Here is a 57671-nt window from a genome sequence, read left to right as displayed (position 1 = left end):
TCTTTTACTAAAATCTCTTGTTTCTTTAATTTTTTATCGAGTTCTTCCTGATTCATAGATTTTCTCTCCTTTTTATTTTATAGTGTGGTTTTTATCTATTTCAAAGCTTTCAATCCATCAAATAACTTTTTTCACCCTCACACGCTATCATGACCGTCTTGAAACTCTTCATAAGTGGTTTTGTACCCTTTATCTTTTAAAGCTCTATACAAGTGATTATTGGCCGTTAAAAGAGGTTTGTTTTCAAGTTGTCCTGCTACCATATAAAAGTGAAGTTGAGTTGCATTAGAATTTATAGATGAAATTTGATTTTCAATGCGAGGAATATCGTTTTCAAAAGTTAGTTCTTCTAGCTGATTAACATGATCTACAGCAATACATGGCGGTATTCCATTTTCGTAAATTAAATAATTGAGTGTTTTTGCGATTGAAGATTACTTAATGCATGGATTTTTATTAAAGACAATGAAATGTTCTTGAAGATGTGAAGTTTGAGAATAATTATGAGGTAGATCAAGATGTTTTGCCTTTGCTGCAATGTGGCAGTAAGGATATTTAATTTTGATAGAATGATATAAGAGTCTTGCTACACTTTTGTAATAAGACTCTTTAAATAAGTTATTTACTAGAATAATTGTCTATTGCTTGAATAGAAAGTTCAAACGATTTTATTCTTCTTTCTAAAAGCGTTCTTTGAGGACTCCCAAGCTTTGACTTAACGTAAATCTTTTCAATTGATGGAAGCAAACCAATCAGAACATTACGAGCTTCTGCTAAATCTTCCTGAGTATAATGATGAGTTTCTTGCTTCCAAACACTTTCTAACATAGCTAAGCCGATACTAGCTGCTTTGAGTCTTTTTTTCACTAAAGTAGTATTTGATCCTTTTTGAGTCATCTGTGATAAGGCATTTTCAAGTTTACTAATTGTTGACTGTAAAGATTTTATTGATTCTACTTTATCTATATTTGATACGTTTTTCATGTTAATGTTATCCCTTCTACGTTGCTAACTTGTTTTGTTTAATGTTCAATGAAATCCTTAAAAGCTTGATTTCACTCGAAATATTTTAACATAAATAACTAACTGTATTCGAGTTGGACAATAACTTAAAGCAAAACAGCTATTCCTCTCTCCTCCCCTGTATCATTCTATTATATGTACTTCTTTCTTCTCATTAGAATTCCTATATAAACTAATTGTTAATATTGAATGTTTTATGAACAAAAAACGTACAAGTAATGTAACCTGTACGTTTTCGCTTTTATTCAGTAAGGTAATAAAGTAATAGCTTCCTGGTCTTCTCATAACTTATGAAATCTCTATACAAAATGGGATAATTCACAATTTCTGTTTCTAGAAAACGATATTGCGGAAACCACTCAAAAAACGATTTTCTTAACCACTTTATTTGTTGAAACGTAATGTTCTGTTCGTTTCGTTTCCATTTAGTACAGAATTTAAAGTAGCTGCTGTATGCATCCAATGATGATTAAAATCAGCGTTTATACAATTATCTTCGGTAAATCTACTTTCTAAGTTTCGCTGCAATTTTGCTGTAGCGCGATAAGGAAACGGTTTGTACAGCGGACTAGGCATTTTCTGCAATTCATTAAAAATAACCCTTTTTCCTAACTTCAACTTTCTCCTCCTTTATTTCTCTATCCAATTTAATAAGTTTTCATAATGATATTGAGCATCTATATAGCCAAGGTTATATAAATTAACAAGTTTCTCTTTATTTCTTTCTATTCCGCTTATTGGAAGCTGTACGCTAGGCTGAATGACATAAAAGTTGTCTTTTTGTTCTATTTGATTCATATAAGATATCGTCTCATTATAAAAACGATAATGTTCTACTAAAGATTCTGCGATATTCGGATATTTTCTATATAAAATTTTAGCCAGTCTAAAAAATTTATTCCGCTGCTTTTCGTATCCTTCTGGTTTTGTCATGATAACTACATTCTTTTCATAACCATCAGTTTGAGCTTTTAGAACTGGAATAGGATCTATAATTCCTCCATCTAACAACTTACGATTATCGTATTCTACAGCAGGTGCTATAAACGGAACTGAGCTAGATGCACGGATGATTTTTAAAATATCATTTCCATGTTCTATTTTATTATAATAAACAGCTCGTCCTGATTCGCAATCAGTCGTCCCTATAACAAATTGTTCATTACAGTTTAAGAAAGTTTGAAAATCAAACGGGACAATTTTATTAGGTACTTCATCAAATAAAAAGTCCATCCCAAATAATTCACGTTTTCGAATTAAATTTCGATAAGATATATACCTGTAATCTGATACTAGTTCTGTATTTACTTTCTTATTTCTCCCTTTTTGACGTGACAAATAGGTTGCCCCCATACAGGCTCCAGCTGATACGCCGACTACATACGGAAAGAATAAGTTCTTTTCCATGAAATATTCGAGTACACCTGCAGTATATAAACCTTTCATTCCTCCGCCCTCTAATACTAAACCGATATTCTTCATGTTATATCCCTCTGCTTCTTTTTTCTTAATTTCATATTAGCACAAGATTTTAAGATGAGGTTATATAAACTAATTACAACAATAACCAGAAACTACCAAAGTAATGTCATAATATCTTTGTGAGTAACATGTTACAATATAAGTAATTCATTCCACATATATTAAAGGAGGAATTTAATATGGGTTTATTTAGCGGTATTTTAGGAAATGCATCAAATACGAGTTCTGAAAGTGTAGAACGTGATTTAGAGAAGATTATGCTAGACGATGAAAAAGTAGAGCATGCTTATAAATTAATTCGTGATCTAATCGTATTTACAAATCGTCGACTTATTTTAGTAGATAAACAAGGAGTAACCGGCAAAAAAACAGAATACCATTCTATTCCTTATAAAAGTATTACACAATATAGCATCGAAACGGCTGGGCATTTTGATTTAGATGCAGAACTTAAAATTTGGGTGTCTAGTATGGAGGATCCAATTACGAAAGAATTTAAAGGTGACGATAGTATTTTAAGCATTCAAAAAGCGTTAGTGACATATACGACAAAGTAGTGGTTTCTTGTATTTTTATTCATTTCAGAAATTACTAACCCGAGTATTTTGGAAGAAAATACATCATTTTTGTATATTTAATCTAAAATAACATAAAAAGGTAAAGCGTGTTTTATATGCTTTACCTTTCTTTTTTGTAATAAATAAGTGTAGTTTTATCATTTAATTTCTTTATAACTTCTGTTCTTTTATACTCCATCTTTTCATACAAAAAACAATTTTTCTCTTCTTCTAAAATAGTAGCAAGTTCCCAGCTCGTTGCTTCAGGAAACATTTCCTCAATTAATGTAATCACCTTTTGAGCAATTCCTTTTCCTTGATAACCCGGATGAATAAACATTGGACTGATCCAAAATTTAGAGGGTGTTTCTTTTTGTGAAATGCATATCGCTCCAACAAGATTCATATCCACTATTATTTTATAGAAGCCACCGTTTACTTGATTTATTCTACAAATAGTTTTTTCGATAGTTTCATTTGCTGGATTTGTTTCATAGTCTTTATATTATAGTCTTTATATTTATGTAATAAAGGGCTAAATGAGTCTATTTGCATTTGAAATATAACTTCTACATCAGTTTCTGTCGCCTTCTCTAATATAATATCCATGTTACCAATTTAGACGCTTTCTTAAAGAAGTAATATGAGCGGTATGATGACGACCATGCCATGCGTATAGTCCTATTGCAACAGCAAGTTTTGTTTCACCAGTTTCAGGATGGTTAAATGTCTTTTCTAAATCTTCAATTTCTAGAGAATATAAAAGGTTAACCCATCTTTTATGTAATGAATCTAGCATTACTAGTGAAACATCTACCGGTAATTTTGAATCGGGTAACTCTGCCCACTTCTCTTCTTTATACGGCTTAATAGTTGGATTCTTTTCTGTCAGTGCTAATTTAAAGCGTATGTAGCTATTCATATGGCTATCAACGACGTGATGAACTACTTGGCGTACAGTCCAACCTCCAACGCGATATGGTGTATCTAACTGCTTCTGATCTAAATCTTTAATTGCCTTTGTTAGTTCATGAGGTAAATCTTCAATTTCTTGAATCCATGTATCAATCATTTCTTCCGTTATAGGACGTTTGTATGTAAATTGGCCAATTGGATAACGCAAATCATTCATGAATAAGTCCTCCTTATTATAAGCGCGAAGTATTTCTCCAAATATAATGTACAAACTTCACATGTTCTCCATTTAATTCTACAGATGTTGTATCTGATTCGTTTTGATAAGAAGAAAATCCGCTTTTTTCTAGTACAATTTGTGATGCGAGATTATTAGTCGTTGTTTTAGCATAAATGTCAGTAATTTCATTATTTTTCGCTACATCTAAAATTAATTTTACGGCTGCTGTTGCAACTCCTTTTTTAGTAAATTTTTCTCCGACCCGATACCCTAGTGAACTAATTCGAGTTTCCGTATCTATATCTACTAAATTGATTCGCCCTACAATTTCTTTTTCTTCATTACGAATTAAATAAAAATAAGAATCTCCATCCGCTTGTTCTATTAATAAATCGTCTAGTAGTTTTTGGAAATATTCAAATTCAAAATATTTCGAGCCACGATTTGGTACCATTGTTTCAAAAAAAGATTTATTCGTAAGTTCAAACGTAAATAAATCCTTAACATCTTGTTTCTTTAGTTGCTCTATGTATATTTCCATCTCGTATTCTCCTTCTTGATTTACTAACTGTTATACATTCTTTTTTAATCAATTATATTCCTGCTATTTCTTTCGATTAAGCAATACAGATAGTAGCACTTTCGGATGAAAAAGATGAAATGGACTACGAATTAAATTCATCACTCGTACTAATCGAATATAAACATCAGAATTACTTGCGGATAGTCGATATATTTGTTTCGTATACCATAGCTGAAATTTTTGTTTTGTAGTTAATTCTCTCTTTAGCTGCGGGTGACGTGATATTTCTGTCGTTGTCATATCCCAAGGGGTTTCTATTATATTAGCTGTCTTTTTATAAAATTGTTGTGTAAATGTTTTATCAAGCTGTTTTCTGCCTTGCAGAAGTAATTGCAACTGGTGAGCCTCCATAGCAGCAACTGATACGCCTTGGCCGAAAACGGGATCAAAACGACATTGCGCATCTCCAACAACTAATAAGCCTTCTGGTACATTATTCACTAAATCAAATCGCCGGCGTACTTGATAAGGAATTTTGTATGTCTTTATATCAGTAATTCCCTCAGCCTTGTTTAGGAAGTCTGTAACATTAGAAATTGATAGGTTTTCAGCAAAATCATAAAACTCATCATCTGTTTGTGGTGCTTTCTCATTTGCGTATCCACTGAAAGTAACAAAATAACGATTATCTTCTATCGTTTGAATAAGAACGCCATAAGGGTTATCAGGGAAACTCGGAGACATTAGCATATTACAACAGTCTAACTCCTCATTTTCTTTAAGTTTGAACATTTTCGTTGCGTAAAATAAATCAATACGAACTTTCTCTTCTTTTACTTCAATTTCGTATTCTCGTAGCCATTCTATACTTTTTGAGCCAAATCCACTCGCATCAACTACAAGATCTGCATGAACTTCTTCTTGTGTGTCTGTCTCTAAATATTTAACTTTTACTCCACACACTTTGTTAAGCTTTGCATCTACCAATAACCCTTTAACCAATGTTTCATATTTAATAGTAATATTTGAAATTTGATGTATTCGTTTTTGAATATGCCATTCTAGCAAAGGACGACTTTGTTGAATCATATGTACTTCCCCTATGAACGGTTGTTTCCATAGACCGAATTGATGCCATTTCAAATCACGCGTAAAGTTGTTTATAATACTACCCGCTTCTATTAATTCGTTCGTAATATTAGGAAACAATTCTTCAATTGCGTTTTCTCCACCTTTTAATAACACGTGAGGATGATTACTTTGTGGAACTCTTTTTCTCGAAGACTTTCCATCCCATCTTTCACCAGCTTCTATAATGATTACTTCTTTAAAAGAAGTTGATAATGCTTTTGCTGCAAACTTTCCTGCCACACTTCCACCAATAACGATAGCCGTATTAAACATATTTTCCCCCTTAATAAAAAGAGATCCTGCCTTGTATGAATGAAACAGGATCTTAAACTAATTAACTTCTTTATCATTATACTTAAAATACATCAGTAAATTGCAACATTAAAATTAAAATACCTAATCCCCATACGTAATACGCGAATACTTTTAAGGATTGACGTTTTAAATATTGAATCATCCATGAAACGGCTATGTATCCAAAAAACGCTGCTGATAACGTTCCGACAATTAAAGATGTACTAGAAATAGATTCTGCTTTCCCTTGAAAAACGTCTACAAATTGCAAAATAATGGCTCCGACAATGGCTGGCGTTGATAATAAAAAAGAAAAGTAAGCAGCAGTTTCACGGTCTAACTGCCTCCATAATGCAGCGACGATTGTCATACCAGAACGAGAAATCGCTGGGAAAATAGCAGCCGCTTGAAATGAACCGATAATTAATGCGTCTTTATATGTGATGTCATCCATTTTTTTACGACCATTCTTTTGTTTATCTGCCATGTAGAGAAAGAATCCGGTCACTAAAAACTCCCAACCGATCGTGATTCCTGTTTTTGAAATATCTTCAAAGAAGTCTTTAAACAATAAACCAATAACAACTGCAGGTATCGTCCCAACAATAAGTAATAACATGAGCTTTGAAAATGGGTTTTTAATTAAATATATAAATTCTTTTTTGTAATAAATAAACACTGCAAGTAAAGTCCCAATATGCAACATCGTATCTAAAAATAAGCCTGCTTTATCTAATTGAAATAAATGCCTTCCTAAATAAAGATGTCCGGTACTACTGATTGGTAAAAATTCTGTTAAACCTTGAATTATACCTAATATGAAAGCTTCTAACCAATTCATGATGGTCTCCTTTCTCTTTTGCTTGTACCAATATATGAGGGTTAAATTTTCGATATGAAAAAAACTATATTTCTCTATGAATTTACTTTTAATTTATGGATATATATGTAAAGAGAATTAAGGAGGGGTATTATGTGGAAGCACACAAAATTTGGTAATGTATTACTTTGGGTAGGCCCTATCCTTGTATTTTTAGGACTATGTATGACAAATGTTATTTCAGATATTCCTTTCTTTGAGGGAAAACATAAAACGCTTGGTATTGTACTTATATTTATAGGGATATTCTGTTTTATTGTGGCTAATCATTTGAAAAAAGGAGAAAGATATGAAGAATAAATCTAAATAAAAAACAATCCTGGCATATTAGCTAGGATTGTTTTTTATTTAGATTTATTATTTGTAGAATACTTTATCAACGTTATATTTCGCTTTATATTCATTAATGATATATGTTTCGTAAATTTCTCTTTCTGTTGGATCTTCTACGATACATGCATCAATGCGGTATACTTCATCACGGTGATTTTTAATTGGTGAAACATTATCTTCAAAATGCTTCTTAATACGTTGTCTAATTTTACGAGCTTTACCTACGAAAAGAAGTTCGTCATTAATATTGTAAAACATAAAAATGCCGCCTTTATCTCTAGGGAACAAGTGAAAATCGATAAATCCATTAATTGGAGTAATGATTGGCTCGTCTCCTTTAATAACTTGTTTACGTTCAGTAATTGTAACATCAACTTCAGGGATACTAATTTTAATCAAGTTCATTCACGTCCTCTTTTATTATAAAGATAAATAATAGCATACATAAGTAAGAAAAGCTATGTTCAGAGGCATATTTCATTTTATAATTCAAATATTATAGGTGTATCATGTAAATTGTTCTTCCAAATCATATGATCACTGGATTCGCCCCAGTAATCTTTCAATACATAGCTAGGTTTTCCAAACTTTTTCGTCCATATACTTTGCGCATTTTTATATCCACTATCTAAACAATATTCTGTTATCCCTCTGCTAAGTAATGTAAGAAACATTGTATGTAGTAATAAACTCCCTATTCCCTTTCTTTGATACTCCGGAAGTATGAATACAGTTCCTATTTCATACAAATTTTTAAGTACACCACCTGTACAACTATTAATCAATGTACTTGCTGGACCAATTTCGATTGTTCCAATGATTTTATCGTTACTTGTATCAATTGCTAATAAAAAGTAACGACTTTCTCCGTTACTATCAAAATCACTTTTCAAATACTGCTTTTTTGAGTTAATTTCATTTTCTATGTCATCCAATAATTGTGACAATCCTTCATTTTTGTATGTATTCGTAATAACTATCCGGAAAAATAAATATAGTTCATCTACATCATTCAAATTTGGTCTTCTAACTGCAACGTTAGTCATGAATGCATTCTCCAATCTTCATTATGCCATTGTCAATACAACACTTTACATAATCTATTCATCATTATTCTGCAAAAACCTGCATAAATCCAGCAGTATAGAAAGCTCAGTATAAATATTGATAAAATAATTTTTATGTCCATAGTTGTATGAACAGTAGGACCAAGTACCGGAAAACGGAAAACATCGAGAACGATCATAATCCCTATAAGTAGACAAGTCGCTGAAAAGGAAACAATCCAAATTCTCCTCTTGAATTTTAAAAAGGCTAGTCCTAAGGCTAGACCTAATAAGCCTGTAGTAAAAGGAAAGACAATTAGTTCACTTGGCTCAATAATAAATAATAGAAAAATAGTAAGAATATAAGAAAGTATTCCCTCACGAATAGAATAGAGAATAGCAAAAAAAATCGGCAATGTCGAAAATGGACTAATGAGCAAACCTATACCAGGAATTAAGTTCCCCGCTGCTTGAAACATGGTGGCCAATGCACTCATCAAAGCTGTAAGTACTAACTTATTCGCAAGGGACAAGTTTCTTTTATGAACAAAGCTTATATCATGCTCTATCATCAGTTGATACCAATAACGTACAAAACGATTCATTAAAATACCCCCTAAAGATACCTCATTCATTACTTTCTATATTATTCGTACACATATGGTTTATGAGTTACTTTCTCCAAGTTAATAGATGCTAATACATTGAAGATTTTTAGGGGGACAAGTTAAGTCTTGCGTTTTGGAAACAGAATAAATTCCTTATGTTTTTAGACTGAGCATTTGTATCGTATCAAGGAATAATTTCAAAAATGGTACCTTTGTTAAAATCAGTTACTTTCATAGAACCGTAAACTCCTAAATATAACCTAGTTTGAGCCGAATTTGTTCCTAAACTCATATAATAAGCTGCTTGCGTACCAAAATCATAATTGGTTTCAATAGCATGAAAGTCAGCATGTTTACCGTCTGTACCGGCTCTAGTATAAGCTAAAACACCCTTAACTGGCGGTCGAGAATCTTCTTTCTTAGCAAGGTCGGTAAAAACAACGCTACCCGTTAAATTTGAAATTGCATTTCCCATATATGGCTGAACTCCTGTAAGTGAAGTTCCTCCAAACTTATCGGTTCTAAAATCTTTATGAAAATAACTAAGTAGAGGCAGAATACGCTTCACTGAAGTTTGTATTGTTTCATCATAATAAACTATTGTTCTCTCATCCAAAGTCTGATTTTCGGAACAATGTCGTATAAAAGAAGTAGGTAAATCCCCTTCCCATCCTCGCCACCCAAAATTGATAAAACCATCTTGATTGGGAGTTAACCTCATAAAATGCATTTGAACAAGTTCTGTAACTGGTATAGGTTTATATTGAACAAATGAAAAAATAGACTCTACAATATCCTGTCCGACATTTCCGGTGTATTTGATATATTGATTATAAAACCTTTGAAATGAAATGCCGGTTATATTACGTACTCCTTTTGCAATTACTGTAAGTGTTTCTTGTATAGATAAAGGAAGGTCATTAAAGCGTGTAACTACAGGAGGGTTATTTATAAATGTATTTTTATTTACATCGATTTCAATTATTTTTCCTGCTATTTCTAAATCATCTTGGCTTAAATTAAATGGATCATAACCTGATCCGCCATCTCCATTTGTAAAAACAAGTTTTCCAGTCTCAGGTGAAAAGTTTAAACTATTGACTCCGTTATGATTAAAAAATGGTCTTCTTACATTCAGTAATGTTCGTCGCTTTTGAGCTTGGCCGTTAGATTGTAAAGTCCATTCTTCCACTGTATCAATGTGATCATATTGCGTATTTCTATTAACCCACTTTAAATTTAACGTTTTAGGGTCACAAGGATTCGGTTTAAATTGTTCAGAAAGTGCACCTGGACCTTGAGTTCCGGCTACTGAATAATGAAGATAAAATAAACCGTTTTGATAAAATTGTGGATGAAATGCAAGTCCTAGTAATCCTCGTTCATCATAACCGCTACTAGAAACACCTTCTTCAGATGTACCTAATTTAATAATTAGGTGACGCATATCTAAAAATTTCTTTATAACTCCGTCCCCTATGTAAAAAATCTCTCCTAATTGAGTTGCGATAAATAGTCTTTCGGTCGATTCACCTGGAAGTATCGTTGTTTTCAATACGGTTGGTAAATTTACGTTATGAACAATGGGTCGTAAATTAACTTTAACTTTTGTCAATTAACTGTACACCCCTTTTTCTTCTTTTTTATAGAAGAATATGATTAGAGTAGTTCTGTTAGTATTAAATAAGTCGCATTCCTTTTTATTACAATTTTGTATATAATATAAGTATCAATATACTGGGGGGACTAATTATGACACTCTTATTACAAATCATCGTACCACTTATATGTGCAATATACTTATTTACCCTCTATCATAACGGAACGTATGGATCAGCTTCATTTATTTTAGCAGTCATGATAGGAATTTTCGGTTTAGAGAATATTTTTCAATATGCTAGTCTAACAGATCATACTATTTATCCATATTGGGGAAGTTTGAAGGCTGTTGTTATCGTTTTATCAGTCGTATTTCTATTTAAAAAAGGTGGTTTAACAGGGAAATATTGATTTTTAATGAGGTACATGTTTTCTTGTTAAATTGCTTTTATTTTATAAAAGAAGAAATATTTATGTAAAAACAAGAAGGGATGTGATACATATGTCTATAAATATTATTTCAATAGTCTCTATCATAATATGGATTGTGTTAATTACAGAACTTATAAAACCTTCAAAAGAACAGAATGGACGAAAAATAGTAACTTTAGTAACTGCTGGTTCCGCATCAACACTAATTTTGACGGTTTCATTTATTCAAAATATCCCGTTTTGGAATTGATAGTGATATAACAACCAAAAATATGTATAAATAAAAAGATTAGGATTCACTCCTAATCTTTTTATTTTGGGGTAGCACCACACATCCATCAACTTAAGAATAAACGCCACCAAAACAAAAAAAGCCCCAAAGTTTTCTTGAAAATAAGTTGGGGCTTTTGAACCAGAAAAGTACATTTTCAACTATGAAAACTACGATAAATTTTTCCTTTTTTCCTACTTGCTAAATTCAGCAAGTAAAATATTTTTAAAAGGATTAGGACTGCCAGTTCTACCCAAACTATTCCAATTGACGACCAACGTATGATTGCCTCCAAGTGTACCTCCAACTAGAGTTGTAAACCCTAGAATGCCACCTGAGTGTCCCCATATCGAGACACCGCTTGGCAGCTTAGTTTCATAGATTCCAAGACCATATCCATCGATTCCTTCTTTTCCTGTAGGAACTGTAGTAAGCATTTGTTTTAGTTGCTGTTCCTTCAGTAATTTGCCACCGAGCAAGTAAGAGAAGAATTTGTTTAAGTCGTCAGCAGTAGAAATCATATCTCCAGCAGAGCTACCTGCACTTGGGTTATAATAAGTAACGTCTTTTAGCTCACTTGCTCCATCTGGTTGGACATATCCACGGGCATGGTTAGTGCCTGGAATAACACTTGAGTTGCCTGGTAGGAATGTATTCGACAATTCAAGTGGTTCAATAATTCGATTTTCAACCTCTTCCGCATAGCTGTTTCCAGTTACTTTTTCAATAAGAATGCCCAGTAATACGTATCCTGTGTTTGAATAAGACCAGCCCTTTCCTGGAGCAAAGTCTGGAGGCAGAGAAACCCCCACTAACTCTTCAGCCGTATACGATTTTTTTGTATCCGTAAAATCAGCGTCTTTTGACCTTGAGTATTCAGCGATACCACTTGTATGGTTCAATATGTGCCGGATAGTAATCTTGTTACCATCATATCCATTTCCTTGAATGACACCAGGCAACCAGTCTTCGATGTAGTCGTTTAGCTTCAGGCGATTCTCTCCAGCTAATTGAAGTACAACTGTTGCGGTGAACGTCTTCGTCACACTCCCAATGCGAAAGCGAAAATCTGTTTTCATTGGTTTCTTGGTTCTCAGATCCGCTATTCCAGCGGCATACCCCCACGTTTTTCCACCCTCAGAAGTTTTAGCAAGTATCCCCGGGTATCCAAGTTGCAATGTATCCCGCATTGCTTGCTTGACGGAAGTATGATCTCGTTGCGTATTTGTTTGTAACGAACTAGATACATTTTGAGTGGGCTCTGCTTTTATAATTGAGGTTGGTGTTGTATATAACAGGGAACTTCCAACTATTAAAAGGGCCAAACTTGCACATGTAATTTGACTACGTATTTTCATAAGGCATTCCTCTCCTCTATTCATATTGTATAAGTGTTTGCTTGCTGTTCCTTACTTCCTAACAAGACTTAGGGAAAGGCCCTCACGCATATAGATTAAAGCCCCAGTACAAAGGTATCTATCAATACCAACAATTTGAGCCATTTAAATCTCCATCCCTTCTATAACAAAATTATTCAAAGGTATGAAAGCATATTATGTACCCTTAGTTATTGTTAGGATTAACACAACATGAGACATAACCCTAACCCATATTTTACTTTATTTATCCATAATATGTATTGAGAAAGAATGTAAATTCGAATCCTTTCCGTAACCCAACTATTGATTGTTTTTTCACCTATTATAATTAGTTATTTTGAATTCCATAATAAAAAAACTGTAAAAAAATAACGATTCCCTTAACGTACAGGAAGCGGTTGAAAAATATGTCTATACGCACAATTTTCTTGTTTTGATATGGTGAACCCATCGCCATTAAGCTAAGGTTTTGAAGTACCCACTAAATGAAATTTTTCTTTCTCTACAGTTAGTTACTTTGAGAAGTCATCTCATTTTTTTGTTTTTGGGGTGTTTCTTTTTCTTAACTTGATGGATGTGGGGTCTCGCCACATCCATCAAGTTATCTAAATAAAATACCCTCTAAAAATTAAGAATATTCAAAAATTAAAATAGACATTTATTCACTTCGTTCGTTATAATTCAAACAAAATAAAAAATCGTTTACATTTTACGATATCAAATTTACTGGAGGGGATAAAGATGAAAAAAGCACTTTACATCAATATAGGTGGAGAAGGACACTTAAATCCAACATTAGGATTAGTACATGATTTAGTACAACGTGGAGACAACATTGTCTATTATTCATCAAATGATTTTGAAGAAAAAATCAAAAAAGCAGGTGCACAATTCCGTCCCATCAATCAAGAGGCACAAAGAGAGCTTTCGGAAACTATGAATGTTATGACTTCCCATCCTCAAGAGTACTTATTACACTTCCTTCATGCTATGGAAAGAATTACTGATTCCATTTTTGAAGAAACCTCCAAAGAAACATACGATTACATCCTCTATGATGCACAGTCTTTACCTGGAAAATGGGTTGTATATTTCTATGGGAACCATAATTAATAATCAGCCTGAATTCTATCAAAAATGTTTCGTCGGTTTAAAAGATCTCAATGCGAAAGCTTAGTATAGGCAAACAATTAACAGTGGAGCAGCTAGGAGATATACCTGATAATTTTATTGTTGGTAATTATCTTCCACAATTAGATATACTGCGCCAAGCGGATGTATTTATTAGTCATTGTGGAATGAATAGCACAAGTGAATCACTTTATGGCGCAGGATTTATGTTAAATATCCAGCAATTATTGGCTGAGGATTTAAAACATGCCGTTAATGAAGTGTTGCAGCATTCGATTTACAAAGAGAATGCCAAAAAAATTAGTCAATCATTCTGTGAGGCAGGTGGTTATATCAAAGCTGTTGATGAGATTGTTACATTTACTCGTTAATTCTGCTATTGTATGCCACTCAAGGCCTATTAACTTAAGAATTTTATAACACCCTACAACAAGAATATAGAAGATAGAAGAAATGCTGGCAGTATCCCATACTCATCAAGATAAGAAATTAAATACCCCATTACTATCAATTCTTAAGTTGATAGTAATGGGGTAGCACCATATACCCAGCAAGCTAAGGTCTTGAAGTAGCCCCTAAACAAAAATTTAAATTTTTCTACAGTAATTTATGTGAATTCAACTCGTTTTTGGGAACATATGTGGTCCTTTTATAATTTGAATTTCTTTTTAAGCTTCTTATATTTTCTGTACGAACGTCTAACAATGTTTAACATAAAATACGGTATTTTAACGGGGAAAGGCAATTTATAAATGAAAGGAAAATAAAAGGTGAAATATGCCTTTTCTAGGTCTCTCCACTTACTATCTTCTTTTGTTTTTAAGAAATCAGATACATCGACCACATATCCCCTTCCTTTTTCCATCATCACATTTTTCCCGTGAACATCACAAGGAGTTAACCCTTGTTCCCTCGCATACTCCAAAGCCTCATTGATATCAAGTATTACCTGCTTAGGAATTTTAATCCCCTTATGAATAGCATCGTATAAAGTAATTTCTTTTAAACGTTTCAATACTATGAAATTTTCTCCTTTATATATAAGCTTTGAATAAGAAGGATGATTTCCAATTCTTCGGTATGCTTCTGACTCTTTTTCAATTCCTTCTCCTTCTCGCACGTAAACTTTCACTACCCAATCTTTGTATTCTCTGTGCATGAATACTGCGGCATAATTACCTGTCCCTAAACACTTCCAAAGTCTAGGAATATCTTTAACTACTACAGGCTCGAATTCATCCTCACTTCGTATGCTTACCTCTTTTAATAATTCGTCCTTTATTAATCCCACAAAACTATTTATACTCATCATTCCCACTCCGGTTTTGCTAAAAGGGGCCCACCCACATTTTAACGAAAATATACACTAAGCGAATTTTAGCATAAAACGAGTCATCTTTCTTCTTAAAATAAAAAGATGACTCGTTCTATTTGAACTGTTGAATACTTAATATTTATTCCGCTATTCATAGCCAAAAACTGTACAACATAAAAATATTTCTAACTATTTTCATTTTTTCACAGGCAACTGTATAGGGCTTTTCTTAGTGCAAGTTCTCTTAGTTCATTACCCATACCAAATCTATATTACTCTATTTTATAATCTAAAACACTGTTTAGAAGTGTAGCAAAGGTTTGTTAATGGTTCCATTCTTGTTCCAATACTATCTTTGTTAGCTAAAACTTTTATTGTTTTAATAGTCTTTTGTTTAATTCCCACAATGCTGTTTTGTTGCTATCCCATTTCAAAAACGTTACTGCTTCCTCAAAGCATAACCATTTATAATTGAAGTGTTCTTTAGATAATGATATGTTTTTTGTAGGGACTTTAACTCCAAAAGAAAATTCTTTTATTACATAAACCTCTTCTCCCCAAAGGAATCCTCCAACTACATCTTCTACTGATAGTGAAGACACAGAATCTAATTGTATATATGGACATTCTCTTGTAATACCAGCCTCTTCAAATGCTTCCCGTTTTGCTGATTCAATAGGAATCTCACCGTCTTCTCCGCCACCAGCTATTCCTTGCCAATAACCATAATCACTTCGGTTAAAAATGGCATATTGAATAGAATCGACAGTTTTTATATAAGGAAATATCAATACTTGATATGGCGCTCTCATTACTTAACCTCCTCTCGAAAATAAGTTTTAAAGCAATATGAATAAAGAGCCGACATCACAATTCTACATTATTAATGCAGGTTTATAATGTCGGCCCTCTATTTTTAAATAATTTTATTTTTCATAAACAGGCTTACTCTTAACAGAGGAAAAACTGTTTATTTCTTGTCGAATTTGTTTAGCATGGTTTTTCCTAAATGTTAGCAGTACCCTATATTATTCAATTGCGCCAGCAACATCATAATCATTTAAATCTAATTCAATCGTTTGTCCGAGCGCTAGTTTAGCAAGTTCCGCTCCTAGATATGGACCAGCTGTTAAACCCGAAGCTCCTAATCCATTCGCAACGAGAATTCCTTCAAAGTTAGGTAGCGGTCCGATAACAGGTAAGAATCCTGGTGTAAATGGTCTGAATCCAACTCTCGTTTCAAGCATTGTAGCATTTTCTAAGCCAGGCGCAACTGTTAATGCCTTATGGAATACTTCATGTAAACCACCTGCTGTTACACGATGATCGAAACCAGTATCATTCTCATGTGTTGCACCAATTACGACATGCCCATTGTCAAACGTTAAAATATATTGATCGTTCGGTGGCATAACAACTGGCATATTTTCTGTTGCTGTATTTTCAATTTGCAGATGAACAATTTGTCCTTTTTGGAATGTAACTAAGAAATTAATTCCTAATGGGTTCAAGATTTCATTCGCCCATGCGCCTGCAGTTACAATAACCTTTTCTGCTAAAATTGTTTCATCGTTTACTGTAACTCCAGTAATATGATTTCCTTCACGGACTAATATGGCATCGCCTTTTATAAAAGTTGCACCATGTTTTTTCGCAGCACTTATTAACGCATTGCGTAATAATCTTCCATTTACTCGTGCAGCACCACTAATATGAACAGAACTATATTCGTCTGATAATGCTGGGAATAATTTTTTTGTTTCTTCAGCTGATAAGCGAGTTATTTCACCAATCTCTGGGGCATCTTCACGTCGTTTATAAGCTCGCTCTTCCATTTGATCTAACTTTTTCTCGTCAGTATGTAAACTAATTGCACCTACACGATTATATCCTGTGTCAGTTTCACCGTCTTCTTCTAATTGCTGAATTAACGAAGAATAGTAACGTGCACCGCCTTTAACGATTTTATACCATGCTTTATTACGACGCTGTGATAGCCATGGACATACAATACCTGCTCCTGCATCAGTTGCTTGCCCTAATTGTTGGCGATCCACGATAGTAACATTCGCACCTGCCTTAGCAAGATGATAAGCAGTAGACGCTCCTAAAATTCCAGATCCAACTACAATATACGATTTCATTTCAAACACCTTTTCTCTTTTGCTAATTATATAAATATAAGAACATTCCTTAGTATAATGGAAGGAATGCTTTTTTCAATGTACTCATCACAATTAATTGTTGCAGCATTGTGACTTTCTTAATCATTATTTTTTCTTCTTACGGAATAATTCAATTGTTTTATAACCTTGTGAAAGGATTTCTATCATTTTCTCTAGACGTTTTTCACGTGTTTTTTCTTGTTTTACAGAAAAAAGATTACGTGCCCAATCTTTCTGATATCCAGGCGTTAAACTTTGATAAAACTTAAGTTCATTCGGGTGATTTGTTAATAATGCTTCAACATCTTTAATTCGATCTGCATAATCGGCAACACATTGACTCATAGCAGATGTTTTCATTGTTTTTTTCTTTTCACGTTTTAAACCTACAACAGTAAAGACTTCATCCATACTTACCATTCGTGCAAATTTAATATTGCTTTCTCCCACATAACCATCTTCTCCAACGTTTAATGCCGGAAACATCTCATCACGGTGAATAAACGTACTATAACGAGCATTACCTTTTTTCGGATATGCGAAGAACACGTAACCTTTTTCAATTAGTAATTCTTCATTACTAATAATAAAATTCGTTTGTTTCACCATTTCATCAAGCGTTTCTACAAATATAAAGATAGCATCGTGTTCTTTTGAGAATACAGTTTCTTTACCTGTAAAAATGTCATAATTACTTGGTTCGTTAATTACGACCATATTTGTATACTTATTAAGTTTCAATTTATCAATAACTGACATAATAATCTTCCTTTACATTCAAAATTCATTGTACATACTTTTTCGTACTGTTCTAGTGTATTATATGTATTAAGAAAATCAAACTTTAAATCATATTATTCTGCTGCAAAAGAACCAGTTTTTCATACATATGAAGAAACTGAGGAAACATTAACTATACCGCAGTTTCCGAAACATATTAGACGAAAACCATTTACACCAAAAAATAATAAAGATAGCCGCCTCTGATTAAGTACCGGCTATCTTTATTATTCATAACTTAATAGCAAATAAAGTATATAAAAGCTCTCTATATTGCTCTTCTGTAACCTCACGCTTAGTTTTTGCTCCATAAATAATTTCAGTTACACTATTATTCGTTAAAGAGACATGCCCAGAGTCCGTCAATTTCACTGCAATTGGTCCCTTATTAAAAATAGATTTCTCATCTTCTATTACTCTTCTTTGAACATCGTTTACTACTATCTCATCAATAATATGTTTATAAAAGGCATGACAAACTTTCCATTCTCCTTCAGCATCTATTCTTTCTAAAACATAATTTCCTTTACTCGTATCTTTTCGTCTCACCCGGTACGACCCATTCTTTGAAGAAACAGACTCATCAGTAAAAGGTACAGGAACAAGAGGTACTAATGAAGCTATACCTACATCAATTAAATACTGTGCATTAGCATAAGTTAAAATAATTGTTATATGGCCATCCTCAAGTGCCCATGCATTTATATCATTTTTATAAACCGTACCTAATGCCAGTTGTACATCATAGCCACAGTCTTTTAAGAAATAGTAAAAAAGGGTGTTTAATTCGTAGCAAAGTCCACCACGGGAACTAGTTAAAATTTTCTCTCGTAAGTTTTCCAGAGAGATTTGATTCGTATTTTGTGCTATAACGTCTAAATTCTCAAATGGTATAGTATGTGCAAATGAAAAGAGTATAGTAGGTAATTCTTCAAACGTTACTTCATTACGTTTTTTAAGATTTAATCTTGCGAAAAGCTGATCTTGTAAACTTGTCATATTTAGCACCCCTTAAAATTTTATAAGTTTAAATAATATATGCTGATTGTAAGTTTTAAGGGGTACTGTAACAACGTACATTTTATGTAACTGTACCGGTACAAAAAGTCTAACCGACAAGATCACTAAAGATAAGAAGCTACAAATACAAATTTAATAGTTTGTCTATAGGTAAATTATTACAATCGCTTAAATCAACAAAATACTGAAGTTGCCACATTTGGCTCTTTTTAGCTTGATTGCTAACAGGCTTATCCCATATAGGATAAATCCTCATAGCCATCTTGCCTTTTTGATTTTGTGTTCTCAAGATTTTTTCCTTAAGAAGAATCTCTTTAGGCAAAATGAATTGTCCTAGTTTATGATCATCTATACAAGTAATAACTAATAAATCAGGAGCAGCGTCATAAGAAAATGCTTGATTTTGCATATTGTCATCTTTCTCCCAAAAAGAAACAAATTGACCAATTTTATTAGGAGTAACTTTTGATTTTCTAAAACGAATGGTTTTGTTATTTAAGTGGAATAAACATCCTGCATATTCTGCGTTTTGCTTTTCTTCTTTTAGATTCGTAATCATTAAATTGTTAGGTTGGTAAACTATATTATTTAAATTTCGGATCGTATCATTAAAATTGTTCAAAAAAACTCCCCCTTTATTCATCTCTTAGTTTACCACAAACATCAGTTCTTCTATATCGTATATAATCATGAACTAAGTGAAATGGGGGAATTTAGCAGGATATAATTTTTACTTTAATGTACTTAGTTTTTCAATTGCTTGTTGCTCAGTTGCTAAGTAAAAAATGTCATTCCCTTTATTACATTCATAAATAAAGTCTTTTAAGCTTTTACTAGTGTAAATAGAGAAATCCCCAATGATAGCAATCTTTACCTTGTAGTTTATAAACTTTTGAAGGATATCACCCGCAAGACGTGTTTTTAAATCAAAGAAGCTTTCACTTATTAATGACTTGTGGATAATAATATGCTTCGCATCTACCTCGTATTGAACTGTTGCCATAGTATCTAATGCAGACTGAACATCCGATATTAATACCTTATCGTTTCTAATGACCGCAATATTGATTCCATCGATTACTACTTTCTTTATGTCCATAGTCCCACCCCTTTATAATGTGCACCGTATGAGTAAAATTGTTTTACAAAACTTCGTATTAATCATAGATTAAATTAGCCGCAGCTATTAAAATCGCCTCTATTCTTTATTACTAATACGGTTAATGAAATTAATGATAGTTTCTCTTTTTTATATTTTTGAATATATATATGAAATTGCTTTTACTTGTTATAAAAATATTGTACTTGTTATAAAAATATTGTGGAGTAACATAACTTAACAAACTATCCAAAGTGTTAATCTCGGCATATGGTTGTATTTTGGTAGTATTCTTGATTTTTTGAGGGTTAAACCACACACCTTTTATATTTATATTTTGAGGACCAGCAATATCCTTTTCTAAGTCATCCCCAACAAATAAAGTATTTTCCGGCTGTAAATTTAGCTTATTTAACGCTAGTTCGAATATACGTTTATCAGGTTTACTAAATCCCACTTCTTCAGAAATAATGATTGTTTCAAAATACCTATTTAAATTCGTGTTAAATATTTTAGCTTTTTGCCTCTGAGTTGAGCCATTTGTTATAATTCCAACTTTAAAGTGCTTCTTTATTTGATTTAAGAAATGAATAGTATTTTGGTCTATTGAAAAACATCTAGGGAAATTATTATTCCAAAAATCTTGGATATAATTGCGTGGCAATCTATACTTCGGCGTGAATTCATCAAACAATGATTCTAAAACTGTCGTTTTATTACTTATGCCATATTCTCTTTTATCGTATTCTTTGAATTTCTGTAACATGTTGCTTTTAGCCGCACCATCTACATTTTCATAACACTTTTCTAAAACAATTAAAAATAATGCCGCTACTGCCTTATCCCTATCAAGTAAGGTATCATCTAAATCAAACAGCATACCTTTATAACACTTCAAATCATTTCACAACCTTTCTAACATTATATAAATCTCTCCAAGTTTGTACCTTTAAACTTTTGGTTTAGCCAGAACATTGTTATGTAGTGATTAACGATTAAATAGAAACTAGATGAGAGAAATCCAAAGTTCTTGGCACACACTCTAGTATTACTGTAGCTTCTTCTATATTAAAATTCCTTTCCCTCTTTTGGTAAAGAAGTACAAGTATATTTTCACAAATTTTAAGAAATTACATACAATTCACATTATTATACATTAGTTTTTCGTAAATATTATTCATACATCAATTCATACGATAAGTTTTTTAATCAATTATTTCTCCATAAAAAAGTAATATAGCTAATAATACTTTTTGGTAGTAAACGTCCTATGAAGTTTACTACTGTATCTCCACATAAACTCCAGATAGTACGGCTATAATGACTACCAGAGGTGATATTATGAAAAACTATCATATTCTCGTGGTAGAGGACGATCAAGAAATTCAGGAATTAATTAAACAATTTTTAATGACACAGCATTATACAGTGGTAGTCGCTTCAGATGGACTAGAGGGTATGACACAATTTAATAAGCAATCCTTTGATTTAATTCTCCTAGATGTCATGATGCCCAATCTTAATGGGTTTGAAGTTTCTAAAATGATTCGAAGTCAGTCAAACGTACCAATTATTATGCTAACTGCGTTGGAAGAAGAGGAAGATCAAATGAAAGGATTCGATCTTGGGATCGATGATTATATAACAAAACCCTTTTCATTTCATGTTTTGATTAGACGAGTCGAAGCTGTACTTAGAAGAAGTTATGATAAAAATGTAAATAATCATTTGATATTTAAAGAAGTTCGTATCGATGTGGATGCATATAGAGTCTATGTAAATGATGTTGAAATTATATTAACGACAAAAGAGTTTGAAATTCTACAACTACTATTTCAAAATGAGAGAAAAGTACTTACAAGAGAAAATATCGTAGAGAAGGTTTGGGGGTACGATTATTTTGGAGAAACACGAATAATTGATACACATATTAAAAACCTACGCAAAAAATTAGCTATCCCTTATATTAAAACAATAAAGGGTATTGGTTATAAAATTGATGAATAGTATTGTGAAACTCATGAAGATGAAGCAAATTACTTATAAACTCTTTATGACTACATCTCTCATTTTGTTATCCTTTGCAGTATTGATTTATTTAACTTTATACTTCTTTCTCCCTACGTTTTATGAGCAATATAAAACAGATCAACTTCAAACAGGGATAAACGAAATCATTGATAAGTCTAAAAATCTTACGTTTCAAGATGCGATACCACTTTTTGATGAATACGCAAAAAAAAATAATGCGATGCTTTACCTTCAAAATAAAGAAGGAGTAATTATTTACTCTCCTTCATTTTCTTTTATTCAAAGTGGTACGCAAAAAACAGTAGTTACTAAAGCAACACGATTCGAGAATGCAAGTACCCTTAGCAATTCATATAACGTTACGAAACCAATTCAATTCCAAGATGGTAGTTTAACACTTATAGTCTTTGCTACATTTCAACCGATTGATGAAGCTTCACAGGTTTTAGTACGATTTCTCCCCTATATTAGTATCATTGTGCTCATTATTGGTATAGGAAGTGCTTATTTTTATTCCAGGTTTATTACAAAGCCACTTATTTATATTAATGAAGGTGCACAAAAGATGGCAAATTTAGATTTCTCCGAAAAAATTGAGGTTCGCTCTACAGATGAGTTAGGAGAATTGTCTAATAGTTTGAATGACATGTCTATTAACTTACAACAAGCTATGTTTGATTTAAAAAAAGCAAATGAACAATTAAAAAATGATATTGAAAAAGAAAGAGAAATAGAAACAAAACGCAGAGAGTTTTTTGCGATTGTAGCACATGAATTAAAGTCCCCTCTTACTGTAATGAAAGGATACTTAGAAGGGATGATATACAATATTGGCCCTTATCAAAATCGTGATCAATATTTAAAGAAAAATCATCAAATTATTGAAAGTATGGAACAATTAGTTCGTGAAATTTTAAGCGTATCGAAATTAGAACAACACACCTTCAAACTAAAAGTAGAGGAAGTTAATCCTTCAAAGTTAATAGGTACAATCACAAAAGATCTCGAATTTTTTGCTTCTCAAAAAAGTATCGAAATAATAAAAGAATTTGATTCTGACCTTTCTATTTATACAGATTGTGCTCTTTTAGAAAAAGCATGCAAAAATATTATCCACAATGCGGTTATGTATTCACCACATAATGAAAAAGTCTATATAAAGTTAAGAGAGAATTCTAAACAAGATCAAATCGAAATGAAAATTATAAATACAGGTATCAATATTAAAGATGAAGATATTCAACAAATTTTCAAACCATTTTATCGAATTGAAAAATCAAGGAATCGAAATACTGGAGGAAGTGGTTTGGGGCTATATATTGTTAAACAAATTCTTGAAACGTTAGATATAAAGTATTCAATAAAAAATATGGAACATAGTGTGCAATTTTGCATGAGTATTCCGCTATCTAAACATAAAAACAAATAAACTCTCCTTTAAATAGGACGAGTTTATTTGTTTTTGTAGTAAGTATAAACTTATTAACAGGCTTTTCGTTTAATGACGTATGCTACTTTTTAAATGGCGATTGTCATAAGTAGTGACAAACTGTATTCAACTTAAATGTTTACCTATAACAGCAAAAAAAGCGAAATTACGCTTAGCAGCAAATTAGATTCTCTTATTTGAGATACATTTCATCTATGAAACTGAAAAGGAGGATGAAAAATGTTTATTCACCTCCATTTTTCAGATTAATTTGGAATTCTTTTATGATAAGCTATATGTAAAGATTAAACATAAAGGATGATTCGTATGGAAATAAGACCAAAGGTAAGTGAATATAACTCCTATTATGCAACGTATACCAACTTGGTATCAGACGGAAATATCATACATATTCTAGAACAACAAATGAAGGAAACGAATCTTTTATTAAAGGGAATTTCTAATAGTAAGGGACTTTTCCGGTATGCTCCTACTAAATGGAGTATAAAAGAAGTAATCGGTCATATAGCAGATACAGAACGTATTATGGCGTATCGATTGCTATCTATCGCTCGAGGCGAGACAGCAGAACTTCCAGGCTATAATGATGATATGTATGTTCTTAGAGCTGCTTTTGATAAGCAATCTATGCAAGATCTTCTTGAGAATTTAATAGTTGTTCGCCAATCTACCCTGTATTTACTTAGAAGCTTAGATAAAGAAGCCTGGTCACAAAGAGGAAATGCGAATAATTCTGAAGTTACAGTTCGTGCATTAGCATACATCATTGCCGGTCATGAGCTTCATCATCTTCAAATTATAAAAGAACGTTATCTTGGTTCTGATGCATATCCAGCAAGTTAATATTTGAAGAACAAGAGTCCTATTTATGTAGGGCTCTTGTTCAGTATTTATAACGTATTAGCACTTAGAATCATGGCAATTAAATGCATTTATTTATAAAATTCACCACATAATATATATGCTATCCTCTTTTATTCTGTACATAATTTTCTTTAGGTTGATATACTATAAACACAATAGTTCTGGAAAGGTGATGATATTATGTATGAACAACAAAATAATAGAGATAGAGATCAAAAAATGATGTTTTCGATGCAAGGAGTTCCCACAAATAAAATTAACATGAATCAATTACCTAAATGGATTAAAATTTTTGGATATTGTGCGTTTGGTTGGATGATAGTATTTAGTTTAATTATGATTGTAGGTTTAATTCTGCAATAACTATACAGATACATAGATAGGTAAACGGGACGATATTTAGATTATACATCTAGGTAATGTTCCGTTTTTTATGTATGATTATCCCATGATATAGGTAACCAATTATACTAAAAAGAACTTGTAGAATATCCTACAAGTTCTTTTTCAAATATTATTAAAACGGGAACAACAAACTATTTTAACATTCAGTACAGGGAGACCATTTTGATTATGGCTTGATTTTATTATAAAACAAATATAAGCTTTTGAAAGGTCTAGATTTTGAAAATTATGTGAATTGAACAGCTACGATGTTTATATTAGATTTCATTTACAACCAACTTCTTCTTACTTAAATACACTGCACGATCTGATTTTTTAGCAACCTCCTGTGAGTGCGTCACAACAATAATACATTTATTCTCTTTATGTGCAAGTTCTTGAAACAGTTCTATAATATCCATTGCGGTTTGCTCATCAAGGTTTCCTGTTGGCTCATCCGCAATCAATAAATCAACATTACAAGATAGTGCTCGAGCAATTGCTACACGCTGTTGTTGCCCACCGCTTAGTTGCAGGACGTTTCGTTTCGCTTCAGCTTCTGAGAGTCCTACCCTCTCTAATAACTGTAATGCTCTTGCTGTTTTATTTTGCACTTTAACACCTGTAATTTCCATTGCTGTTAAGACATTTTGAAGAGCTGTCATATAGGTTATTAAGTTATAAGATTGGAAAATTACAGATACATTTTGATTACGGTATCGATCCAAACCAATTTTTCTAATATCTTTGCCATTATACAGTACATAACCATTTTTAGGGACATCTAGTCCACAACCTAAGCTTAGAGTCGTAGTTTTACCAGATCCAGATGGTCCTAAAATCGTGTAGAAATGTCCTTTTTGAAAAGAAAAGTTAACATTTTCTAGTATCGCTACATTTTTTCCATTACTTTCATAATAATAATCTAAATTTTTAAACTGTAAAATTGTCTCCATATCGAGCCTCCTCATTCATCTTTTAAAAGAATTTGTTTTGGGTTTAAACGTAGAATAGATAATGCCGGAAGAAGCGTTGCTATTATAGCAATAGCTAGTCCAATTCCACCCATTTTTCCTACATCTTCTCCTGTTACACTTACATCAATTTTATTAATCGGATCTTCTTTTTGATTTTGTAGAGTACCACCAGGTCCAGCCATCATTACAGTACCATGTTGCGAGGTATCTGTTTCTTCGCTTGAAGTAGCAATTTCATTCGAAAGTAAATTATCCCCGATATATTGAGAAACTTTAGCTCCTGTTGTTATGGATAATCCAAATGCTAAAATAGCGACACACACTACTTCTACTACGAATTGCGCCATCAGCTTCCACTTTTTCTCTCCAATGGACAATAGAATTCCCATTTCTTTACGACGCCCTTTAATTGATAGCATTATGATTAATCCTAAAATGATCGCACCTGCAATCGATACAATATAAATAATCATTTGAGAAGTCGAAGAGATATTTTCGATAGGACCAATCATTTGCTTGTACAATGAATCATGCGCATCTAATTTATAATAATTAAAATCAATATTAAATTTTCTTGCTTCTTTTTTAAATGCATCAATATATTGTGGATCATTCAAGAAATACACGACTTGAACACTACTTATACCTTGGTCTACTTCTAATTTTTTCATAGTTGAATGCGGCATATATAGTTTATTAGCTGGATCCATAATAGGAGGAGCCTGTTGACCCATTGCTTGCTCATTTGTTTCGTAAATACCGATAATTTCAACCTCAAGGGTTTCCTTCTTATCCCCTGATTGCACTTTAACTTTGTCTCCTACTTTCAAATTGTTTAATTCCGCTAATCGTTTTTCCATTAAAGCTACATTCTGATCCTTCATTTGCTCTGTTATTGGTTTTCCATCAATGATTTTACTTTTTCCGTTTTTAAAGCTTTCTTGTAATGCAGTCTTGCGAACTCCCTCAATCATAAAAGAAGCGTTCATATCGATTTCTGTACCAGAGCTTGAACCGCCTCGCGCAGCCGCCATTCCCACTTTACCTTTTCCTTCTCCTTCTGAAGCTCCTACTAGTTTAAGCCCATCAGAAATACCGAAAGTGTTAGCTATGTAATTATAATCTTTTACATACTTGGACTTCGCTAATTGATCTGTTTCTTTTGCATCGAGCTGCGGCGGATTTGGCATTTCTCCAGTTTCCTTAGCTTTTTGACCTAATTTGTCGAAATCAAGACCTAAAGTAACATCTGCACCAAGTTTTTTTCTTGCAGCATCCGCTGCTTTTTTTGATGCATTTTGGATTGTGAAACCTGAAAGAACCAAATTTGTAACAATCAGAAAAACTGCCATCAAAATTAATGATGTTCCTATCCTTTTTTTCATACTGAGAATTGCTCGTTTCATAAAATTCATTTTTGCTTACCTCCTTGATAACTTGTATTCTATATAGGTTATCTAGAGTTTATATGGAGCTAATCGGTAGTTTAACTAGAGATATAAGGAGTTTATGTGTAGTTATTTACCTGTTTCAGAAAAGCTAGAACACAAATTCAAAAATGCAGCCGTTTTTGAATATTGATAAGGAGTTATTCCGTTTAATAAATTTATTAAAGGTTAAGATTAATTTAATGTATGTAGCACAAAAAATATTTACTGTGTAATTTCTATACAATAAATATAGAGAAACCTATTTGTAAATATTTATATGAGAATGTAAGTTCCTAATAGAAATTACATCTTTTAATAAGAAAAGAAACAATTTAATATTCTTTTATACGGATATGAACATTAACTTACTTCTTAAATTTTAGTATATATTTATAGTTTTATTTTATTGCAAGCTTTATAATATGATATACAAATTTATCACCTACTATTAGGAAAAGAGAATATTTTATAATTAATTTACAACATAAATTTTGTCCATGTTTTAAACAATATGTATTTTGGAGGAGGTTAATTTGATTTTTTCAAAACTCATTGATCGGTACGCCTTATATGATTTACATAAAAAAAGAAGTGTAGCATTTCAGTTTACTTCCCTTTCTAACACTTCATTAAATATAAAGGACATAGAATCTTTTTATAAAGTACAACCATCACATTTTCATTTTGACATTAAGCATTCAAAGCAGGAAAATGAATACATGGTTGGGCAATTCAACCATAAAAGTTCGGTTCAATCCGGTGATTCACGCAACGACTCTGTAACTGGGGAATTATTCTTACATAAAAATGAAAATGCACCTCATGTTATCTTTGTTCACGGTTGGAGAATGGATTCTAACGAACGTGTGAAAAAAATATTCCACGATCATATGACCAGCCTGAAGTGGAATATGTATTATTTCACTCTACCCTATCATTTTGAAAGAAAACCCGATCAATCCTTATTCAGTGGAGAGTATATGGTAAGTGCAAATATTGAACGAACATTACAAGCAACTAGACAAGCGGTAGCTGACTTACGAGCTTTGATTAAATGGATTAAAGCAAATAAAAATGGGCCCCTGATTCTAATAGGAATTAGTTTAGGCGGATTTATTACTAACTTAACCTCTCTTGTTGAAGAAGAAATTGATGTGTTAGCATCCATTTTTTATGCAAATCGACTTTCTTATTCTATTTGGAATACAACTCCAGGTAAATTTATTAGAGAAGACTTGGAACATCATGGTGTTACGTATGATGATTTAATAGATTATTGGAAAATCACTGAACCGAGTCAAGCATTGCCAAAAGTAAAAAAAGAAAATATTTTATTAATTTCAGGTAAGCATGATCTATATGTGCATTCTGAGGATACAGACTACTTGTGGGAATCTTGGGAAAGACCTCCACGATATATTTATAAATGTGGGCATGCCGGGATCGTTCTTAAACGTAAAAAAATTGCAACTGATACTATTGATTTTATTCAAAATCGATTGAACTCCCCGCACTTATCCAATGTCATGCCTTAAATCGCGAGATTACTAAGTACAAAATCTTATACTTATATTGTTATATTTTTTACTAGTCACCTTTGTAAATCTTCGCCCCTAGCCTTACACGATTGAAAATGAAATAAAATAAATAACTAAGGAACTAATTTACCATATGGAAAAACATTGCTCAACATTTTCACTAGTAGTCCCTGTATATGCAATATTACATATAAAAATCTTTATGTATTCCGTTATTAATTTAAAAGGAAATTATTTATCCATTAATCTATACCATCCGTATTTGCAGTTAAGGATACCCTAATTACATATGAAAAAGAGAGAAGAACATTGGTTAGTTCTTCTCTCTTTGTTTATTTTTAAGATAACTATCTATAAAATTTTGCTTTTCATAATTCTTCATGAGTCTAGAAAAGAATCTAATCCTTTTCTAGACTCAAAAAGAAATTTTTCTAATGTACATAATTACAACGACATTAAACCACTTTGCTCTTAAATCCAATACTTGTATTATTAATTGCATGAAAGTCCTTCTTGAGAAAGGTTTTAATTTCCGAATATTCTGTTGACCGTTATAACATATCCAATTTACAATTTAATTGTGGTGTTCTTTCACAATTAAACTACTTAGAATATACACTTCATTTATTTGAAAACAATTACAAATAGAGGTGCTAAAATGAAAACTAGAGTAAATCCAGAATTATTACAAGGGTTAGAGATGTTTCCGGATCTCGATTTACGCCCGGAAAACTTGCAATCAATCAGAGAAGGAATAGCTCAAATGAGACCACCTACCGTTGTTGATGACTCTCTTTCTTTAACAGATAAAGTCATTTTTGGGCCTGATGATAATCCGTTACCATTACGAATTTATCGTCCAAAATCAAATCATGAATCTTTACCTGTCTTATTATGGATACATGGTGGTGGTTATATCTTAGGTTCTATAGATGATAACGATGATACTTGTATGAGGTTTGCAAAAGAAGCTGGCTGTGTGGTTGTATCTGTAGACTACCGCTTAGCACCTGAACACCCTTACCCAGCACCAATTGAGGATTGTTATTCAGCTTTAAAATGGATTGCTGATAATGCAAAGTCATTAAACATTGATTCAAATCGTATTGGGGTTGCAGGAGTAAGTGCCGGCGGTGGACTAACAGCAGCATTATCATTATTAGCCCGAGATCGAAAATATCCTTCAATTTGTTTACAAATGCCACTATATCCAATGATTGATGACAGAAATGATACACCTTCAGCGAATGAAATTAAAGAGGGATTTGTTTGGAATCAAAAGGCAAATGAAGCTGGCTGGAAAATGTATTTAGGAGAAATGTATGGAACGGATCAAATCCCTGCCTATGCAGCACCTTCTCGAGCTGAGGATTATAGTGACTTACCGTATACTTACACATTTGTTGGTCAATTAGATCCATTCCGCAGCGAAACATTAACCTATGTAAGTAAACTAGCACAAGCTGGTGTTGATGTGGAGTTTCATTTATATCCAAATGCCTATCACTGGTTTGAAGGGTTAAATCCAAATGCCGATGTATCTATTTATGCTGTGAACGAAATAGTACAAGCAATAAAGACTGGTTTCAAACGAGTATCCAAGGTTGAGGCTTAATCCCATTACAAGAGAAACGCTTATAAATAGTATATATGTATTTATCATTTAAATATAATAGCCGATTCTAAATAAGAATCGGCTATTAATATGTAAAATCCGCCTAATATATTAAGGTTGAGAAACAGATATAAGATGTTTAGGCGATGTGTTTATTTCCTCTGCTAACGCTTTTATGTTCATCATGATTTGAAGTATTTCTTCTTTTGTGGTTCTTGGGTTGATAGAGCAAAGTCGAATTACTACTTTTTCTTTTAATTTAGTCGTACTTAGCATAGCAAATCCTCTTTGATTAATTTCTTCCACCAATTTTTTGTTTATTTCATGAATTGTATCTGTAGATGTTAGCTCACATGGAATATAACGAAAAGTAACAATTCCTAATTGGGCAGGTGTTACTACTTCCCAATCTTTTTCTTTCCTTAAAAACTCTTCAACTTGTTCAGCTAGCATAATGCCATGATCAATTGCCTCACGAAAAGCTGTAACTCCGAATGCTTTAAAAGAAAGCCATACCTTTAATGCTCTAAATCTACGAGAAAGTTCAATTCCACGCTCCCCAAAATTCACTTTTTCTTCTATATTAGTTTCTGTATCCTTAATATACTCTGGGATCATACGGAATGTTTCACTTAAATATTGGCTATTTCGAATAAGTACACAACCAACATCATAAGGCTGAAAAAGCCATTTATGCGGGTCTAACGTTAAAGAATCGGCACGATGAATTCCACTTAATAACTCCCTTCCTTTTTCACTGAGAATTGCTGCAGCCCCATAAGCCCCATCCACGTGTAGCCATATATCTTCATCACCACATACATCAGCCAATTCATCGAGGGAGTCCACCGCTCCGCAATTCGTTGTCCCTGCATTAGCAATAACACAGAATGGTTTTTTCCCTTTTAATCGATCTTCTTTTATTTGTTTTCTTAAAGTACTAACTGAAATTTTTAAGTCTTCATCTGTCTCAATTCGGCAAATTTGATGCTGTTTAAAACCTAATACTTTAAGTGCTCGATCTACAGAAAAATGAGTTTGGTTAGAAAAATAAACAATCGCATTTTCTATGTCATTATTCAGCTTGACCTGTCTCGCTACAGTAAGTGCAGTCAAATTAGCCATGGAACCACCACTGACAAATAGTCCTTCAGCTGAATCAGGGAATCCTAGCATTGATTTTAACCAGTTAATTGTCGTTAATTCAATTTGTTCGGCACCTGCACCTACTATCCAAGCTGTAGGAAATACATTAAACCCACTTGCTAAAAAATCTGCTAATACACCAACATAATTATTAGGACCTGGCACAAAAGCCATAAAATGAGGATGATCCACATGAGTAATTTGATTAAACACATTGTTATTAAGAAAATGAAGTAATTCTTTTGGATTAGATCCGTTTTCCGGAATCGTTTCAATTAGCTTGTCTCTAAAAATATTACTATCAATCGTTTCTGAAACTGGTTTACTTTTTAAATGATTCATATGATCAACAATCAAGTCAACCGCTTGATATCCTAACTGACGCATTTCTTCGGCTGATAACTGTAATTTTTTTGTCATTTGATTTACTCCTATTCTATTTAAAAAGGCGAGTTCTTGCTCGCCTTTTCATTTTTTATAATTTGTAATCACAAATTGTTTGTATTGGATTTTGAAGAATCGTGTTGATTAACCCATGGATGTGATTTAATATTTCCTGTATTTTCTCTGCTTCATATACCGTTTGATCATATCCAAACTTTATTGTAAGTCTTTCTTCAGGGAAGCACATAATTCCATACTTTACATGTGGCTCATCAACAACTTCGTAATCCGTGATAGCAAAATGTCTGTTTTCATTTGAAGAAAAGATTGCTGGATTAGTTGGATAGTTTTCAAAAACCCAAAGATGGTCAGTCAACTCAGTTTTTAATTCACTTTGCTTTTGTATATCAACAAATGAATAGTATGCATACTCATTACATTTCAATGTCTCTAGTTGTACCTTTTGCAAGAAGTCCACAAAAGATTGCGTTTCTGTCCATGCTAATCGGATAGGCAAAACATTTGTGAACAGACCGAACATATTTTCAATTCCTTCTACTTCGGGAGGTCTGACTGATACTAGATTAGGCAATACTACTTCTCTCGTTCCGTTGAATTTGCCAAGCAATATTCCCCATACAGCTAGTAATGCTGTATTCATAGTTATATTATTTTTAGTTACAAATGTCTGTAACTGATCAGTCAAATCCTTGTCTAATGTTAAATCCATAAAAGTGAAGTTTAACCCTTCACTTTTAGATGGGACTTTCTTTTTAGGAATACTAATTTTCTGATTGTATCCTGATAAATAATCTCGCCAAAAATGACGTGCTTTCTCATGATCTTGTGCCAAAGTCCAATCTATAAATGTTTCAAAAGGTTTTACCATGGGTAACCCCGCCGTAGTTCCGGCATTTGTAGTTTCGTAGAGCTGGAATAGTTCGTCTATCAAAATGCTGACGCTCCAACCATCACATAATAGATGATGGGAACTCCAAATTACTTTATGCTCGTTATTACCTAGTTGGAATATACAGAGACGTGTCATAAGTTCATCATTTTTAAATCCTCGACTTAAATTTTCATTCATCCACTGTTTTAGGAATTCTTGCTGTTCTTGTTTCGTCATCTCAATCAAGTTTTTTATTTCTGAATTTATTTGAACATCATATAGAACAGCTTGCCAAGGTTTTGCTTGTTCATCTTGCACAATTATTGTTCTTAAAGAATCATGACGATCAACTAATTGTTGGAAACACTGAATAAAGAGTTTAATATCCAGCTCCCCCTCAAGTGCCCAAATTGTTTGTTCAAAATATGCATTTGTATCAGGTTCATTCGTAGCATGCTCATAAATAACTTCCTGGAAAGGTGCTAACGGGTAAATACGTTCTATTTTTATATCCGGCATTTTTTCTTGTATTTTGTTAAGTGTATGTTGATTAAGTTGTTTATCTTTAACATTTAGTAATGTAGCTTTATTATCGTTCATTATATTTACATCATTTGTTTGTGAACTTGAAAACTGGTCTAGCTTTTTAACAAATTGAACCATATCTCTTAATATAGGAAATGAAAATAGATTTTTTGGTTCAAGCTCGAATCCTTGTCGATACAGTCTAACGGACACTTGAATTGCTTTTATCGAATCTCCACCTAAGGCGAAGAAATGATCATTTACTCCAACTTGATCTATTTTGAGTACTTCTTGCCAAATACTAGTTAATATTTTTTCCATTTCAGTTTTTGGGGCAATAAATACTTCATTTTTTTGTTTCTCCGGAGTAGGGAGCGCTTTTCTATCTAATTTCCCGTTTGGAGTCAGGGGTAATTGGTCCAAATAAACAAAATAAGAAGGAATCATATAATCTGGCAAGTGATCTCGCAAATGCTTTCGTAGTTCTGTTGTACTAATATTTTGCTCAGTTACCACATATGCAACTAAAAATTTTATCCCGTTCTCATCTGTTTGATCAATTACGACAGCATGTTCGACTTGTTTATAAGTTAGAAGACAATGAGAGATTTCTTCTAACTCTACTCGATATCCCTGAATTTTCACTTGGTAATCTTGGCGGCCTAAAAATTCAATATATCCCTCAGAATGCATTTTTCCACAATCTCCTGTTTTATATATAAGACCAAAATCAGGATGTGAAACAAACGCTTCATTTGTTTTCTTTTCATCATTTAAATATCCTTTAGCAAGGCCCACTCCCCCGATATATAAATCTCCAATTACACCAACAGGGCACATTTTCTTTTCATAGTTCAACACATAATACGTTTGGTTTGCCAAGGGCATCCCGTATGGAATACTATTCCAATGTGATTCCACCTGTTTGACCGGATAATAAATTGACCAAATCGATGCTTCTGTTGCCCCTCCTAGTGAAACTACTTCTGCAATCGGAAAATGTCTTTTTATTTTTTCTGGTAAAGAAAGCGGAATCCAATCTCCACTATGTAAAACTAAACGTAAAGAAGGATATTCAAAATGAGAACCTACTTGATCCAATGCCAAATCCATGATTGCAGGCACTGTATTCCAAATTGTAATCCCTCTACGTTCGACAGTGCGGATTAATTCTTGCATGTCTCTCGGATCACGAATCATTACTAACATTGCACCTGTGCTTAAAGCTCCGAAAATATCGTATACAGATAGGTCAAAACACATGGAAGAGATACCAATAATACGATCATCTTCATTCACCTCATATTTTTGATTTATGTCTTGAATAGTATTTGTAACCGCTTGGTGAGTAATAATTACTCCTTTTGGTTTTCCTGTACTTCCTGAAGTGTATATAATATAGGCAATATCTTCTGGACCAGCAATAGCGGGCATATCTTCTGTTGTATAAAATGACAAATGATTTTCTTCATAAAGACTAGGTTCTAATAAAAACTTGCATGAGCTATTTTTTAAAATATATGTTTGGCGATCTAAAGGATGATCGGGATCAATCGGAACATAAGCAGCACCTGCTTTTAAAATACCTAGCATATTAACAATTGTGTCAACTCGTCTTTTGGCTAAAAGACCCACTTTGTCACCAAGACCAATGCCCTGCTCTTTTAAGAAGTGGGCAATTTGATTGGAGCGTTTATGAAGTTCCGAGTATGTTAACCATTTTTGCTCAAATACCACCGCTACTTCATTCGGTGTACGTTTTACTTGGTCTGTAAATAATTGATACAGAGTAGTTGAAGGTATTTTTTCTGTTGTTTCATTATATTGTTCAATTAAAGTTTGATCCGACTCTTTCATCTGCAAAGATGTTATATCGCTTTGTTTCACCAATTGTTCCAATAAGTCAACAAATTGGGAAAACATTGCTTCTATCACATCAATATCAAACAACTCTTCAACATAATTCCAGCTAATTAATAACTCTCCATTTTTTTCAATTACTACATTATCCAAATACACTTGTGGAGTTCGAGCATGAATATAGCGAAGAGAACCAAGTTGTTCCCAAGAGAAAGCACCTGCACCTGCTAACATCGAGGTGAAAACGATCGGCATAACTGCTTTTGGCGTCATTTGATGATATCGAGTAAAATCTCGAATAAAGTTAACTCCATCGTAATGACGATGTTCAAGGCCATCTAATAAAGTAGATTGCGTTTCTTTTACTCTAGTAAAGAAAGTTTGCTCTGGTTTTACATCAACATCCAACAAAATAAGCGATGTGAAATCTCCTACAATCTGTTCTACTTCATCATGAACAGGATAACGGTTAAATACAGTCGAATTAATTGCTAATCGACGTTGATTACTCCAATATGCCAACACATCACCATATATTGTACAAAGTAGAGCGGAAGGCGTTACCTCTTTCTCTTGTGCTAACTTTCGTAGCTTTGTCCATTTTTCATTGTCCAGGATTTTTGTAAGTGATTGGAATTTAGGAGTAGCAATCTCTGCTGGATCCTTTTTTAACAGCAAAGAAGGTGCAAACGGAAAGTCAGGAAGCTTACTTGTCCAATAATCTTTTGCTGTTTTATATTCTCCGATTTGTTCCATTTCATCATAGATAAACATATAATCTTGAAAATCAAAAGATAAAGATTCTAATTTTTGATTTGGTTTATAATAATAATGCAACAAATCCTGTCCAACAATGTTCATGCTTGCTCCGTCCATTAATAAAGCATCGTATCGAAAACATAATAAATACGTGTCTTCTTTTAAAAGAAAAGCTTTCAATTCAAACAAAGGCCATTGCCCCAAAGGGAATACATGGTTAGTCATTCGAGAACGCTCTTCTTGCAAGCGAGCATTTTGATTCCTATCATCTAAATCTATGAGACTCACTATTTCAATCTGGTAATCAGGAACGCTTTGTAATATTTGCTGTTTTCCCTCTGGTAAAATTACAGCTCGCAACATTGGATGACGATGGATTACCTTTTGAAAACTTTTTGAAAGACGATTGATATCCAATGTTGTTTCATATTCAAAATATGTTTGAGGTGAAATACCACTTAATTCAAACTGTGAATTCCTTCCTAACATATACGCTGTCTGAACTTCTGTTAAGGAGAATGGATTAGACAAATCTTTAACATGAGTTGGTTTACTTTCAAAGTTTTCTTCTTTATGCTCTAACTTTACACAAGAACTCAGTTGAGCGATTGTAGGGTGCTTAAAAAAATCTGTTGTACTTATTTTTAAGCAGTCTTTTCTTAATAAATTAATTACCTGAAGTGCTTTAATGGATTCTCCTTTTAATGCAAAAAAATTATCATGAATACCGATTCCCTCAATCTCCATAACTTTCCCCCACGCACGCACCAATTTTTGTTCAATTTCATTGCGCGGGGCAACGTATGGAATTGATACATAATCCGTTTGGGTTATATCCAATAACCTTTTTCTATCCACTTTTCCATTTGGATTCAATGGAATCTCTTCTACCTGAATCATTTTTTCAGGAATCATAAACTCAGGTAATTTATCACTTAAATATTTTCTGATTTCACCAAAAGACACCTTGTTATCCGATACATAGTAGGCAGCTAATAATTTCCTATTTCCATACACTTGATCAACAACGATAGCCTGGTTTATTTCTGGATATTCCCTTAATTGAGTTTCGATTTCTCTTAATTCAATCCGATACCCTCGAATTTTCACTTGATGATCCATTCGACCTAAATACTCAAGTTCTCCATTAGGCAACCAACGAACGAGATCACCTGTATGATACATCATTTCCCCTGCCGCAAAAGGACTCTGTACAAATTTTTCATCTGTCAGTTTACTTTTACCAAGATACCCTCGTGCTACCGCTACTCCAGCAATGCAGAGTTCACCGGGAATTCCAAATGGTTTTAATTGGCCATACTTATTCAATATATAGGAATGATAATTCGGATTTGGTTTGCCGATCGTAACTTCTTTGGAAGTGCTCAAGTCTTTTATTGTTGCGCAAATGGTTGTTTCTGTGGGACCATAAATATTTAAAATTGTTGCTTCACTGATACAACGAATTTTTTCAACCAAATCAATGGAAAATGCTTCTCCTGCTAATAAAATAGATTTTAAATCTTTTAGAAAATTTGCCCCTTCTGGATCACTCAAAATCACTTCCATTCGCGATGGCGTTGATTCCCATAAATCCACCTTATGTTTTTTGACCAAATGAGCCAATTCTTTTGTTGCAAACTGTTCCTCTGTAGCAATTACTACTTTTGAACCTTGCGTTAAAGGAAGACATATTTCTAACAAGGAAATATCAAAAGATACACTAGCAAGAAACAAGAATGATTGATTAGCTTTTACTTTTTCTCTCATTACATTTAAAAAATGAACTAGCGATTTTTGTTCTATCATTACCCCTTTTGGATTTCCTGTCGATCCTGATGTGTAAATAACATAAGCCAAATCATTAGGATTATGTTCTCGTACTAAATTACTTTCTTCACCTTGGAAAAGATATTCTTTATCAAAATACAGTACTTCACCCGCAAATTGCGGCAATACTTCCTCTGTTCGCTTACTAAGTAAATATTTTGCTTGACTATCTTGTAACATATATTCAATTCGTTCAGTTGGGTAGTTAGGGTCGATTGGTAAATACGCTGCTCCTGCTTTTAAAATCCCCATCATACCAATAATCATTTCTAATGACCGATCTACCATAACGCCAATAATACTTTCTTTTGAAACACCTTTACTTTGAAGAATAGAAGCCAATTGATTCGCTTTCTTATTCAATTCTCTATATGTCAAAGATTGATCATTACAAACAACAGCAATTTGATCTGGAGTTTTTAATACTTGCGCTTCAAACAAATCTTGAAATGATTGAAACAAGTCTATGCCCGTTTGAAAAGTATTCAATCCTTCTAACAACTCTTTTTCTTCTTCTGCAATAATACAAATATCTTTCAATGCCAAATTCGGATTTTGTGAAACTTGCTTTAAAACATAACAATACGAATTGGCAAACTGTTGCAAAGAAGAGAATGAACGGGACTTGCAAGAAATTTGAAATTCAAATTCATTATGTATTTCATTCCATTTTCTTCGTATCCATAGGACTAAATTATTCTCTGCGTATTCTTCTAGTGAATTTTCATTATGTAATCCTTCCATCCCGATTACAATTTGAAAAGGAGTTAAATTGTGTTTAACTAATAATTCAGAGAGCGGATACTCCTGATTTTCATACCCGAATAAAGTCGTTTGTTCAATCTCATTTACTAATTGTTTAAAGGGGTGATGCGGATGGATTTCACTTCCTAAAGGAATCAACTTATTAAGATTCTCACTTTGTTCAAGATTCTTTTCAATTATAGGAATACCAATGGTAATTCTTTCTTGATCTGTATAATGTGCCAAACAAACCCTTAAAGCGGCTTGAAACCAGCTAAATAATAATAAATCTTGAGACTTACTTATTTTTTGTATACTTTTACTAAATTCTACATTCACTCTGACTTGAACGTACTCACAAGGTGTTTCTTTATTTAGTTGGTAATCGCTATTAAATTTAAATACAGAAAAATCGAGAATCTCGGAAGATAATTGCTCCTTCCAAAACGCTTCTACTTCTTTATTTTCATGAATTGAACTTCGATCTTTAATGTGCATTTTTATCTTTATCCCCCTAATATTCATTTCTTCTACTCGTTAATTTTTAAGCCAACTTCAAGCCCATGGAGAAACACTTGATGATTATCCAAACATAAAAATTGCTGAATATCTTCAAATTTCATATGACCAACTGAACAAACCCCTAAATTTAATGTTTCAGCAACCATATTTAAGGTAGCAGTGATAATGCCTGACTCAATACAAGCAAATAAATATCCATCTGAACCGTATTTCGGGATAGAAGCGTTCGCATTATAAATCAAATAAACTGAGAATGCAGATTGAGTAAATAAATCCTGATTAATTAACTCATGATCACTTTTGATCACTTGATCAATGTTGTTTACAATCACAAGACTGTTTTTTGATGGGTTATAATAATAAAATCCAGCTTTCATACCCTCTATACGTTTTGGTTTTATATAAACAAAGATATCAATGGGATAGAGCCCGCCTGCACTTGCGTAATGATAGTATATTTTTTCTTCCTTAACCTGTTTTAGAGTTGATAAGAATTGGGAAAATTCCGAAAAACTAATATGTTTTTCCGTATCAAATTGACGACAAGATCTACGTTCCTTAATTATAGTAGGTAGCTCATTTGTTGTTTCAAGTTGAATTTCGGTCGACCGTGCAGCAACGTGCGTGCGATTTAATTGTTCACTCATATACTTATCTAACTTTTCTTTAGAAAAGCGAATCTGGTTGCTATATGGATTTGAAAAAATCTTTTCTTGTGAAGAAAATACTTCTCTTGGGTGTAATATATTACTTACTAACACACGATTTTTTATCATGAGCTCTATGTTTTTTTGTGTCTCTTCTACATTTCCTAACGAAAAGCGCTCTACTAGTTCACTAATTTTCACACCTTTTTGAGCCATAAAATAAAAATCTGGAAACCACTCAGACAGAATACCTGTAAATCTCATTTCCCCTATCAAAACTTCATTATGCAACTTCTCCCAATGCTTAATCGGAGACCAGTAATAAATTTTCTCGCTCATATAACCCTCCATAAACATTTAACTTATTTTTGAAATGCAATTTTCTAATTTACAAAAATTTTTTTGGATTCTGCTCCTTGTCTCATAGTGATTATAAATACATGCACTTTAACGAAACTTGAAAATAATGAAATAACTTTTTCTTCATTAAAATTTTTTATTTCATCATAAAAAATGATTTCTTTTTGGATATTTCACATCCTTTCCCATAGTAATCCTATAAGGTATAAACCATTTATAACATTGAGAATATTCATGTATTTCCAATGTGAAATTATTGTAATGGATTGGAGAGCGGTTGAATATAGTTATTAAATCAAATAATGTTGAGAAAGTTTTATTTATTATATCGATAAAATTTTATGATGTAATTTATTACAAATAGATTAAGAAAAGAGTTTTAAATTTTTCTTAATCAGTTAGTGTGAAAATATCACATACTATTACATACAATCGAGTTACTTACATTTCATATTCAAAATAGAGAAAAGACACCTTGAATGGTGTCTTTTCTCTATTTTAATTCCATATACTTTTTACGCCTTTGTTATTTTTAAACGATTTGTAGGAATTAATACAACTCGAACATCTAGTTCGTTATATGTTCGAATATATAATAAACATTATCTGAATTACGAATGTATTTCAGGTAATTTTATAAATAAACTCAAAGATATCTTCTTCTCCTACTGCCACAAAAGAAATAATCTATTGCTTATTTCTTTTATTAAATTGTAATATAATTACAGTATGTGAAATTATATTACATTAACTTTAAAAACGAAGTGAGAATAATCTTCACTTCGCTTTTTTTATTTGCAATCCTTGTTAAATTTGCTCAATGCAGTATTTATTTCCACATTCTTCGCTTTTATTTAATCGGTTTCTCTGTTTTTAAGACAAATGAACTTAATGCAGGAACTTTAATTTTATTGTCATGGACAACATAAAGTGGTTTACTTCCCGCCTGCTTCCCGTCTACTAGTACTTTCCAAGGACCTTTCGATGGAAGTGTTATATCAACAGCTTCTCTATTTGCATTGTGAGCCACTGTAAAGTATTCATTTTTATTCCCCTCTATTGTATAAGCTACCGTATTTTTCGGGGCATCAATAAATGATACGTGTGTTTTTATTTGCTCTGCAGATGTCATTCGAAAAGCTGAGTACTTTTTGCGTAATTCTATTAAACCCTTCATATAATCTACTTCATTATTAAACGTTGCACGGCGCAGCCAATCCATCTGGTTAATTGAATCTGGAGATTTGTAACTATTATGATCACCGTATTTCGTCCGCATAAACTCTTGCCCTGCATGTAAAAATGGAACTCCTTGTGATGTTAATAAAATTGAAGAAGACAATTTGTGCATTTGTTTTCGCACTTCTTCACTGTCACCTGAATTAGTTAACTCAAGTTTATCCCATAATGTATGATTGTCATGTGCTTCCACATAAGTTAATACCTGTTCCGGATCTTGATAGGTAGACGAATTTGTATCGTAGTCAATACCTGCCGTAATACCTTTTTTAATACGATCTTCCATGTTTTCCTTTCCATTTATAAAACCATTTTCCTTTTCCTCAAATACACTACCTTTCAACCCATCACGTATATTATCGTTAAAATGAGCAATCCCTTTCATTTTCTCTGCATTTTTTTGATTTGCTTTCAGCTCAGCTGCAAGAGGTGTATTTAAATCCCATCCTTCTCCGTGTAGTATAATAGAAGGGTCAATTTGATTAACAGCTTTACGTATTTCATTCATCGTTTCATAATCATGAATACCCATTAAATCAAAACGGAATCCATCTAAATTGTATTCTTTTGCCCAATATGTGACGGAATCTATCATAAATTTCCTCATCATTTTTCTTTCTGAAGCAGTATCATTTCCTACTCCAGTTCCATTTGCAAATGTTCCATCTTCATTGTAACGATAATAATAACCTGGAACTAACTTATGGAAATTAGATTCAGCAGCGTTATACATATGGTTATATACTACATCCATCACTACTCGAAGATTATTGTCATGTAGTGTTTGAACCATTTGCTTCAATTCAGTTATTCGCACAGTCGGCTCATAAGGATTTGTAGAATAGGAGCCTTCTGGAACGTTGAAATTTTTAGGATCATATCCCCAGTTATATTGCGGTTCATTTAAAGTCTCTTCATTTACAGAAGCATAATCAAATATCGGTAAAAACTGAACGTGAGTAACACCTAGATCCTTTATATGATCAAGTCCTGTTTTTACACCTTCTGGCCCTTTTGTTCCTTTTTCTGTTACACCTAAATACTTCCCTTTCTGTTTAATACCACTTTCAGGTTGGATGGAAAGATCGCGTACATGTAACTCATAAATAATAGCATCTTCCGGATTTTTAAATTTTGGCTTTTTGTTTGCTTTCCATTTTTTCGGATTTGTTTCTTCTAAATTAACGACTGCACCTTTATCTCCATTTACAGAAGCAGCACGCACATATGGATCAACCGCTTCAGTCCATGTATCACCAATTTTGACCTTATACGTATAAAAGAGCCCTTTTTGATTCCCCTTTAGTTCTGCTGTCCAAGTTCCCTTTTCACCTTGTTGCATGTTTATTTCAGCACCTATTTTATCGTTCCAGTTTTTATATGTAACTAACTTCGCTTCGCTTGCAGTAGGAGCCCATAAACGGAACTTTGTATGTTGCGCGGTATATGTATTCCCTAAATCGTTACCACTATAATAAAATAAATTATCAAATTCCTCGCTACGAATGACTTTACCAATTTCAGTATTCGTATCAGCTAAGTTTTCTATTTTAACTTTGTATGTTTGTTTTAAATCAATTTTCTGTTCCGTAATTATTTTGACCTTATTAGTAATATCTCCACTATTTATATCATAAGGACTAATATTTTTAATTTTAATGCCTTCAATTTCAATTTTCTTTTCCCTAATATGAAACGGGACATTAGTCGTTACGGTAATTTCATGGAAACTATCAATAGTTGCTTTTTGAATTGAGAGATCTGAAGAAGGCTTAGAGTTATATACTTTTTCATCGCCCGAAAGAATCCATACTTCAGCACGACCGCCCTTTATATTTTCAATCCAACGATCCCCACCATCTTTTTCCCATTCATTTGTTCGAACTATAAATCCTACACGATTATAGTCACCGTCTATTTTTATCTTAGCGTATTTTCCAAATTCATCTTCACCAGTAAATTCATAAGATGTACCATTTGCATTTTCTCCCCATAACCAAAGATTCCAGTCTTTTGTATTTCCAAGCTTCTCTTTGTAATGAATGATAACTTCAGTTGTTTTCGAATTTGAAACTGCCTTCACACCCTGAAAGGAGAAAACAGATGATAACATAACGATTAAAGTAAGTAATAAAACTGTTTTGTTAATTAATCTTTTTATAATTTGCACCACATACACCCTTTCTTCAAATATTACTAGCGATTTATTATGCTTACACTGAATAACACTGCTTAAATTAATCTAGAAATCTCTTTTGCTTCACCTCCATATTGGCTATTTTCACGTATGTATTTCAATGACCTTTTAATACGGAAGCGTTTGCATAAATTGCTTAAAAAAATAGATTTGTGTATGCCCTCATATATTTGTAAATGCTAAAAGGTCAGGGAAATCATTTTAAAGCAATCGTTTGTTATCGTTTTCATTTTATAGACTTTCTATCAAGAGGTCAATATATTATTAATTTTCTGTTTTTATATACTTTAAACCTTATTTATTTGTCGCAACTTCTTACAGATAACGCGCCTAATTATTGCTTAGTCAGTTTATTTTCAACAATACATCGCTACGTAAAAAAGCTAATATCCTTAAAATGATATTAGCTTTTTTCATAATGTATTAATATATGAATGAGAACTATAATTCTAAATTACTTAATTTTTGCTGCATCAAATGCCTTTTGAACTGCTTGAACTTCAGCTGTATTCGCCCCATATTTATTAGTTGCCACTCGAATACATGCTGATTTCAATTCTTTGAAATTAGAAGTCATGTTTAACTCATCAGTATTTGCATAATAGAAAATATCAAACATTTTATCTTCACCAATTCCTTTAACAGTTACTCCGTTATGAGTTCCGCCTTTTGCAATGAGATACGCAACTTTATTAATAATACTTGAATTAAAATGAACACCGCCTTGATCCCATCCATTAAAATCGTTAAATTCACTGTAATCATCTGGATAAGGTACTCCGAGTGAAGATGGAACAGAAGCTGGGTTTTCCATATCACGGAAAACAGATCCCGTTTGTTCTCCCATTGTCCAATTAAAGTTTCCATTATTTACGTATTTCTCAATAGATGTTCCCATAATATCAGATAGCGCCTCATTAATCGCACCGGATTCACCGTAATATTCAAGATTAGATTCACTAGAAGTAACAGCATGTGTAAATTCATGTCCAGCTACGTCATATGCTTTAACAATAGGATCCCCATATACAAGCATACTTCCATTATTAGCACTTAATGCATTCTGCCAATTTTTCGGATCATTCGTCTCTTCAGAATCCCAAGCATGTACAACTGAAACTACCTTTTGTCCCTTATTATCAAAGCTATTACGTTTGTATTTATCTTTATAAAAATCAAATACTTTTGTTGCTAAGTAATGAGCACTTACTGCTTTTGGATCGTTAAATGTTGCCGAAGTACTAGTCGCTAATGTACCAGGATAATAGCTTTCTTCTTTAGTAATATCTCTGTAATTCACATCATATGTTTCAATTCCTTGCCCTCTTGTATAATCAGCAAGAGCATATTTGCCATTACTTTGTTTAGAGATACCAAATGAACGAGAAATACCTAAATCATCTTTTCCTGTTCCAGTTAATGATGTAAGACTGCTTTGTTTACTTTTCTTTAAAGCTCCAACTAGTTTGTCACTAGCTTTTAAGTTAGATTCTTGTACCATATTTTTTAACATATCACCATTTTGTGCATTTACTAAATAAGTACCAGAAACATAGTTTGGTGTTGCAGCTTCAAAGGTAACTTGGTATGCATTTTTAGCTTGTCCATTATTTTCATCAACAAAAATAACCTCTTTAACTTCTGGCTCAGTAATAAACTTGATATCGTTCCCGTACTTCGTATAAATAAATTGTTTTGCTTCATCTTTTGACAGATTAATAGGTTTTTTCAATTCTTCTTGTTTTAGATTTTGCGCGCTATCACCTGAAACACTTTTAATAACACCATTATTATCTACGTGTGCAGTTAATTGATGACCATATACTTCTTTTCCTTCGTATGTTTGCTGCATACGTACAAGTGTAGTTCCATCATACGAACCACGTTTTTGAAGGACTTTATAATCTACTCCTGCTTCTCCATTGACTTGTTTTTGGGAGAGAGCTTGCTCTGTTTTCTCCTTAAGTGCATCCTTTACTACATTTTCTGGTGTCTTTTGTGACGGTTGTGTCAGTTCACCCGAACGGAACGATTCTTCCTGAATTTGAACTTGTAGTTGATCTGTTTCCTCTGCATGACCTACCCCATATGGTGCCACAGCTGTTAAAGCTAATCCAGTTGTTAATGCTACCTTAGTTAATGTCTTTTTGTTTTTCATTATTTCACCTCGTATAATTTTTGAAATAGAAAGCTTGTACAAAGTATACTGTCTATTTCTGTCGGAAAAAAGAGAAAATACACAATTTATGTAACATTATGCAAAATTACATAAATTGTGGTCAATATTATAAATAATGAACGGAACACATATGTACATTAATTTGAATAAAAGAGAGTCCTTATAGGCGCTCATCCAATTGGTTAGTTATTAATTATCTATATTCATTGTAATAAAAGTATACTTACCTCTAAATAACAACATAAAAACCCACTCTTTACTATTTTAAGAGTGGGTTTAATGTTGTTAAAATAACAATTACTATAAGAAACCTTATAATTTATATTTTTTTAGTAATCCTACTAAGTTTTTTGTAAAATTCACCTTTCGTTTTTATATGCTTAAACTGATTTGGATTAATATTTGCTTTTTGTGAGAGTGCTACAATCTCTTCTTTTGTAATTGAATCTTTCGTATTTATAGATGCTATATTTGTGTATTTTCCGTCTTCTGTTTTTGGAATTTCTAAAATCCCTTTATTCACAAGATCAACTACAGCCTTATGCTCTGAAGAATGTAAATCTACACCAGTAATTTTCCAATTACGCATAACTTTTGGCGTGTATACACCGTTCTTTACCTCTTTTAAATATGTAATAGCAAGGTTACGAATGGTTCCACCTGTTTCTCCAAATGCATTCTCTTGTTTAGATGACCAAATTTGTTCAAACTTACGCCCCTCTAAAGCTCCTCCTTTTGCCTGAAGAGCCTCCATTCTGTATGCATTCATTCCCAGCGTCATAACATCGCTCATTTTGATTGGTTTGTTTGTACGAATAGAGCGTAAATTTGTAATTCTACTTCCGTATGGTTTTGTTAATTCAATTTCGTATTTTACGCCTCCAAAGAAATCGTTCGTACTGTATTTAGATGCACGGCGGGTTTTATCAAAGCTAACGGTTACATCTCCGGCACGAGATGAGTTAAAATATCCTGCTGCCCATTCCATATAGTCTTTTAAATCTTTTCCAGAAATCTTATATACTGTAATCTCTCCCAAGGCATATTGGTAATTATACGCAATATCTTTTTTCTTAATAGGACCTGTATCCAAACGGGCATAATCATTATCAATTTGATGGGCTACTACATCTGCTTTACTGTAGTAGAGCATGACTTCATGAAAGAAATCTGATAAAGGTGTTTCTTGAATCTGAACACTTGGAATACCCTTTATTTCATTTTCAGGAACAAGATTTCTACCCTTTAATTGAGCGACTACAACATTTGCATCTCCTCTCGCATATTCGTGAAAAGGTGTTAGTGTTTCTTCAAGTGTAGGATCAGATAATATCGTTGTTCCATCAGCATTTTTTACAGGTATAGCGGTAGCAGTTTTATCTTTTAAAACCAACTTCCCATCTTGCTTTGTAAAAGTAAGGTCAATACGTGAAATATGTGTTCCATATTTATCTGGCTCTGTAATAATTACGCCATTTACAACTTCTTTTTTTACAAGTTTATGCATGTGAGCCGCAAAAATAGCGCTTAGTTCCGGACAAGCATTTGCAATATCTTGAACACCAGTACCAGGGATACCATTCTCATTTTCTAATCCCATATGCATAACTCCTACCATTACATCTACTTTACCTTCTAATTCCTTAATTGCCTTTTTCGTCTCTTCTACCGGATTTTTCACCACTAAACCATTTAAGTGATCTGTCCCTTTTTCAAAATCACTAATCATTGGTGTATTCATACCAATAATCCCAACTTTAATTCCACCTTTTTCTACAATTGTATATGCAGGAAGAAAGCGCTCTCCATTTTCCTTATAAATATTTCCTGCTAACGTTTTTCCCTTATATTGCTCACTAACTTTTTTCAATGTATCTAATCCAAAGTTGAATTCATGATTTCCAAATGCCCAGGCGTCATATCCCATTGTATTCATCGCTACCATCATTGGCGATTGTGGCTTATCGTTGAATAATTCTACTGAGTTTCCTTGAATTGTATCCCCGGCATCTACTAATATGGTATTTTGATTTTCTTGACGGACCTTCTTTATAACCGTATAAAGCTGCGTCAAACTTCCACTCATATTTGCTCCATCAAGCGCATAATCCCAAGGCATAAATCTGCCATGAATATCTGCAGTACCTAACAATGTAATATTAACTTCAGATTCCTCAGCCTTAGAGATAGGTGGTTTGACTATTACTGCTGTTCCGAGCAGTAATAGAATTACAAAGTAACATACATAGTTCTTCCATTTCATTTTTTGCATAATAATAATATTTCTCCCCTTTTTGTACTTTCGTAAAGTTGTTTGAACTTTAAAAATGTAACTTATTATTCGGGAAACTTCAACTACAAAAGATAATTTTGAAGGTGGTTCTGTTGCAAAAATAAAGAGAATAAATTGCATACATCCCCTAACAGAATTGTATTTTATCGTTTCCTGACAGAATACCCCTTCCTTAAGGGTGTGAAGTGTACTTTCAAAATAAGGATATATCATTCATTATCATTTCAATTTATTAAAACGTGCATATACAATATGTTATGATGATTAATTTTTTGAATTTCGTTGCTGATTTATTTCCTTCTAAATAAAAACACTTTCAAAAAAAATAACCCCGCTCTTCATTTAAGACGGGGTTACACTTATACAGAAAATCGGATAGTTTTATATTTTCTTAAGCTTATTGGTTACTTTCAACTAATTTCATTCTATTTTTGTTTTCTTCTGAATCAATATGAATCAATCGTTTCCCCTGTTTATAATACGCATCAATAAACAGGGAATGATTTTTACTTTTCAATTTCACAAAGCAATTTTATCTCTTTGATTTGTTCTATATGACGCTGTTCATGCAAATAGATTAATTCTATCCACTGATCAAGAAATAATTCTCCAAGAGCTGGATGCATCACTGATTTTTTTACTAATTTAGATTCATCTTCTATTGTACTCAGAAAACGCATCAATTCTTTTCTTGATTCGTTTAGCATATTGAGCATTTGCTCCACTTCAAATGGTTCTATACTTGGTTCAATCATTTCTGGAGCTATAAACTTTTTCGTTCTATCTAATAAAATAGTGTGAATTTCTTTACGCTCATTTTGGGTACTATCTAACTTTTTTAACCCTGAGGAAATAACTGTTATCACTCTTTCATCTAATAAAACTAAATGATGACAAACTTGTGCAATACTCCATTTATCCTTATCTGGTTTCCTATTAAATTGAGCATCACTCAACAAAAAAATTTCCTCAACTAATTGATTTCTCGTTTCATAAAACTTGTCATTTACAAATGTATCCATGCGGATTCTCCTTTCATTGCAACCTACATACTTAAATTTCTACGCTAAAAATATTATCTTCGAAAACAGATTTTCTTTCACTACTATTCCAATTTCATTTTAAAGCCACAAATAAATCAACTTTTAACTTTCCTTCTAGATCTTCAGCAACATTATTTAAGCAAAACTCTAAATTATCTCTATCATAATCTGCACCATACTCACTATTTAGTAGCCACTCTGCATACATGTATTGATACGCTTCACTTAATTTATGAGGTTCATCATAGAACTGGTATAGACCATATGTACCTCCATCTAATCTTTTAAATTGCACATCATGATACTTTTCTTTATCGAAGTTTTCAGGAATCGTAACACATGCATCATGCCGGCACTTATGACTTGCAACAAGTTCAGGATTATCTAATGATATTCCGATAAATGATTGCTCTGGTGGATACAGTTTATTTTCAATTGACCAGTTCAGTAACTTCCCCCAGTGATCTTGCGGTTCAAAGTAGCTACCAGTTCGTCTTATATACGCTACTTCTAATGGTGGTAATTTTTTTATAACAACTTTCATTTATATCTTCTCCCCTATAAATATGTACACTGTTTAATTAGCTTTTTTTAACATTTATTCCTTCTTAAATTAAAAGAATTCTCTAATCATATAAAGTGAAACTTTAATCAGCGGGAGATGAATTTTAATTGAAATATAATTGATTACTATTACTACTACTAAAGTAGTATGTACTTTCATACTTTTATTTGATTTTACATTCTTTTTAAATCGATATATTAATTGTAAGAAAATAAAAAGGTGGAGGATTTTAATTGATTAAAGGAATATACGAAGCGCATTTACCAGTGAGTAATTTACAACAATCTATCAGATTTTATGAAAAACTAGGGTTGAAGTTAGCCTGGAGCGATGAATCAACAGCATTCTTTTGGATTGAGGATGGGAAAAGTTGGCTAGGATTATGGGCGGGCTCTGAATACGAAACAAAATATCATCCTTCTTTACGTCATATTGCATTTAGAGTTTCATATGAGGATTTAAAAGAATCATTATATTGGTTACACTCACTTCAAATTAAAGCTGTTCCGTTTGGGAGTAATGAATCTATTGAACCCTTTGTCCGTCCACATCAAGGTAATGCATCTGTTTATTTTATTGATCCAGATGGTAATAGCTTAGAACTTATTTGTCATATTGTTGTACCTAATGCACTAAAACATATAACTAATAAATTATCATTTAAAGATTGGGAGACACTATTAGCTGACACATTTGAATGAATATAAGCTATAAATCATAGTGGCTCGCCTTTATTTTTATAACATGTATAACAATCGTGAATAATAATGTCCTATCAATTTATCATTAAATAAATGTAAAAAATGACCCTATTTATTCATTTTTCATGCGTATGTATGTACATTTGTGAATTTATTCGATATATTATGGGTATTGAATGATTACGAAAAGTGTATAGGTCGCTTATATAACACCTTATATTTTTATATCCGTGAAAACTACAAAGTGTATGAAAATCCATTTGTCAAATGAATTTAGTGCGGAAGGAGGTTTGTGGTTACTTCATAGGGTATAATAATCAGTTTTTTACTGATAAAAATATAGGAGGCGACATAATGTTTCGTACGATTTCAAATTTCATGAGAGTAGCTGAGATAAGAAGGAAAATCCTTTTTACACTAGCGATGTTAATCGTTTTTCGAATTGGCACGTTTATTCCAGTTCCTCATACTAACGCAGAGGTATTAAAAGTACAAGATCAAGCTAACGTTCTAGGTATGTTAAACGTATTTGGTGGAGGAGCACTGCAACACTTCTCAATCTTTGCTGTAGGTATTACACCATATATTACAGCTTCTATCATAGTACAATTACTTCAAATGGATGTTATACCTAAATTTTCGGAATGGGCAAAGCAAGGAGAAATGGGCCGTAAGAAATCAGCTCAATTCACTCGATACTTTACAATCATTCTCGCATTCATACAGGCCATCGGAATGTCTTATGGCTTTAATAATATAGCTGGTGGACAATTAATAACAGATCAAAGCTGGACTACATACTTATTTATTGCGACAGTTTTAACTGCAGGTACTGCATTTTTACTTTGGTTAGGCGAACAAATTACCGCTAACGGAGTTGGTAATGGTATTTCGATGATTATCTTCGCAGGTCTCGTTGCCGCGATTCCAAATGTTGCAAATCAAATTTATTTACAACAATTCCAAAATGCTGGCGATCAGCTATTCATGCACATAATAAAAATTGTTTTAATTGGACTCGTAATTTTAGCGATAGTTGTTGGCGTTATTTACATTCAACAAGCTGTACGTAAAATACCGATACAATATGCAAAAGCTGTTTCAGGAAACAATCAATATCAAGGAGCAAAAAACACTCATTTACCTCTTAAAGTAAATAGTGCTGGTGTTATACCAGTTATCTTTGCTTCTGCATTTTTAATGACGCCGCGTACAATTGCGCAGCTCTTCCCTGATTCAAGCATATCAAAATGGTTAGTTGCAAATCTTGATTTCGCACATCCAATTGGAATGACACTTTATGTCGGTCTTATCGTTGCTTTCACATACTTCTACGCATTTATTCAAGTAAATCCTGAACAAATGGCTGAGAATTTGAAAAAGCAAAATGGATATGTTCCTGGTATTCGTCCTGGTAAAGCAACTGAACAATATGTAACTAAAATTTTATACCGTTTAACATTTATCGGTGCAATTTTCTTAGGTGCAATTTCTATATTACCGCTCGTATTCACGAAAATTGCTACGTTACCACCTTCTGCCCAAATTGGTGGTACAAGCTTACTTATCATTGTCGGTGTAGCACTAGAAACTATGAAGACGTTAGAAAGCCAGCTTGTAAAACGTCATTATAAAGGTTTTATTAAAAAAGTGAATTAATTATAAAAAACACAGTTGGAAAAATAACCAACTGTGTTTTTTATTGTATCAGTCCTGTAATATACAGGGCTGTTGCTTTATTAAACTACATCTCCTTCTCTAATAACCGCCCTTTTTTGAAATAAGTCCGTAGTGTAGAACGATTGGCTAAAAATACACCAATCAATATAAAACAAGCCCCCATTCCCATTATAGGATTTAAAGGTTCTCCTAAAATGATATATCCCACAATTATTGCAATTAATGGTGATACATATAACCACGTCGATGGAAATACTGGATTTGTTTTTGATAAGAGCCAGTAATATAGTCCGTGTCCACCGATCGATCCGATAAATATGAGATATAAAATAGGCCATTGTACACTCCATGAAGTTAATACAGTTACATTTGGTTGTTCTACAATAATAGATGCGATTAGTAGTAAAATCCCTCCATAAAACATTTGAATACCGTTAATAAGAAATGGTGATACATTTGATAAATCTGAAAGTATTTCTTTCGAACGAATAGAGCCTATTCCGTAAAATAACTCTCCTATAACTAAAACAATACAAGCAATACTCCATATGAAACTTACTTGTTGATGCATTCCTGGTAAAGAAACAAATATAACACCTATTAGTGCGATAACTAAAGCAACGAGTTGCTCCTTTTGTAATTTCTCCCTATTCCTCTTTGCTTGTATTAATAAAATCATCATTGGTCCCGTAGCAGAAAGAACAGCAGCTAATCCCGAAGAAATATATTGTTCTGACCAATATAAACTTGCGAATGTCATAAATGTTAAACAAAATCCAGCATACATAATACGTTTTGAAAATATATGTGGCATAATTTCTTTTCGCTTTAATTTAAAAATAATCATAAGGATTATGCCCGCTAAAAAGAATCGAATTCCTGCTGAAAACAACGGTGGCGCCCCTGCTTCAATTCCAATTTTTATTGTTAAAAATGTTGTCCCGAAAATAATACATACTAAAATGTAATTAAAAATGACCATTTTTCTTCCTCCTTTTTACTCTTAAAATGAGTATAGAGGGTATGGTGTATAACAGTGTATCAATACATATAACAGTTACTTCAAGTTGTAGTTGATTCCCTATATATTTTTCGCTTTAATTAAATTAAAAAGAAAAATAGGTGAAACTATGAAGATTGTATTGCGTAAAGAATCAAACATACCGTATTACAAGCAAATATATATGCAAATTGTTGAAAGAGTACAAAGTGGTATGCTTTCACATGGTGAATCCCTTCCTTCTTTACGTTGTATGGCCACAGATTTACAAATCAATGTATTAACTGTTCGTAAAGCGTATAAACAGTTAGAAACGAAAGGGTATATACGCATCGAACAAGGAAAAGGTGCTTACATATATAAACATGTAAAGAAAGATTTCAAACCGATACCATATAAATGGCAACAATCAAGATCTATTAATGTTATGCGTTCTCAATATGCAATGAATAAGCACCGTAAATATCATGATTTTTCACAAGCAATTCTGTATCCTCGTCTGTTACCAAATCCATTTTTGGCAGACGAAATGCATAAATTGCTAGATAAAAATCCGATGTTGTTAGCAACTTATGGGCCAGTTCAAGGCGATTATGAACTGCGAGTTGAAATAGCAAATTACTTAAATGAACACCAGAAATTAGTGACGGACCCATCTCAATTATTAATTACAAGCGGAGCACAACAAGGAATTGATTTAATTGCTCAAACATTATTAAAACCTGGAGATATCGTATTAGTAGAAAGTCCATGTTACAGTGCTGCGCTTGACGTTTTCATCAATAAAGGTGTTCAAATCATTCCTATTTCTCTTGATAATCATGGAGTTCGCTCCGACTTAATTGATGATATTTGTCAAAGTAAAAATCCTGTTTTATTGTATACAAATCCCACCTTCCAGAACCCGACAGGTACAGTAATGAGTAAAGAACGAAGAATGGAACTTATAGAACTAGCGGAGCTATATCAATTTTTTATCATTGAAGATGATTCTTTCGGAGAAATATATTTTGAAGGTGCTATAGTCCCACCACCAATCAAAAGTTTTGATAAGGATGGCCACGTGATATATATAAAAGGATTTAGTAAAACGTTAGCACCAGGACTCCGTATCGCAGCACTTTTTGCCGATGGTCCTATTTTTGAATGGCTATATGCAGTGAAAGGTTCCATGGATATCGGTAGTCCTTTATTAACACAGAAGGCACTTCTACCTTTCTTACGTGCGGAACGTATGAAAAATCATTTAGAAAAATTACGTACAGCTTTACAAATGAGACGTGATTTAACAATTGATATACTATCGCCATTAAAAGGACTAAACTTTGAGATACCAAATGGCGGTTTTAATTTATGGGTGAAACTGCCTGATTCGATAGATCCCTTTACCTTATTACAAAAAGCAAATGAAGTAGATGTCTCTTTTTTACCAGGAACAGCTTGTCTATTAAACTACGAAACAAATGATAACCAATTAAGAATTAGCTATTCAATGTTAAACGAGAAAGATATGGCAATTGGATTAGAGAAATTACATGATACAATACGAAACAGTATTTGTTAGAAGTAATAACACAATAGCCAACAATAAATAATACCCGAAAATGACAATGTGTAGTATGGGCTATTATTTATTGTTGAGCTTTTTCGTTATTCTTAACAACCGATTTTAAAACTTGTCTTTCTTTCAATTCTTCAACACTACCATATTGATCAATAACAATTGCTTTCATTTACTCTCCTCCTTGCTGTTTATTTTAATAACATACAATTATTTCTCAAATTTTTTTGTCTTGAATTACCATATAATTATTTTTGGGGGTAATTATGCAAGAAGCATTATAAAGTGAAACTTTAATCAGCCCTCACCAATTGGGCTCCTACTGCTCGTTAATACTGGATGAATTTCAAAACAAATCTTACACACATCTTAGAATCATCCAAAACTGTTTTATTAATTAAATTCAAAAGAAATGAGGCTAACTATATGAGTGAAAAGATATTTAAAATAAACGGAATTGATATATGTACAGAAAGCTTTGGGAACCCTAAGAACCCTGCTATTTTATTAATTATGGGCGCTACATGTTCCATGGTTTATTGGGACGAAGAGTTTTGTGAGCTGTTGGCTAGTACGGGGAAATTTGTTATTCGCTTTGATAACCGTGATGTTGGACGCTCTGTTGCCTACGAACCTAGAACTTCCAATTATACAGTAACAGATATGGCTGAAGATGCAATTGGAGTACTAGATGCTTATCATATTGATAAAGCTCACCTATTTGGTATGTCATTAGGTGGTATGATTGCTCAAATTGCCGCTATAAAACATCCCGAAAGAATTTTGACGCTAACTTTACTAGCGACTAGTGTAATAGGATCTGATGACAATACTCGCGATTTACCTCCAATGGATGAAAGAATTTTAACACATCATGTAAATGGCACAAGTATAGATTGGACAAATAAAAACGATGTGGCAGAGTATTTAGTTTCAGGATCTCGTCTATTATGTGGATCAGAACGAATATTTGATGAAAATAGAGTTTATACACAAGTAAAACAAGAAATAGAACGCGCAAATAATTTATTAAGTATGTTTAATCATGCTTTACTTCAAGGTGATGATGCATATGAAGGTGTACTTGACTCCATACAAGCACCTACATTGGTTATTCACGGAACAGATGATACAGCACTCCCATTCGAACATGGCCTCGCACTAATTGATGAAATTCCAAACTCAGTACTATTAACTCTTAAAGGGGCAGGCCATGAAAACCATCCAGATGACTGGGAAAACATAATTACTGCTGTTTCTAAACATACATCTGAAATTTAGACAAACAAATAATTAACAAAAGGGGCACAAATTATATTGTGCCCCTTCTATTTACAAACAAAAACCCATCACTGTATTCGTATGTATAGTGATGGGACTTCTTATATTTTTCTATGTTTAAAAAAATGGACAATCTAATTGATCAACAGATTCCCATAATTTTTTTTTTGCATTTTCGGTGGATGTATTTGTTTCTAGTGTCATGTTTTTAAAAGGGTTTACTTCAACTTTTAATAAGGATGAAGGCTCCACATATAATGAGAAAACATGGCTGCTTGGTAAAGCTTTAGAAACGTCAATATCTCCTACTTGTTTAAATAGTTGCTGCGCAGCAAAAAAGAAGAAATTAGTTGGATTTGATTGTTTATTCAGCCACGCAAGCATTTCAGGTGATACCGATTTATGAATATTGATTTTTACTCGATCACCACGTTTATATCGCCTAGATCGCATACTTCCACCAACTAACTTATCGTTAAGTTTGTAAATCCTAACTCTTTTTGCTTATGCTCTCTATATTTTGGCGAACAAGTATAGACTAATAATCCTCGTGCATTGGTAAATAACGGATTATCTACAAAGATTACATTTTTGAGTCGTCCTTTTTGCTTTAAAATCATTTTTAAACTGTTTTTAATAATTACTGCACCACCGCCATAAATAAACACGTATGGATCGTCTTTCATATCATCAATTTTATTTATAATATCTGTTGCAACACGAGCTGCTAAACCTAATAGTGCCGGCTGTGATTCCTCAACTAATAAGGTATTTCTCGGATGCTTATCATTTAAATAAATTTGATTGAATTCTGTAATACTATCAATCGTCTTAGTTGGATACTTTCGGTTCCATCTCGTGATAATTTGTAATAACGTCTCTTTTACACCATAAGATAAACCTTTACTTAGTTGCGGACGGAAATTTACCCCTAATGAAACAACTTCTTCTGTCGTCCCTGCACCAATATCAAAAGAGAGTAGAGTCTTATCTACAAAATCAATTTCAGAAACTTGATTCGGCTCACATTCTATTTTATGTTTCACAACATTTCCTTCTTCATCGTATACAATGCCCCACGTCCCAGATGCGCCCTCAGGCAGGCATTTACAAAACTCAATTGAAACATTAATTGTCACATCCCGTCCGTTCGGATAATGGAAAATAACCTTATGATTTCCCATATAACGTTTTGCATTTTCAGCAGCTATTTCTTGTGTAATAAGCTGCATAGGAAGAGCGACAGATAAATCATAACGAATATTAATATGGCTAGAAGTTGGACTTTGACGCATAGCGCTTACCGCCAAACCTGATAGTATTGTAATAACCATTAACTCATCCGTTGACTTATTCGATTTCTTCTCTACCTCAGTACCTTTTAATTGATCTTGAATGACTTTTTCTCCAACGATGTATCGTACATTATTTAGCATTAACGATGGCGAACTTATAGTCACATCAATGTGGTTTTCTAATTCAGATAATGAAACATCTACCTCATCTAAGAGTCCTGTAGGCTCACCTATATATAAAGAATAAATACTCGGAATAAAAATAGGGTCTTGCCCTTTCACCATTAACTTCAAACCGTTGTTTCCTGCATCTGCACCAGCTTTTAAAAGTATAGACATAACTACCCCCTAAATTAATCTGACATCCCTTCCAAATATATGCGAGCCCATTCTTTTACATTCAAATGTATTGTAATTTTTTATTTATCATAAAACCAAAATATTGCATACTTACATATTTTATGTAAAAAGTATTT

Annotated in this window: 49 protein-coding genes and 4 pseudogenes (1 of these 53 running past the window's edge); 17 read left to right on the top strand and 36 right to left on the bottom strand. The window is 32.8% G+C overall.

What is annotated here, in order from left to right; translation table 11 throughout:
• From MR160_RS35280 to MR160_RS04275, 5 genes and pseudogenes are all read right to left on the bottom strand, one after another.
• Positions 1 to 56: the 5' end (the start) of a DnaJ family domain-containing protein gene (locus MR160_RS35280; RefSeq protein ID WP_001070924.1), read on the bottom strand. Its footprint begins 352 nt before the window's first position; the window shows 56 of its 408 coding nt (coding positions 1–56); the start codon lies at positions 54 to 56; its stop codon lies off the left edge, out of view.
• Positions 57 to 95: 39 nt separating this feature from the next.
• Positions 96 to 509: pseudogene (locus MR160_RS35275) on the bottom strand (hypothetical protein); the annotation flags it as partial.
• Positions 510 to 618: 109 nt separating this feature from the next.
• Positions 619 to 984 (bottom strand): hypothetical protein, encoded by a 366-nt coding sequence (locus MR160_RS04285; protein WP_000800304.1) that lies wholly within the window; start codon positions 982 to 984, stop codon positions 619 to 621.
• Between the two features lie 280 nt (positions 985 to 1264).
• Positions 1265 to 1641, bottom strand: a pseudogene (locus MR160_RS04280) (YxiJ-like family protein).
• Positions 1642 to 1653: 12 nt separating this feature from the next.
• Positions 1654 to 2505 (bottom strand): patatin-like phospholipase family protein, encoded by an 852-nt coding sequence (locus MR160_RS04275; RefSeq protein WP_000789281.1) that lies wholly within the window; start codon positions 2503 to 2505, stop codon positions 1654 to 1656.
• A 179-nt stretch (positions 2506 to 2684) separates the two neighbouring features.
• On the opposite strand from MR160_RS04275, the gene MR160_RS04270 reads away from it, so the two are divergent.
• On the top strand, positions 2685 to 3062 hold the full coding sequence (locus MR160_RS04270) for a PH domain-containing protein (RefSeq protein ID WP_000522474.1): 378 nt from the start codon (positions 2685 to 2687) through the stop codon (positions 3060 to 3062).
• Between the two features lie 121 nt (positions 3063 to 3183).
• Here the strand turns inward: MR160_RS04270 and MR160_RS04265 are convergent.
• The 5 genes and pseudogenes from MR160_RS04265 to MR160_RS04245 form a co-directional block, all read right to left on the bottom strand.
• Positions 3184 to 3671, bottom strand: a pseudogene (locus MR160_RS04265) (GNAT family N-acetyltransferase).
• A 1-nt stretch (position 3672) separates the two neighbouring features.
• Positions 3673 to 4194 (bottom strand): YfiT family bacillithiol transferase, encoded by a 522-nt coding sequence (locus MR160_RS04260; protein WP_000999062.1) that lies wholly within the window; start codon positions 4192 to 4194, stop codon positions 3673 to 3675.
• A 16-nt stretch (positions 4195 to 4210) separates the two neighbouring features.
• Complete coding sequence (locus MR160_RS04255; protein WP_000409250.1) at positions 4211 to 4738, bottom strand: GNAT family N-acetyltransferase; 528 nt, start codon at positions 4736 to 4738, stop codon at positions 4211 to 4213.
• Positions 4739 to 4801: 63 nt separating this feature from the next.
• On the bottom strand, positions 4802 to 6124 hold the full coding sequence (locus MR160_RS04250) for an FAD-dependent oxidoreductase (protein WP_000483453.1): 1323 nt from the start codon (positions 6122 to 6124) through the stop codon (positions 4802 to 4804).
• Between the two features lie 82 nt (positions 6125 to 6206).
• A complete protein-coding gene (locus MR160_RS04245; protein WP_001104289.1) occupies positions 6207 to 6986 on the bottom strand; it encodes an undecaprenyl-diphosphate phosphatase in 780 nt (259 codons plus the stop codon).
• Positions 6987 to 7118: 132 nt separating this feature from the next.
• Here MR160_RS04245 and MR160_RS04240 point away from each other — a divergent pair, with 132 nt between their 5' ends.
• Positions 7119 to 7325, top strand: a complete 207-nt coding sequence (locus MR160_RS04240) for a hypothetical protein (RefSeq protein ID WP_000265474.1) — start codon at positions 7119 to 7121, stop codon at positions 7323 to 7325.
• Positions 7326 to 7382: 57 nt separating this feature from the next.
• Here the strand turns inward: MR160_RS04240 and MR160_RS04235 are convergent, their stop codons facing one another.
• The 4 genes from MR160_RS04235 to MR160_RS04220 all read right to left on the bottom strand — a co-directional run bounded on the left by MR160_RS04235 (position 7383) and on the right by MR160_RS04220 (position 10627).
• On the bottom strand, positions 7383 to 7763 hold the full coding sequence (locus MR160_RS04235) for a nucleotide excision repair endonuclease (protein WP_001048947.1): 381 nt from the start codon (positions 7761 to 7763) through the stop codon (positions 7383 to 7385).
• 77 nt (positions 7764 to 7840) lie between these two features.
• Positions 7841 to 8404: a GNAT family N-acetyltransferase gene (locus MR160_RS04230; RefSeq protein WP_000185962.1), complete on the bottom strand. Its 564-nt coding sequence runs from the start codon at positions 8402 to 8404 to the stop codon at positions 7841 to 7843.
• Between the two features lie 32 nt (positions 8405 to 8436).
• Entirely contained in the window at positions 8437 to 9009 is a 573-nt protein-coding gene (locus MR160_RS04225) for a hypothetical protein (protein WP_001079230.1), read from the bottom strand.
• Between the two features lie 187 nt (positions 9010 to 9196).
• Positions 9197 to 10627 carry a PQQ-dependent sugar dehydrogenase gene (locus MR160_RS04220; RefSeq protein WP_000169959.1) on the bottom strand — a complete coding sequence of 477 codons (1431 nt, stop codon included), beginning with the start codon at positions 10625 to 10627 and terminating at the stop codon, positions 9197 to 9199.
• 137 nt (positions 10628 to 10764) lie between these two features.
• Here MR160_RS04220 and MR160_RS04215 point away from each other — a divergent pair, with 137 nt between their 5' ends.
• Entirely contained in the window at positions 10765 to 11022 is a 258-nt protein-coding gene (locus MR160_RS04215) for a hypothetical protein (RefSeq protein WP_000173569.1), read from the top strand.
• 91 nt (positions 11023 to 11113) lie between these two features.
• Positions 11114 to 11293, top strand: coding sequence for a hypothetical protein (locus tag MR160_RS04210; protein WP_000026325.1), 180 nt, complete (start codon positions 11114 to 11116; stop codon positions 11291 to 11293).
• A gap of 215 nt (positions 11294 to 11508) precedes the next feature.
• Here the strand turns inward: MR160_RS04210 and MR160_RS04205 are convergent, their stop codons facing one another.
• A complete protein-coding gene (locus MR160_RS04205; protein WP_242297088.1) occupies positions 11509 to 12672 on the bottom strand; it encodes a serine hydrolase domain-containing protein in 1164 nt (387 codons plus the stop codon).
• A gap of 762 nt (positions 12673 to 13434) precedes the next feature.
• Between MR160_RS04205 and MR160_RS04200 the strand changes: the two genes are divergently transcribed.
• Positions 13435 to 13806 carry a glycosyltransferase gene (locus MR160_RS04200; protein ID WP_242297087.1) on the top strand — a complete coding sequence of 124 codons (372 nt, stop codon included), beginning with the start codon at positions 13435 to 13437 and terminating at the stop codon, positions 13804 to 13806.
• A 50-nt stretch (positions 13807 to 13856) separates the two neighbouring features.
• The gene (locus tag MR160_RS04195) at positions 13857 to 14195 is read left to right on the top strand and encodes a glycosyltransferase (RefSeq protein ID WP_015945808.1); all 339 of its coding nucleotides are present in this window, start codon (positions 13857 to 13859) and stop codon (positions 14193 to 14195) included.
• A gap of 278 nt (positions 14196 to 14473) precedes the next feature.
• On the opposite strand, the gene MR160_RS04190 is transcribed toward MR160_RS04195, so the two are convergent.
• The 4 genes from MR160_RS04190 to MR160_RS04175 form a co-directional block, all read right to left on the bottom strand.
• A complete protein-coding gene (locus MR160_RS04190) occupies positions 14474 to 15133 on the bottom strand; it encodes a protein kinase family protein (RefSeq protein WP_000026523.1) in 660 nt (219 codons plus the stop codon).
• 377 nt (positions 15134 to 15510) lie between these two features.
• Complete coding sequence (locus MR160_RS04185; protein WP_001202619.1) at positions 15511 to 15951, bottom strand: NUDIX hydrolase; 441 nt, start codon at positions 15949 to 15951, stop codon at positions 15511 to 15513.
• 216 nt (positions 15952 to 16167) lie between these two features.
• Positions 16168 to 17283, bottom strand: coding sequence for an NAD(P)/FAD-dependent oxidoreductase (locus MR160_RS04180; protein ID WP_000844384.1), 1116 nt, complete (start codon positions 17281 to 17283; stop codon positions 16168 to 16170).
• Between the two features lie 126 nt (positions 17284 to 17409).
• Entirely contained in the window at positions 17410 to 18063 is a 654-nt protein-coding gene (locus tag MR160_RS04175; RefSeq protein ID WP_000110860.1) for a YdeI/OmpD-associated family protein, read from the bottom strand.
• 27 nt (positions 18064 to 18090) lie between these two features.
• Between MR160_RS04175 and MR160_RS35270 the strand changes: the two are divergent.
• Positions 18091 to 18295 (top strand): annotated as a pseudogene (locus MR160_RS35270) (hypothetical protein).
• A 20-nt stretch (positions 18296 to 18315) separates the two neighbouring features.
• Here MR160_RS35270 and MR160_RS04170 read toward each other — a convergent pair.
• The 4 genes from MR160_RS04170 to MR160_RS04155 all read right to left on the bottom strand — a co-directional run bounded on the left by MR160_RS04170 (position 18316) and on the right by MR160_RS04155 (position 21083).
• Positions 18316 to 19083, bottom strand: coding sequence for an arylamine N-acetyltransferase family protein (locus tag MR160_RS04170; RefSeq protein ID WP_242297086.1), 768 nt, complete (start codon positions 19081 to 19083; stop codon positions 18316 to 18318).
• 139 nt (positions 19084 to 19222) lie between these two features.
• A complete protein-coding gene (locus MR160_RS04165) occupies positions 19223 to 19726 on the bottom strand; it encodes a MepB family protein (RefSeq protein WP_001058784.1) in 504 nt (167 codons plus the stop codon).
• 108 nt (positions 19727 to 19834) lie between these two features.
• A complete protein-coding gene (locus MR160_RS04160) occupies positions 19835 to 20203 on the bottom strand; it encodes a DUF4180 domain-containing protein (RefSeq protein ID WP_000351862.1) in 369 nt (122 codons plus the stop codon).
• Positions 20204 to 20333: 130 nt separating this feature from the next.
• Positions 20334 to 21083, bottom strand: coding sequence for an HAD family hydrolase (locus MR160_RS04155; RefSeq protein WP_000895697.1), 750 nt, complete (start codon positions 21081 to 21083; stop codon positions 20334 to 20336).
• A 461-nt stretch (positions 21084 to 21544) separates the two neighbouring features.
• Between MR160_RS04155 and MR160_RS04150 the strand changes: the two genes are divergently transcribed.
• From MR160_RS04150 to MR160_RS04135, 4 genes are all read left to right on the top strand, one after another.
• Complete coding sequence (locus MR160_RS04150) at positions 21545 to 22210, top strand: response regulator transcription factor (RefSeq protein ID WP_000800727.1); 666 nt, start codon at positions 21545 to 21547, stop codon at positions 22208 to 22210.
• Positions 22203 to 23663 (top strand): sensor histidine kinase, encoded by a 1461-nt coding sequence (locus MR160_RS04145; protein ID WP_001084893.1) that lies wholly within the window; start codon positions 22203 to 22205, stop codon positions 23661 to 23663. Before MR160_RS04150 ends, MR160_RS04145 begins: the two co-directional genes overlap by 8 nt.
• Before the next feature lie 327 nt (positions 23664 to 23990).
• On the top strand, positions 23991 to 24527 hold the full coding sequence (locus MR160_RS04140; protein ID WP_000405918.1) for a DinB family protein: 537 nt from the start codon (positions 23991 to 23993) through the stop codon (positions 24525 to 24527).
• A gap of 201 nt (positions 24528 to 24728) precedes the next feature.
• Positions 24729 to 24911, top strand: a complete 183-nt coding sequence (locus tag MR160_RS04135) for a hypothetical protein (protein WP_000273237.1) — start codon at positions 24729 to 24731, stop codon at positions 24909 to 24911.
• A gap of 299 nt (positions 24912 to 25210) precedes the next feature.
• On the opposite strand, the gene MR160_RS04130 is transcribed toward MR160_RS04135, so the two are convergent.
• Both MR160_RS04130 and MR160_RS04125 read right to left on the bottom strand, forming a co-directional pair.
• Positions 25211 to 25888 carry an ABC transporter ATP-binding protein gene (locus MR160_RS04130; protein WP_000447865.1) on the bottom strand — a complete coding sequence of 226 codons (678 nt, stop codon included), beginning with the start codon at positions 25886 to 25888 and terminating at the stop codon, positions 25211 to 25213.
• Between the two features lie 11 nt (positions 25889 to 25899).
• Complete coding sequence (locus MR160_RS04125; protein WP_001010216.1) at positions 25900 to 27324, bottom strand: ABC transporter permease; 1425 nt, start codon at positions 27322 to 27324, stop codon at positions 25900 to 25902.
• A 548-nt stretch (positions 27325 to 27872) separates the two neighbouring features.
• Between MR160_RS04125 and MR160_RS04120 the strand changes: the two genes are divergently transcribed.
• Together MR160_RS04120 and MR160_RS04115 are read left to right on the top strand one after the other, a co-directional pair.
• Entirely contained in the window at positions 27873 to 28874 is a 1002-nt protein-coding gene (locus MR160_RS04120; protein ID WP_000577700.1) for an alpha/beta hydrolase, read from the top strand.
• A 661-nt stretch (positions 28875 to 29535) separates the two neighbouring features.
• Positions 29536 to 30492, top strand: coding sequence for an alpha/beta hydrolase (locus tag MR160_RS04115; RefSeq protein WP_000857936.1), 957 nt, complete (start codon positions 29536 to 29538; stop codon positions 30490 to 30492).
• A gap of 111 nt (positions 30493 to 30603) precedes the next feature.
• On the opposite strand, the gene MR160_RS04110 is transcribed toward MR160_RS04115, so the two are convergent.
• The 8 genes from MR160_RS04110 to MR160_RS04075 form a co-directional block, all read right to left on the bottom strand.
• Positions 30604 to 32058: a pyridoxal phosphate-dependent decarboxylase family protein gene (locus MR160_RS04110; RefSeq protein WP_000162820.1), complete on the bottom strand. Its 1455-nt coding sequence runs from the start codon at positions 32056 to 32058 to the stop codon at positions 30604 to 30606.
• A 55-nt stretch (positions 32059 to 32113) separates the two neighbouring features.
• Positions 32114 to 39130, bottom strand: a complete 7017-nt coding sequence (locus MR160_RS04105; RefSeq protein ID WP_242297085.1) for a non-ribosomal peptide synthetase — start codon at positions 39128 to 39130, stop codon at positions 32114 to 32116.
• 32 nt (positions 39131 to 39162) lie between these two features.
• On the bottom strand, positions 39163 to 40140 hold the full coding sequence (locus MR160_RS04100) for a SagB/ThcOx family dehydrogenase (protein ID WP_001290966.1): 978 nt from the start codon (positions 40138 to 40140) through the stop codon (positions 39163 to 39165).
• An 871-nt stretch (positions 40141 to 41011) separates the two neighbouring features.
• Complete coding sequence (pulA, locus tag MR160_RS04095) at positions 41012 to 43570, bottom strand: type I pullulanase (protein ID WP_001165754.1); 2559 nt, start codon at positions 43568 to 43570, stop codon at positions 41012 to 41014.
• 481 nt (positions 43571 to 44051) lie between these two features.
• On the bottom strand, positions 44052 to 45755 hold the full coding sequence (locus tag MR160_RS04090) for a M4 family metallopeptidase (RefSeq protein WP_000791462.1): 1704 nt from the start codon (positions 45753 to 45755) through the stop codon (positions 44052 to 44054).
• Between the two features lie 340 nt (positions 45756 to 46095).
• Positions 46096 to 48048, bottom strand: a complete 1953-nt coding sequence (locus tag MR160_RS04085) for a bifunctional metallophosphatase/5'-nucleotidase (protein ID WP_242297084.1) — start codon at positions 48046 to 48048, stop codon at positions 46096 to 46098.
• Positions 48049 to 48575: 527 nt separating this feature from the next.
• Complete coding sequence (locus tag MR160_RS04080) at positions 48576 to 49091, bottom strand: DinB family protein (RefSeq protein ID WP_086413170.1); 516 nt, start codon at positions 49089 to 49091, stop codon at positions 48576 to 48578.
• Positions 49092 to 49185: 94 nt separating this feature from the next.
• A complete protein-coding gene (locus MR160_RS04075; RefSeq protein WP_017763235.1) occupies positions 49186 to 49656 on the bottom strand; it encodes an AraC family transcriptional regulator in 471 nt (156 codons plus the stop codon).
• 254 nt (positions 49657 to 49910) lie between these two features.
• On the opposite strand from MR160_RS04075, the gene MR160_RS04070 reads away from it, so the two are divergent.
• Together MR160_RS04070 and secY are read left to right on the top strand one after the other, a co-directional pair.
• Positions 49911 to 50378, top strand: a complete 468-nt coding sequence (locus MR160_RS04070; RefSeq protein WP_098832643.1) for a VOC family protein — start codon at positions 49911 to 49913, stop codon at positions 50376 to 50378.
• A gap of 354 nt (positions 50379 to 50732) precedes the next feature.
• Positions 50733 to 52037 carry a preprotein translocase subunit SecY gene (gene secY / locus MR160_RS04065; protein ID WP_000490132.1) on the top strand — a complete coding sequence of 435 codons (1305 nt, stop codon included), beginning with the start codon at positions 50733 to 50735 and terminating at the stop codon, positions 52035 to 52037.
• Positions 52038 to 52122: 85 nt separating this feature from the next.
• Here the strand turns inward: secY and MR160_RS04060 are convergent, their stop codons facing one another.
• The gene (locus tag MR160_RS04060; protein ID WP_000234335.1) at positions 52123 to 53040 is read right to left on the bottom strand and encodes a DMT family transporter; all 918 of its coding nucleotides are present in this window, start codon (positions 53038 to 53040) and stop codon (positions 52123 to 52125) included.
• A 148-nt stretch (positions 53041 to 53188) separates the two neighbouring features.
• On the opposite strand from MR160_RS04060, the gene pdxR reads away from it, so the two are divergent.
• Positions 53189 to 54622, top strand: coding sequence for a MocR-like pyridoxine biosynthesis transcription factor PdxR (pdxR, locus tag MR160_RS04055; RefSeq protein WP_097826506.1), 1434 nt, complete (start codon positions 53189 to 53191; stop codon positions 54620 to 54622).
• 423 nt (positions 54623 to 55045) lie between these two features.
• On the top strand, positions 55046 to 55900 hold the full coding sequence (mleBCA, locus tag MR160_RS04050) for a BCA family alpha/beta fold macrolide esterase (protein ID WP_242297083.1): 855 nt from the start codon (positions 55046 to 55048) through the stop codon (positions 55898 to 55900).
• A 117-nt stretch (positions 55901 to 56017) separates the two neighbouring features.
• Here the strand turns inward: mleBCA and MR160_RS04045 are convergent, their stop codons facing one another.
• Positions 56018 to 56353: a hypothetical protein gene (locus MR160_RS04045; RefSeq protein ID WP_001257762.1), complete on the bottom strand. Its 336-nt coding sequence runs from the start codon at positions 56351 to 56353 to the stop codon at positions 56018 to 56020.
• 11 nt (positions 56354 to 56364) lie between these two features.
• On the bottom strand, positions 56365 to 57534 hold the full coding sequence (locus tag MR160_RS04040) for a ParM/StbA family protein (protein ID WP_000025620.1): 1170 nt from the start codon (positions 57532 to 57534) through the stop codon (positions 56365 to 56367).
• Between the last annotated feature and the right edge of the window lie 137 nt (positions 57535 to 57671).

The sequence above is a fragment of the Bacillus cereus group sp. BfR-BA-01382 genome, from assembly GCF_022663475.1.
Taxonomy (GTDB): domain Bacteria; phylum Bacillota; class Bacilli; order Bacillales; family Bacillaceae_G; genus Bacillus_A; species Bacillus_A thuringiensis_S.
The sequence above is the reverse complement of the archived record's forward strand: the minus strand, read 5'-3'. Positions and strand labels throughout refer to the sequence as shown.

Coding starts and splice junctions, on each gene's coding strand:
- MR160_RS04285 (WP_000800304.1), bottom strand. CDS start 984: ATGAAAAACGTATCAAATATAGATAAAGTAGAATCAATAAAATCTTTA.
- MR160_RS04275 (WP_000789281.1), bottom strand. CDS start 2,505: ATGAAGAATATCGGTTTAGTATTAGAGGGCGGAGGAATGAAAGGTTTA.
- MR160_RS04270 (WP_000522474.1), top strand. CDS start 2,685: ATGGGTTTATTTAGCGGTATTTTAGGAAATGCATCAAATACGAGTTCT.
- MR160_RS04260 (WP_000999062.1), bottom strand. CDS start 4,194: ATGAATGATTTGCGTTATCCAATTGGCCAATTTACATACAAACGTCCT.
- MR160_RS04255 (WP_000409250.1), bottom strand. CDS start 4,738: ATGGAAATATACATAGAGCAACTAAAGAAACAAGATGTTAAGGATTTA.
- MR160_RS04250 (WP_000483453.1), bottom strand. CDS start 6,124: ATGTTTAATACGGCTATCGTTATTGGTGGAAGTGTGGCAGGAAAGTTT.
- MR160_RS04245 (WP_001104289.1), bottom strand. CDS start 6,986: ATGAATTGGTTAGAAGCTTTCATATTAGGTATAATTCAAGGTTTAACA.
- MR160_RS04240 (WP_000265474.1), top strand. CDS start 7,119: ATGTGGAAGCACACAAAATTTGGTAATGTATTACTTTGGGTAGGCCCT.
- MR160_RS04235 (WP_001048947.1), bottom strand. CDS start 7,763: ATGAACTTGATTAAAATTAGTATCCCTGAAGTTGATGTTACAATTACT.
- MR160_RS04230 (WP_000185962.1), bottom strand. CDS start 8,404: ATGACTAACGTTGCAGTTAGAAGACCAAATTTGAATGATGTAGATGAA.
- MR160_RS04225 (WP_001079230.1), bottom strand. CDS start 9,009: ATGAATCGTTTTGTACGTTATTGGTATCAACTGATGATAGAGCATGAT.
- MR160_RS04215 (WP_000173569.1), top strand. CDS start 10,765: ATGACACTCTTATTACAAATCATCGTACCACTTATATGTGCAATATAC.
- MR160_RS04210 (WP_000026325.1), top strand. CDS start 11,114: ATGTCTATAAATATTATTTCAATAGTCTCTATCATAATATGGATTGTG.
- MR160_RS04205 (WP_242297088.1), bottom strand. CDS start 12,672: ATGAAAATACGTAGTCAAATTACATGTGCAAGTTTGGCCCTTTTAATA.
- MR160_RS04200 (WP_242297087.1), top strand. CDS start 13,435: ATGAAAAAAGCACTTTACATCAATATAGGTGGAGAAGGACACTTAAAT.
- MR160_RS04195 (WP_015945808.1), top strand. CDS start 13,857: ATGCGAAAGCTTAGTATAGGCAAACAATTAACAGTGGAGCAGCTAGGA.
- MR160_RS04190 (WP_000026523.1), bottom strand. CDS start 15,133: ATGAGTATAAATAGTTTTGTGGGATTAATAAAGGACGAATTATTAAAA.
- MR160_RS04185 (WP_001202619.1), bottom strand. CDS start 15,951: ATGAGAGCGCCATATCAAGTATTGATATTTCCTTATATAAAAACTGTC.
- MR160_RS04180 (WP_000844384.1), bottom strand. CDS start 17,283: ATGAAATCGTATATTGTAGTTGGATCTGGAATTTTAGGAGCGTCTACT.
- MR160_RS04175 (WP_000110860.1), bottom strand. CDS start 18,063: ATGTCAGTTATTGATAAATTGAAACTTAATAAGTATACAAATATGGTC.
- MR160_RS04170 (WP_242297086.1), bottom strand. CDS start 19,083: ATGACAAGTTTACAAGATCAGCTTTTCGCAAGATTAAATCTTAAAAAA.
- MR160_RS04160 (WP_000351862.1), bottom strand. CDS start 20,203: ATGGACATAAAGAAAGTAGTAATCGATGGAATCAATATTGCGGTCATT.
- MR160_RS04155 (WP_000895697.1), bottom strand. CDS start 21,083: ATGCTGTTTGATTTAGATGATACCTTACTTGATAGGGATAAGGCAGTA.
- MR160_RS04150 (WP_000800727.1), top strand. CDS start 21,545: ATGAAAAACTATCATATTCTCGTGGTAGAGGACGATCAAGAAATTCAG.
- MR160_RS04145 (WP_001084893.1), top strand. CDS start 22,203: ATGAATAGTATTGTGAAACTCATGAAGATGAAGCAAATTACTTATAAA.
- MR160_RS04140 (WP_000405918.1), top strand. CDS start 23,991: ATGGAAATAAGACCAAAGGTAAGTGAATATAACTCCTATTATGCAACG.
- MR160_RS04135 (WP_000273237.1), top strand. CDS start 24,729: ATGTATGAACAACAAAATAATAGAGATAGAGATCAAAAAATGATGTTT.
- MR160_RS04130 (WP_000447865.1), bottom strand. CDS start 25,888: ATGGAGACAATTTTACAGTTTAAAAATTTAGATTATTATTATGAAAGT.
- MR160_RS04125 (WP_001010216.1), bottom strand. CDS start 27,324: ATGAATTTTATGAAACGAGCAATTCTCAGTATGAAAAAAAGGATAGGA.
- MR160_RS04115 (WP_000857936.1), top strand. CDS start 29,536: ATGAAAACTAGAGTAAATCCAGAATTATTACAAGGGTTAGAGATGTTT.
- MR160_RS04110 (WP_000162820.1), bottom strand. CDS start 32,058: ATGACAAAAAAATTACAGTTATCAGCCGAAGAAATGCGTCAGTTAGGA.
- MR160_RS04105 (WP_242297085.1), bottom strand. CDS start 39,130: ATGCACATTAAAGATCGAAGTTCAATTCATGAAAATAAAGAAGTAGAA.
- MR160_RS04100 (WP_001290966.1), bottom strand. CDS start 40,140: ATGAGCGAGAAAATTTATTACTGGTCTCCGATTAAGCATTGGGAGAAG.
- MR160_RS04090 (WP_000791462.1), bottom strand. CDS start 45,755: ATGAAAAACAAAAAGACATTAACTAAGGTAGCATTAACAACTGGATTA.
- MR160_RS04085 (WP_242297084.1), bottom strand. CDS start 48,048: ATGCAAAAAATGAAATGGAAGAACTATGTATGTTACTTTGTAATTCTA.
- MR160_RS04080 (WP_086413170.1), bottom strand. CDS start 49,091: ATGGATACATTTGTAAATGACAAGTTTTATGAAACGAGAAATCAATTA.
- MR160_RS04075 (WP_017763235.1), bottom strand. CDS start 49,656: ATGAAAGTTGTTATAAAAAAATTACCACCATTAGAAGTAGCGTATATA.
- secY (WP_000490132.1), top strand. CDS start 50,733: ATGTTTCGTACGATTTCAAATTTCATGAGAGTAGCTGAGATAAGAAGG.
- MR160_RS04060 (WP_000234335.1), bottom strand. CDS start 53,040: ATGGTCATTTTTAATTACATTTTAGTATGTATTATTTTCGGGACAACA.
- pdxR (WP_097826506.1), top strand. CDS start 53,189: ATGAAGATTGTATTGCGTAAAGAATCAAACATACCGTATTACAAGCAA.
- mleBCA (WP_242297083.1), top strand. CDS start 55,046: ATGAGTGAAAAGATATTTAAAATAAACGGAATTGATATATGTACAGAA.
- MR160_RS04045 (WP_001257762.1), bottom strand. CDS start 56,353: ATGCGATCTAGGCGATATAAACGTGGTGATCGAGTAAAAATCAATATT.
- MR160_RS04040 (WP_000025620.1), bottom strand. CDS start 57,534: ATGTCTATACTTTTAAAAGCTGGTGCAGATGCAGGAAACAACGGTTTG.